Source organism: Streptomyces sp. NPDC048290 (genome assembly GCF_040652095.1).
GTDB lineage: Bacteria > Actinomycetota > Actinomycetes > Streptomycetales > Streptomycetaceae > Streptomyces.
The window spans coordinates 288,358-335,991 of the sequence record NZ_JBEZLM010000010.1 but is presented as its reverse complement, the minus strand read 5'-3'; the positions used below and the strand labels follow the sequence as shown (position 1 = coordinate 335,991).

Here is a 47,634-nt window from a genome sequence, read left to right as displayed (position 1 = left end):
TCAAGGAACGGACGCTTCCTTTGTACTCACCCTCTCGGGCTTTCCTCCGGGCGCTTCCCTTCGTGTCTCCGACTCTATCAGACCGTTTCCCGGTCTGATTTCCTCGGAATGCTTTCCAGGATTTCGCTTTCGCGATTCCCTTTCCGGCGGTTCCGACTTTATCAGAGATTCTGAGTCGGAATTCCGCGCCCTCCGGGAGGTGGTCCTGACACCCTGAGGTGGCCGGGTTCCCGTGGAGGCGGAGTCGTAAACGTACTGGAGCGGGGCGCCCCGATGCAAATCGAGGCGCCCCGCTCCTGGGATGCGCTGTCCGGGACCTGGCGGTCCGTCAGACCTCCACGACCACCGGCAGGATCATCGGCCTGCGGCGGTAGGTGTCGGAGACCCACTTGCCCAGGGTGCGGCGGATGAGCTGCTGGAGCTGGTGGGGGTCGACGACGCCGTCCTGGGCCGAGCGTTCCAGGACTTCGTTGATCTTCGGCATGACCGCGTTGAAGGCCGAGTCCTCGATTCCGGAGCCGCGGGCCTGGACATGGGGGCCCGCGGTGATCTTTCCGGTGGAGGAGTCGACGACCACGAAGACCGAGATGATGCCCTCGTCGCCGAGGATCTTGCGGTCCTTCAGGGCCGGCTCGCCCACATCGCCGACGGAGAGGCCGTCGACGTAGACGTATCCCGCCTGGACCTTGCCGGAGATCTTGGCCTTGCCCTCGATGAGGTCGACGGCGACGCCGTCCTCGGCGATCACGATGCGGTCGTGCGGGACTCCGGTCAGGGCGCCCAGCTCGGCGTTGGCGCGCAGGTGGCGCCATTCGCCGTGGACCGGCATCAGGTTGCGCGGGCGGCAGATGTTGTAGAAGTACAGCAGTTCGCCCGCGGAGGCGTGGCCGGAGACATGGACCTTGGCGTTGCCCTTGTGGACGACGTTGGCGCCCCAGCGGGTGAGGCCGTTGATCACGCGGTAGACCGCGTTCTCGTTGCCGGGGATCAGGGACGACGCCAGGATCACCGTGTCGCCGTCGACGATCCGGATCTGGTGGTCGCGGTTGGCCATGCGGGAGAGGGCGGCCATCGGTTCGCCCTGGGAGCCCGTGCAGACCAGGACGATCTCGCTGTCCGGGAGGTCGTCCAGGGTCTTGACGTCCACGACCAGGCCCGGCGGGACCTTGAGGTAGCCGAGGTCACGGGCGATGCCCATGTTGCGGACCATGGAGCGGCCGACGAAGGCGACCCTGCGGCCGTACTCGTGGGCGGCGTCGAGGATCTGCTGGATGCGGTGGACGTGGCTGGCGAAGCTGGCCACGATGATCCGCTTGCGGGCGGTCGCGAAGACCTGGCGCAGGACGTTGGAGATGTCGCGCTCGGGCGGGACGAAGCCCGGGACCTCGGCGTTGGTCGAGTCCGAGAGGAGAAGGTCGATGCCTTCCTCGCTCAGCCTGGCGAACGCGTGGAGATCCGTGAGCCGGCCGTCCAGCGGGAGCTGGTCCATCTTGAAGTCGCCGGTGTGCACCACCATGCCCGCGGGGGTGCGGATGGCGACCGCCAGGGCGTCCGGGATGGAGTGGTTGACCGCGACGAACTCGCAGTCGAACGGGCCGATGCGCTCGCGGTGCCCTTCGGCCACCTCAAGGGTGTAGGGGCGGATGCGGTGCTCCTGGAGCTTGGCCTCGATCAGGGCGAGGGTGAGCTTGGAGCCGATCAGGGGGATGTCCGGCTTCTCGCGCAGGAGGTAGGGGACGCCTCCGATGTGGTCCTCGTGACCGTGGGTGAGGACGATGCCCTCGATGTCGTCGAGGCGGTCACGGATGGACGAGAAGTCCGGCAGGATCAGGTCGATTCCGGGCTGCTCCTCCTCGGGGAAGAGCACTCCGCAGTCGACGATCAGCAGACGGCCGCCGTATTCGAAGACCGTCATGTTGCGGCCGATCTCGCCGAGGCCGCCCAGGGGGGTGACGCGGAGGCCGCGCTCGGGGAGCGGCGGGGGCGGACCGAGTTCCGGGTGTGGATGGCTCAAAAGACTCTCCTCACCACGCGCGCCACGTACCGGTGTGGCACGTGGCGCGCGTGACGTTCGTGCAAGACGCAATTGTCGTTGTCGATGTGCTGTGCTGCGGGCACCGGTGGCCCGCCTATTCAGTTGTGAAGCGTGCTGCGAGGCCGTGCCTCGCGAAGTCCGATGTCAGAGCTGTACCCCGCCCGCGGCAAGATCGATCTTGAGCTGCTCGATCTCTTCGGGTGAGCACGCCACCATGGGGGCGCGCAGCGGTCCGCCGGGCAGTCCCTGGAGGGCGAGGGCGGCCTTGGTGGTCATGACGCCCTGTGTGCGGAACATCCCGGTGTACACCGGGAGCAGCTTCTGGTGGATCTCGGTGGCCTTCTGGACGTCGCCGCTGGTGTAGGCCTCTACGAGTTCGCGCAGCTCGGGGGTGACGACATGGCCGACGACGGAGACGAAGCCGACCGCGCCGACGGAGAGCAGCGGGAGGTTGAGCATGTCGTCGCCGGAGTACCAGGCCAGGCCGGACTGGGCGATGGCCCAGCTGGCGCGGCCGAGGTCGCCCTTTGCGTCCTTGTTGGCGACGATCCGCGGGTGCTCGGCGAGCCGGACGAGGGTCTCGGTGTTGATCGGGACGCCGCTGCGGCCGGGGATGTCGTAGAGCATGACCGGCAGGTCGGTGGCGTCGGCGATGGCCTTGAAGTGCTGGTGGAGGCCGTCTTGTGGGGGCTTGTTGTAGTAGGGGGTGACGATGAGCAGGCCGTGGGCGCCGGTGCGCTCGGCGGTGCGGGCCAGCTCGATGCTGTGGCGGGTGTCGTTGGTGCCGACGCCGGCCACGATGTGGGCGCGGTCGCCGACCGCGTCCAGTACGGCTCGTACCAGGTCCGATTTCTCCGCGTCGCTGGTGGTGGGGGACTCGCCGGTGGTGCCGTTGATGATCAGGCCGTCGTTGCCTGCGTCCACCAGGTGGGTGGCGAGCCGCTGAGCGCCGTCGAGATCGAGAGCGCCGTCCGCCGTGAAAGGCGTGACCATGGCGGTGAGGACCCGCCCGAAGGGGGTCTGCGGAGTCGAGGTCGGAGCCATGGGTTACACGCTACTCGTTGCTCAAGGGGCGGTCTGCCCTTGGGGTGTCGGATAGGTCATGACAAAGATGGAGCCCGGCACTGCCTGCTCGGGGGTTCAAGCAGTGCCGGGTCCGTTTGATCAGGCTAGATGAACTTCTCTAAATGCCGCAATCCGGACACTTCGTGAGGCTGATCCGTACATGTGTGCCCGGCACGGAGCACAGCCGTGCGGTTACGGCGCGACACGCCCGTTGGCGTTGAAGGCGGCGTGGGTGAGCGGCATCAGACGGGCCCATTCGGACTCCATCAGCTCGCCGACCATCTCGATCTCGCGCTGTGGGAAGGACGGCACCTTGGCCAGTTCGTGCTGGGTGCGCAGACCGAGGAAATGCATCAGCGAGCGCGCGTTGCAGGTGGCGTACATGGAGGAGAAGAGGCCGACCGGGAGGACCGAGCGGGCCACCTCGCGGGCGACACCGGCGGCCAGCATCTCCTGGTACGCCTCGTAGGAGTGACGGTAGGAGTCCTCCATGACGCGGCCGACCAGTTCCTGCTGGCCGGCGGTGCCCTCGACGAACTGGTACTTGCCCGGACGGCCCTGCTGGACGAGCTTGCGGGACTCGTCGGGGACGTAGAAGACCGGCTGGAGCTCGCGGTAGCGACCGCTCTCCTCGTTGTACGACCAGCCCACGCGGTGCCGCATGAACTCGCGGAAGACGAAGATCGGGGCGCTGATCAGGAAGGTCATCGAGTTGTGCTCGAAGGGGCTGCCGTGCCGGTCCCGCATCAGGTAGTTGATCAGGCCCTTGGAGCGCTCCGGGTCCTTGCCCAGCTCGTCGAGGGACTTCTCACCGGCCGTGGACACGCGCGCGGCGAACAGCACGTCGGCGTCGGACGCGGTGTGCTTGACCAGCTCGACGGTGACATCGCCGCGGAAGCTCGGCTTGACGTCCGGGACGCCTGGGGCGTCCTGGACTGCGTCGGTGGGGGTGTCGGTCACGGTCGGGGGGTCCCTTCGATCCACTTCACTCGGGCGGCGCCCACTCTACGGCCCGGCACTGACAACCGGGCGTTCGGTGCCGGGGCACGACATCCGGGGCATCCTCGGCGAACTCCGGCGAACTCCAGCGATGTCCAGTGAACCCCGGCGAACCCTGGCGAACTCCTGTCAACTTCTGGAACTTCTGCCAATTCGGTGATTGAGGGCACGTTCTGGGGCGTTCGCTCGTCTGTATCAGTGAGCGTGAAGCGTTCGAACCCATGAGGGCACGCGTGAGGCGCGCCCCCGCCCCGCAGGGCCCACATGGGTGCGCGCTCCTGAGTCCCGAGCGCCCAGTCGGACGGACGGCGAGCGACTGCCGTCCGCCGGAAGACGAGCCCGAGAGGAGAAGCACCACCCATGTTCCGCCGGCGCGAGCCCGTACCCTTCGCCTTCCTCGCCGAGGCCGACAAGTTCCGCAGCAATGTCACTCCCCCGGCCCGTGCGCGCCCCACGGCCGGGCAGATAGCCGGGCGCTCCCTGCTGGGGGTGACCATCGTCGCCGCCCTGGTCGGATCGCTGGTCCTCGGCATGCCTGCGCTGGAGCCGGATCAGTCCACCAGCCCGGCCCAGCAGTCGCGGGCGACGGAGAGCCGCTGAGCGGGCGGTGAGCGGGGTGCGGTGAGCGGGGCCTGACTCCATCCGGGCCCCCTAGGGTGGTGAGCCGCGACACGGGTCGATAGCCTCACCGGGCACAGCCCATGCATGGACGAGTGAGGACCAGCCGTGCCCCTGCCCTTCCTGACGGCCGACCGTGCCTTCGACACCACGGACGACATCGCGCTGCCGTTCGACGACCGAGACCGCTGGCGGCGGCCCTACCGCCCCGGGCCCTGGCGGGTCGGCATCGCTGCGGTCTGGCTGCTCTTGGCCTCGTTCGTGCTGTTCGCTGCGGTGATCATCGCCCTCACCGGCACGGTGTCCGGTGCGGCGGTGGTGTTCGGTGTCGCGCTGGTGCTGATCGCGGTCGCCCTGCGGCTGCTGCGCTCCGGTGTCTGGGTGAGCGCCCAGGGACTGCGCCAGGTGCGGTTCCTCTTCACCCGTACGGTCGGATGGGACAAGGTCGGGTCCGTCCGGACCGTGCAGCAGCCGGTGCGCTGGCTCGGGCTGCCCCGTACGGTCCAGGGCCAGGCGCTGGTGCTGGTCCGGCGCGACCGGGCCGCCACCGACACGCCCACGCTGCTGACCACGCACAACGCGGACTTCCTGGGGCGGGTCGAGGCGTTCGACCGGGCGGCGGACTCGGTGGAGGTCTGGGCGGACGAGTATGGGCGGCGGTCCTGAGGCGGCCGTCCTGAGGCGGGGTGTGCTCGGCGTCGGCGTGTGGGCCGGTGTGTGAGCTGAGAACCGTGGAGCCCGGTCCGGGGGGCGGACCGGGCTCTGGTGTGTGTGGGGCCGTTTTGTGGATCGGGGTGCCTGGGGGGGGTGAGGGAGGGCGGGCTCGGTGGGGCGGGTGTGGGCGAGCGGCGGGGACCTGCGGGGTCAACGGGTGGGCGGGGTGGCCGACCTGGTGTGGCGGTCGGGCGGTCTGGAGGCGTCCCGCGCTGGCGCGGCGAGGTGGTCGGCGGCCGTACCACGCTCACGCGGTGGGCCTCTCCTGCCCGGAGTGGCGAGGGGCGTCCCCTGTCCTGAGCTGACCTGGGCGCCGGTATGGGCGGCCCTGTGGTCGGGTCAGGCCGTGCCGTCGGGCGTCTGGTGCAGGCTGATCGCGCGTTGCATCGCCTTGCGGGCGCGGGGGGTGTCCCGGGCGTCGCGGTAGGCGATGGCGAGCCGGAACCAGGTGCGCCAGTCGTCGGGGGCGGCCTCCGTCTCGGCCTTGCGGCGGGCGAAGACCTCGTCGGCGGAGTCGCGGTCGACCCGGCCGCTGGGCAGTCGGCGCAGTTCGTCGACGGGCAGGCCGCCCTCGGCGTCGAGCTGGTCGGCGAGGGCGTTGGCGCGGCGGACGAACTGGGTGTTCTTCCACAGGAACCAGACACCGATGACCGGCAGGATCAGCACCGCCACCCCGAAGGTGACGGTGAGCGGCGTGCCGGCCTTGATGAGCAGCACGCCGCGGCTGCCGACCAGGACGAAGTAGAAGACCAGGACGGCGGCGGTGAGGGCGTAGGAGAGTTTGGCGCGCATGAGGGTCGTACGGCTCAGTTCAGGTCGAGGAAGTGCTCCAGGCCGAAGGTGAGGCCCGGAGTGGTCACCACGCGGCGGGTGCCGAGCAGGATGCCCGGCATGAAGCTGCTGTGGTGCAGGGAGTCATGGCGGATGGTGAGGGTCTCGCCCTCGCCGCCGAGCAGGACCTCCTGGTGGGCGAGGAGGCCGCGCAGCCGGATCGCGTGGACGGGGACGCCGTCGACGTTCGCGCCGCGGGCGCCGTCCAGCGCGGTGGTCGTGGCGTCGGGGGCGGGGGCCGAGCCGGCCTTGGCGCGGGCCTCGGCGATGAGCTGGGCGGTGCGGGTGGCGGTGCCGCTGGGGGCGTCGACCTTCTTCGGGTGGTGCAGCTCCACCACCTCGACGGACTCGAAGTACGGGGCCGCGAGCTGGGCGAACTTCATGGTCAGGACGGCCCCGATGGAGAAGTTCGGGGCGATCAGGACGCCGGTGCCGGGCGAGCGGTCGAGCCATCCCGTCAGCTGCGCGAGGCGTGCGTCGGTCCAACCCGTCGTACCGACCACGGCGTGGATGCCGTGGCCGACGCAGTGGTCGAGGTTGGCCATCACCGAGTCGGGGGTGGTCAGTTCGACGGCGACCTGGGCGCCGGAGGTGGTGAGCGCCTCCAGGGAGTCGCCGCGGCCGAGAGCGGCGACCAGTTCCATGTCGTCGGCGGACTCGACGGCCCGTACCGCCTCGGAGCCGATGCGGCCCTGGGCACCGAGGACCGCCACGCGCAGCTTGCTCATCTTCTTCTCTGTTTCCTTGCCGGATACGGGAGTTCGGTGACGGTGGTGGCGGCCTCGGGGGGTCAGGCCACCGTGTCGTGCAGCCGGGACGCCTGTTTGTCGTTGAGCGGGCCGATGACGGACAGGGACGGTCTGCGGCCCAGGATGTCGCGGGCGACCGCGCGGATGTCGTCGGGGGTCACCGAGGCTATCCGCAGCAGCATGTCGTCCACGGACATCTGCTCGCCCCAGCACAGCTCGCTCTTGCCGATACGGTTCATCAGCGCGCCCGTGTCCTCCAGGCCGAGGACGGTGGAGCCGCGCAGCTGGCCGATCGCGCGGGCGATCTCCTCGTCGGACAGACCGTGCTGGGCGATCTGGTCGAGTTCGTCGCGGCAGATCTTCAGGACGTCATGGACCTGTGAGGGGCGGCAGCCCGCGTAGACGCCGAAGAGGCCGCAGTCGGCGAAGCCGGATGTGTACGAGTACACGCTGTAGGCCAGGCCGCGCTTCTCGCGGACCTCCTGGAAGAGGCGGGAGGACATGCCGCCGCCGAGCGCGGTGTTGAGCACGCCGAGCGCCCAGCGGCGGTCGTCGGTGCGGGCGAGGCCGGGCATACCGAGGACGACATGGGCCTGCTCGGTCTTGCGGCCGATCAGCTCGACACGCCCGGCGGTGCGCAGAGCGCGCCGTCCGCCACGCGGGGCGATGGGCTCGGCGGTCGCGTTCTTGAGGGCGCCCGCCTTCTCGAAGGCCGCGCGGACCTGTCGTACGACCTTGTGGTGGTCGATGTTGCCGGCGCAGGCGACCACCAGGTGGGTGGGGTCGTAGTGCTTCTTGTAGAAGCGGCGGATGCGGTCGGCGGTGAGGGCGTTGACCGTGTCGACCGTGCCGAGGACGGGGCGGCCGAGGGAGTTGTCGCCGAACATGGTGTGCGCGAACAGGTCGTGCACACAGTCGCCCGGGTCGTCCTCCGTCATGGCGATCTCTTCGAGGATCGCGCCGCGCTCGACGTTGACGTCGTCCTCGAGGATCAGCGAGCCGGTGAGCATGTCGCAGACCACGTCGATGGCGAGCGGCAGGTCGGTGTCGAGCACGCGTGCGTAGTAGCACGTGTACTCCTTGGCCGTGAACGCGTTCATCTCGCCGCCGACGGCGTCGAGGGCGGAGGAGATCTCGAGGGCGGAGCGGCGGCCGGTGCCCTTGAAGAGCAGGTGTTCGAGGTAGTGGGTGGCGCCGTTGAGCGCCGGGGTCTCGTCGCGGGAGCCGACGTGCGCCCAGATGCCGAAGGTGGCGGAGCGTACGGACGGGAGGGTCTCGGTGACGACGCGCAGACCGCCGGGGAGGGTGGTCTTACGGACCGTGCCGATCCCGGCGGTGCCCTTGATGAGGGTTTGGGTACGGGCGACGGCCCGCGCCTCCGAGGAGGGGCGGGCCGTCGCCTGGGAGCCACGGGACGTCACTGGTCGGCAGCGTCCTTCTTGTCGTCGCCCTCGGCGTCCTCGATCACGGGGATCAGGGAGAGCTTGCCGCGGGAGTCGATCTCGGCGATCTCGACCTGGACCTTCTGGCCGACGCCGAGGACGTCCTCGACGTTCTCCACGCGCTTGCCGCCGGCGAGCTTGCGGATCTGCGAGATGTGCAGCAGGCCGTCCTTGCCGGGGAGCAGGGAGACGAAGGCACCGAAGGTGGTGGTCTTCACGACCGTACCCAGGTAGCGCTCGCCGACCTCGGGCATCGTGGGGTTCGCGATGCCGTTGATCGTGGAGCGGGCGGCCTCGGCGGAGGGGCCGTCGGCGGCGCCGATGTAGATCGTGCCGTCGTCCTCGATGGTGATCTCGGCGCCGGTGTCCTCCTGGATCTGGTTGATCATCTTGCCCTTGGGGCCGATGACCTCGCCGATCTTGTCGACCGGGATCTTCACGGTGATGATCCGCGGCGCGTTGGGGGACATCTCGTCGGGCTTGTCGATCGCTTCCATCATCACGTCGAGGATGTGGAGGCGGGCGTCCCGGGCCTGCTTGAGGGCGGCGGCCAGGACGGAGGCCGGGATGCCGTCGAGCTTGGTGTCGAGCTGGAGGGCGGTGACGAACTCCTTGGTACCGGCGACCTTGAAGTCCATGTCGCCGAAGGCGTCCTCCGCACCGAGGATGTCGGTGAGGGTGACGTAGTGCGTCTCGCCGTCGATCTCCTGGGAGATCAGGCCCATGGCGATACCGGCGACCGGGGCCTTCAGCGGCACACCGGCGTTCAGCAGCGACATGGTGGAGGCGCAGACCGAGCCCATGGACGTCGAGCCGTTGGAGCTGAGCGCCTCGGAGACCTGGCGGATCGCGTAGGGGAACTCCTCGCGCGTCGGCAGGACCGGGACGAGGGCGCGCTCGGCGAGGGCGCCGTGGCCGATCTCGCGGCGCTTGGGGGAGCCGACGCGGCCGGTCTCGCCGGTGGAGTACGGCGGGAAGTTGTAGTTGTGCATGTAGCGCTTGCGCGTCACCGGGGAGAGGGTGTCGAGCTGCTGCTCCATGCGGAGCATGTTGAGGGTGGTGACGCCCAGGATCTGGGTCTCGCCACGCTCGAACACCGCGGAGCCGTGCACCCGCGGGATGGCCTCGACCTCGGCGGCCAGGGTGCGGATGTCGGTGACACCGCGGCCGTCGATGCGCTTCTTCTCCTTGATGACGCGCTCACGGACCAGGGACTTGGTCAGCGAGCGGTACGCGGCGGAGATCTCCTTCTCGCGGCCCTCGAACTCCGGCAGGAGCTTCTCGGCGGCGAGGGTCTTCACGCGGTCCAGCTCGGCCTCGCGCTCCTGCTTGCCGGCGATGGTGAGCGCCTGGGCCAGCTCGGGGCGGACGGCGGCCGTGAGGGCCTCCAGCACGTCGTCCTGGTAGTCCAGGAAGACCGGGAACTCGCCGGTGGGCTTGGCGGCCTTGGCGGCGAGGTCCGACTGGGCCTTGCACAGGACCTTGATGAAGGGCTTCGCGGCGTCCAGACCGGAGGCGACGACCTCTTCGGTGGGGGCGTCGGCGCCGCCCTCGACCAGCTTGATGGTCTTCTCGGTGGCCTCGGCCTCGACCATCATGATCGCGACATCGCCGTCGTCCAGGGCGCGGCCCGCGACGACCATGTCGAAGACGGCGTCCTCCAGCTCGCTGTGGGTGGGGAAGGCCACCCACTGGCCGCGGATCAGGGCGACGCGGACGCCGCCGATCGGGCCGGAGAAGGGCAGACCGGCCAGCTGGGTGGACGCGGAGGCGGCGTTGATCGCCACGACGTCGTACAGGTGGTCGGGGTTGAGGGCCATGATCGTGGCGACGACCTGGATCTCGTTGCGCAGGCCCTTCTTGAAGGACGGGCGCAGCGGGCGGTCGATCAGCCGGCAGGTGAGGATCGCGTCCTCGGAGGGACGGCCCTCGCGGCGGAAGAAGGAACCGGGGATCTTCCCGGCCGCGTACATGCGCTCCTCGACGTCCACCGTGAGGGGGAAGAAGTCGAGCTGGTCCTTCGGGTTCTTGGAGGCGGTGGTGGCCGACAGCACCATGGTGTCGTCGTCCAGGTACGCCACGGCGGAACCGGCGGCCTGCTTGGCCAGGCGGCCCGTCTCGAAGCGGATGGTGCGGGTGCCGAAGGCGCCGTTGTCGATGACGGCCTCGGCGTAGTGGGTCTCGTTCTCCACTAGCGTTTTCTCCGATACTTGTCGTCTTTCGTCCCACAGCGCCCGTGTGGCGAGGGGGACGGCCTCGGAGAAGCGCTCCTTCTGGTGCGGGCCGGTCTTCGATCGAAGCACCCGGGGCTCGCTTCCCCCCGGGGGCCACTACCGAGGACCGGCGGCGGCGAGGCGCGCTTCTCCTCGTACATCTTCTGCGTGGTGTGCTGTCGCCCTACCCCTTCGGGCACGGAACGTCACACTCTGTTCGTATCTCGTGCTCGGTGCCGGCGCATGTCGCCGACACACGTTGTGCTAACACACTACAAAGCGGCACTGACAACGCGCACGTTTCCGTACGGACGGTAAAGGCCGTGTACGGATGGCAAAAGGGAGCGGCTCCCTGACTCCGGGAACCGCTCCCTGTGTGGCGTCCTACTTGGCGCCCGCCGCACCACGGCGGATGCCGAGGCGGTCGACCAGCGCACGGAAGCGCTGGATGTCCTTCTTCGCCAGGTACTGGAGCAGACGGCGACGCTGACCGACCAGGATCAGCAGACCGCGGCGCGAGTGGTGGTCGTGCTTGTGGGTCTTGAGGTGCTCGGTCAGGTCCGAGATCCGCCGGGACAGCAGTGCGACCTGGACCTCGGGGGAGCCGGTGTCGCCCTCCTTGGTGCCGAACTCGGTCATGATCTGCTTCTTCGTAGCGGCGTCGAGCGACACGCGTACTCCTCGTGATGTCTGAGTGGCCACCGAGTGCCCCCGGTCTCTGTCTCGGGGGAGCTTCCACGACTCGGGAGGCGGGATGATCCGCTGGGCGCGACCGCCGGGACACCGGGATCATCGAACGTGATCCACAGGGCTCCGGGGATGCGTACACAGACGGCCGTCACCCAGAGTACCAGCAGGCGACGACGCCCTTGACCGCGGTGCCCGAACACCGTCGGCGGGGCCCTTGCGCCCACTAGGGTGATCCATCGGAATGCCCGCGGGACGGTCCGGGGCCGGGAAGGGGTCGCTTCGCCATGGCGGAGGAAGTGCACGAGGACGTCAAGGCGCGCAAGGAGCGGGAGCGCGACGAGCTGTACGCGCTCGACATCTCCGGCGTGGAGTGGCACAGCGCGCCGGGCACCGAGCAGCACGAGGAGCGGGTCGAGATCGCCTATCTGCCGGACGGCGCGGTGGCGATGCGATCCTCGCTCGATCCGGGCACGGTGCTGCGGTACACGGAGGCGGAGTGGCGTGCGTTCGTGCTGGGCGCGCGGGACGGGGAGTTCGATGTGACGCCCGCGCCGGGGGGTGGGGGGTCGGGGCCGGAGTGAGGTTGTGGCCTGCCACGCCGGGGGGTGGCGGGTGGTGCTTCGGGGGGCGGCACGTATGTGCCGCCCCCCCCTTTTGTGTGGCCGGTGGCCTGACGATCTGTGGCTGGTCCTGTGATCCGTGGCCTGACCTGGGCACTGTGAGCCGTGGCCTGTGAGCCGTGGCCTGCCCTGTGCCCTGTGCCCAGTGCCCTGTGATCTGCGGCCTGTGAGCTGTGGCCCGCCCTGTGAGCTGTGATCTATTTGCTGTGATCCGTGGCCATGGGCTCGCCTTCTGCGACCGTGGGCGAGGCCCCGCGCGGTGGGTCGGTCACCGTCCGTGCCCCGGGGGGCGTCCGCTCAGTCCCCGGCCATGGAGCGCGCCGAGGCGTACACGTCGAAGACGGCCAGTGCCAGGGGGACCAGGGTCAGCAGGACGAACGCCTCCGCGATCTCCATGAAGCGGCCCCAGAAGGGGGTGACCCCCTGGCGGGGGGCGATCAGGCCGATCGCCGTGACCAGGGCCGTCGCCGCGCCGATCGCCGCCACCAGCCAGACCGTACGGATGTCGAGCGCGGTGGTGTGACCGTCGAGAGCGTCCTTCATGTAGTCGTTCGGCGGGTTCAGGGCGAGGCCGAGGCCGAGGAAGACCAGACAGGCGAGCCCGGCGGTGAGCGTGGCGGCCACCTGGCCGGTGTAGCGGAACAGGTGGGCCCGCATCAGCATGGCGATGCCGGTGGCGAGGGCGAGCAGCTGGGCCCAGAGGTCGCTGGAGAAGCTGAGCACGATCGCGGCGCCGACGGTGACCAGGGCACAGCCGCCGACCAGTCCGACGAGGAGTTCATGGCCGCGGCGGGCCTGCGCGGCGATGCGCTCGGCGTCGACGGGCTCGGGGGCGGTGGGCTCGTCGGTGCTGTACCCGCGGGCGGGGTTCGGCGGGGCGAAGCCGATGGGCAGCCGGGCGAAGCGCATGGACAGACCGGGCAGGAAGGCCAGCGCGCAGACGGCGAGCGGGGCACATACGGCGGCGGTCTCGATGGGCCGCAGTTCGGTGAGCAGGGCGACGAACGTGGTGAGCAGGCCGATCACCGAGGCGAAGACGAACGCCACGAAGGGGCCGTCACCGCCCGGCGCGATCATCGTGAGCACCACGGCGGCGACCAGGACGGCCGCGCAGGCCAGCAGGAACTGGAGCCGTCCGATGCCCTGTCCGTCGGCGAGCGGCAGCAGTCCGGAACCGGCGACGGCCATGTTGGGCAGCGCGCCCAGGCCCAGGGCGATGGCGGAGCCGCGGTCGTCGTAGACCCGTGCGCGGACGCAGGCGACGGTGACCAGCAGGACGCCGGTGACGGCGGCGAGGATGCCCTGGAGGCCGTACATGTCGTGGCGGGGCTCGGAGCTCCAGGCGACGAACGCCAGCAGGGTGGGCAGGACGCCGGCGGCGACGAGGCCGGCCGCTCGGGTGAGGTCCGCGCTCCACAGGGTGCGGTCCTGGGTGACGGCGGAGGCCACCGCCTCGGAGACGTCGTCGTGGACGGCGGGCGGCAGCGACTCGGCGAACGGGCGCAGGGTCAGCAGCTCGCCGTCCAGGATGCGCTGGGCGGCGAAGGAGCGGGAGCCGTCGAGGACCGTGCCGTCGCGGCGGACCAGGTGGTAGCCGACCGGGGCGCCTTCGGCGGGGCGCTGCTGGGACAGGCGCAGGATCTCCGGGTAGAGGTCGGCGACCGGTACGTCGTCGGGCAGTGCCACGTCGATGCGGCTGTCCGGGGCCACGATGGTGACCCGGCAGAAGCCGTAGCCCGTGCCCGATCCGGCAGGGACCGCGCTGCCTGTTCCGCCGGTCCGGCCGGCCGGCGCGGAGGCCGTCATGCTCACCTGCTGTTCCCCCTTTGTCGTCCTGTGTCGTCTTCGTCGCGCGGTCGCGCGCAGTCGCGCGTGCCGCTCGCATGGTCGCGCGTGTCGCCCGCGGCGCTCGTGGCGATCCTGTACACGTCGTGCGCAGCTTTCGCGCGCGGTCGTGCAGCTTCCGCACAGGTGTCGCGTACGTGCCGCCGCGCCGCCCGCCGTGCCCGTTCCGGTACGCCACCGGGTCGGGGAACGGGCGGGAGCGCTGGTGGTGAACGGTGCGGATTGCCCGGTTTTCCCGGTCCGATTCGCAACTGTTCACAGGTCTCACGGGCACCCTACCGCCCGCCACTGTCAGTGGCGGTCAGTAGGATCGCGCTGCGCGATCGACGTTCGCCGGACACGGGGCGGCGAGCGGAACAGGTCGGGTCGGCAAGGGAATTGGTGCGAAGTGAGCCACATCGTCGTCAAGCGCCCACCGCGGGCACTGCCGAAGGAAGTGCCCACCAGCGAGGTGGTGCTCCAGCCGCCGCCCGAACTGCCGCGCGGGCAGCAGGAGGGCGCGCTGATGCAGTTGCTGCCCATGCTCGGCATGGGCGGTTCGGTGGTGTTCTTCTTCAATCCGCAGGCCCAGCCGTTCATGAAGATCATGGGCATGGTGATGATCGCCTCGACGATCGCCATGGGCATCGCGATGCTGATCCGCTACCGGCGGGGCAACCAGGGCCAGATGGCCGACATGCGCCGCGACTATCTGCGCTATCTGTCGCAGACCCGCCGGGAGGCCCAGCGCACCGCGCTGGCCCAGCGGGACGCGCAGTACTACCTCCACCCTTCGCCGGAGCAACTGTGGGCGCTGGTCGCCGAGGGCAGCCGGGTGTGGGAACGTCGCGCGGGTGACGACGACTTCGGCCAGGTGCGGGTCGGACTCGGCCCCCAGTCGCTGGCCACTCCCCTGCTGGCGCCGCAGAGCGGGCCGGTGGACCAGCTGGAGCCGTTGACCACCGGCGCGATGCAGCGCTTCCTGGACACCCACGCCACGGTCGAGAGCCTGCCGCTCGCGGTCTCGCTGCGCGCCTTCTACCACGTGACGATCAGCGGGGAGCCGCTCACCGTACGGGGCGCCGCGCGGGCGCTGACCGCCTCGCTGGCCTCCCTCCAGTCCCCGGAGGACCTGGTCGTCGCGGTGGCCACGGGGCGGGACGCGGCGGCGGAGTGGGAGTGGACCAAGTGGCTCCCCCACGCGCAGGCGCACGGGACGGCGGACGGCGCCGGGAGCCTTCGGCTGATCTCCACCAACCCGATGGAGCTGGAGGAGCTGCTGGGAGCCCGGCTCCAGGGCCGCCCCCGGTTCCACCCGGACGGTCCGCCGGTGCCGGAGCAGCCTCATGTGATCGTGGTCCTGGACGGGGTCTCCCTGCCGCCGACCTCCCTCCTGGCCAGCCCCGAGGGCCTCCAGGGGGTCACGGTCCTGGAGGTGGTGCCGGGCGAGCTGACCAGCGGACGCGGCGACCTCTCCATCGTCGTCCACCCGCGGGAGCTGCGCCTGGAGTCGGCGCACGGCATGGTCTACGAGGGCACCCCGGACGTCCTGGCGTACGAGGGGGCCGAGGCGCTGGCGCGGCAGCTCGCACCGCTGCGCATGGCGTCGGGCGGGGACGACGACGAACCGCTGCTGGCGAACCTGGAGTTCACCGATCTGCTGAACCTCGGTGACGCCGCCTCCGTGGACCCGCGGCGCACCTGGCGGCCCCGTTCGCAGTCCGAGCGGCTGCGGGTGCCGATCGGGCTCGGCGAGGACGGCCGTCCCGTGATGCTGGACCTCAAGGAGGCCGCGCAGGAGGGCATGGGGCCGCACGGCCTGTGTGTGGGCGCCACCGGCTCCGGCAAGTCCGAGCTGCTGCGGACCCTGGTCCTGGGCCTCGCCGTGACGCACTCCTCGGAGACCCTGAACTTCGTCCTCGCCGACTTCAAGGGCGGCGCCACCTTCGCGGGGATGGCGCAGATGCCGCATGTGGCGGCCGTCATCACCAACCTGGCCGACGATCTGACGCTGGTCGACCGCATGGGCGACTCCATCCGCGGTGAGCTGAACCGCCGCCAGGAGATGCTCCGCGACGCGGGCAACTACGCCAACATCCACGACTATGAGAAGGCCCGCGCGGCGGGCGCTCCGCTCCAGCCGCTGCCGTCCCTGGTCCTGGTGATCGACGAGTTCAGCGAACTCCTCACCGCCAAGCCGGACTTCATCGAGATGTTCGTCCAGATCGGCCGCATCGGCCGCTCCCTGGGCGTGCATCTGCTGCTGGCCTCGCAGCGCCTGGAGGAGGGCCGTCTGCGGGGCCTGGAGACCTATCTGTCGTACCGGATCGGTCTGCGGACGTTCTCGGCGGCCGAGTCCCGCGCGGCGATCGGCGTGCCGGACGCGTACGAGCTGCCCAATGTGCCCGGTTCGGGTTTCCTGAAGTTCGGCACGGAGGAGATGCTGCGCTTCAAGGCGGCGTACGTCTCCGGCGTGTACCGCACCAGCGCGCAGCAGGCGGCGTCCTATGGGGGGCCGCTGCCGGTGGACCGCAGGCCGGTGCTGTTCACGGCGGCGCAGGTTCCGGTGCGGTACGCCGCGGTGCCGCCGCAGCGCGCCGAGGAGGAGCCGGAGCGCCCGGACGACGCGCTCGCGGACACCGTGCTCGATGTGATCGTGCGGCGCCTGGAGGCACAGGGTCCGGCGGCCCACCAGGTGTGGCTCCCGCCGCTGGACAGCCCGCCGTCCCTGGACTCCCTCCTGCCGGGTCTGGCGGCGGTCCAGGGCCGTGGTCTGACCCAGCCGGGCTACGAGGGGGCGGGCCGGCTGGTCATCCCCGTCGGGCTGGTCGACAAGCCGTACGAGCAGCGGCGGGACCCGCTGTGGACGGACTTCGGGGGCGCGGCGGGCCATATGCAGATCCTGGGCGGCCCGCAGTCCGGCAAGTCCACCCTGCTGCGCTCGATCATCGCGTCCTTCGCGCTCACCCACACCCCGCACGAGGTGCAGTTCTACGCGCTGGACTTCGGTGGCGGCGGTCTCTCGGCGGTCGCCGGGCTCCCGCATGTGGGCGGGGTCGCCTCCCGGCTGGACCCGGAGAAGGTCCGGCGTACGGCGGCCGAGGTGTACGGCATCCTGACCCGCCGCGAGGAGTACTTCCGCACCGCCGGGATCTCCTCCATCGCGGAGTTCCGCACCCGCCGCGCGCGCGGCGACATCGCGGTGACGGACCAGCCGTGGGGCGATGTGTTCCTGGTCGTGGACGGCTGGGGGAACTTCCGTTCGGACTACGAGGCGCTGGAGCCGTTCGTCCTGGACATCGCCGCGCGGGGGCTGGGTTACGGCATCCATGTGATCCTCACGGCGTCGCGCTCCATGGAGGTCCGTTCGAACATGAAGGACCACCTCATGAACCGGCTGGAGCTGCGGCTCGGCGACCCCATGGACTCCGAGTTCGACCGCAAGGCGGCGGCAAACGTCCCGACCGGGGTGCCCGGCCGGGGTCAGACCCCGCAGAAGCAGCACTTCATGGCGGCCGTCCCGCGGATCGACGGGCTGTCCTCCGACACGGACCTCGCGGAGGCCACGCAGGCCCTGGCCGCCGAGGTGACCCGGCACTGGCAGCAGCCGGGCGCGCCCGCGGTACGGCTGCTGCCGCGCGAGTTCCCCGCCGCGCAACTGCCGCCGGGCGACCGCTTCCCCGCGCGGGGCGTCGCCTTCGCCCTCGACGAGGACAGTCTGGAGCCGGTCTTCGTCGACTTCGACACCGACCCGTTCTTCCTGGTCTACGGCGAGAGCGAGTCCGGCAAGTCCAATCTGCTGAAGCTGCTGGTCAAGCGGCTCACCGAGCGCTACCCGGGCGACGACTGCAAGCTCTTCGTGGTCGACAACCGGCGGTCCCTGCTGGGGGTGACGCCGACCTCGCATCTGGCCGAGTACATCCCGATGTCCAACCAGATGCAGCATCACATGGAGGCCCTGGCCGATCTGATGCAGCGCCGTACGCCCACCGCGGACGTCACTCCGCAGCAGTTGCGTGACCGCAGCTGGTGGCAGGGGCCGAACGTGTACATCGTCATCGACGACTACGACCTGGTCGCCACGTCGAGCGGCAATCCGCTGGCCGGGCTCACCGAACTCCTGCCCTTCGCCCGTGACGTGGGCGTCCGGTTCGTCATCGCCCGCTCCACGGCGGGCGCGGGCCGCGCGGGCTACGAGCCGTTCATCCAGCGGATGAAGGAGCTGGGCGCGCAGGGCGTGGTCCTGGCGGGCGATCCGAGCGAGGGGGATCTGCTGGGCGGGGTACGGCCGCGGGCGATGCCGCCGGGGCGGGGGGTCTTCGTGTCGCGGAAGCGGGGGAAGCCGTTGGTTCAGGTGGGGTTGGGGGAGGCGGGGGGCTGATGTGCGGGGCCCCTGGCGCCCGTCTGGAGTGAGGGACGTGGGGGACATGGGGCGCTGACGCGGGGGGGGCGTCCCTCTGTACGGCCTACCTGGGGGGCGCGTGCCCCTGCGCGGCGCACATGAGCCGGGTCCGGCTGGATTCGCCGCTCCAGAGGCGGCGTGGCGTGCAGACAGCGGCAGGGTGGGCGCCTCCCGCGCGCGCCCACCCTGCGTCCGCTTGTACTCGCCGTGCGTCGTCCGGCGTGGCCGGTTCGCCGCGTGAACGGGCTACATGAAGTAGCTGGCCGCCCGGCGGTCGCCCTCCATGTACGTACCGCCGGACTGGGCGACGACCTGGCCGATGCCCATCAGCGCGGTGTGGATGTCGTTGGCCTCCTTGTCCCAGCGGCGCAGCTTCTCGCCGAACTGGTCCTGGGCCTGGCCCGCCCAGTACTCGCGGCTCCGCTCGACCATCGAGCGCAGTTCCTGGAGGTCCTGCTCCAGCTGCTTGGCCTCGTTGCCGATGTTGGTGGCGGCGACGTCGAGACCGTCGTATGTGACGGACAGGCCGTCGTTGTTGCGCATGGTGTCTCCCTCGTTTCAGTGACGGTGGTGCCTACGGTGAGGTGCGGCGTGTGCCGGGTGGTCCGCGCCCGGACCGGGGCTCACATGGAGTTGAACGCGGACGACTGGACCGTGGGCGCACCCTCGTTGACGTTGATCCGGTTGACCGAGGCGCGCACCTCGTCTTCCTTGCTGTCCTTGATGTTGCGGGCCGACGTCATGGCCTCCATGACCTCGGCGAGGATGCCGCCGATGCCCTTGAGAGACTCGTTGATCTCGTACTGCTTACGGTCGAACTCGGCACGGCCGATGCCCTGCCACTGACCTTCCAGCCCGTCGATGACGCCCTGCAGACGGCTCACGCGGGTGCGGATGCCCTCGTACTTCTCGAACATCTGCTTCTGCAGTTGGACTACTGCGGCGTCTTCGAGTTTCTGGTCGGTAGCCATGGTGACCTGCCCTTCCTGTGTGGTTCGTGCTGTTCGTGCGGGTTGGCTGGACGGTGGGGGCGGCTGGGGCCTTTCGGGCGGCGAGCTGTCCTCGACGCCGTCACCTCGCCCGGCGTGCGCGCAGTACGGCGAAGCCCGCCCCGCCGACGACGATCACGGCGGCCGTGGCGCCCAGGGCGATCCACAGGGTGTTGCTGTCGCCGGGTTCGGAGGCGGTGGTGGCTGATCCGGCGGGGGTGGGGTCGGGGGAGTTCTTGGGGGGCGTGGGTGAGGGGTCGGCGGAGGAAGGGGCGGCCTTCTCACCCGATTTGGCGAGCAGATCGCCCTCGTTGACGTCCGCCAGGGGGTCGACGTCGGGGGCTCCGGCGTCGTAGGCGGGGTCTGCGAGGATCACTCGGGGGCGGATGAAGCCGTAGCCGGCGCTGCCGCTGGGCTTGTCCTTCGGCCAGCCCCGGCTGGCCGTGTCGATCAGGGCACGGACGACCTGGTTGACCGTCCAGTCCGGGTGTTCGGACCAGATCAAGGCGGCAGCCGCGGACGCGATGGCGGTCGACTGGCTGGTACCGCTCCCCTCGCAGTACGAAGTGAACTTCGCGTCGCACCAACTGGGAATGTCTTCACCCGGCGCCACGAGGTCGGCGTAGCCGGACGGCGAGAAGTCGGAGACTTCGAAGGACTGATCGACGGCTCCGATGCCGACGACATAGGGATAGGCGGCCGGAAGGTCGGTGAAGTCCTCATTGCCGACCGCGGCAAAGATCAGTTTTCCCTTCGAGGCCGCGTACTCGACGGCCGCCACGTCCGCGTCGGTCGCCATCCCGCCGAACGAGATGTTGATGATCTTCGCGTCGGTGTCGGCGACAGCACGCAGCACCTCGGAGGGCTCAGGCGTCTTGTCGTACTCGGGGCCCTGCTTCAGCCCCTCCAGTGCCACGCGGTAGGGCACGATCTTCGCCCCCGGCGCCAGACCCTTCAGGCCACCGCCGGCTCCTGTGCCGGCGATCAGCTCCGCCATGGACGTGCCGTGACCGGAGTAGTCGTCGGTGACCTTGTAGGCCACGGACTCTGGTACCTCGTCGACGAGTACCTGCCCCTTCAGCGAAGGCGTATCGGGGTTCACGCCGCTGTCGATGACCGCGACCTTCACGCCTTCCCCCGTACTGATCTGCCACATCTTCTCGGCCTGCATCTCGGCCAGGTACCACTGATCGGCCGCCTGGGTGTCGGCCATCGCGGCCGGTGCGTTTCCCGTGCTCACGGCGGCCAGGACGACGAAGAGCGCGCCCGCGGCACGCGCACGCCCCCTCCTGCGTGCCCGCAGGAGGTCGGTCCGCTCGGCCGGTCGGCCGGTCCCTGACGTCATGGTGTGGTCAGTCCTCGCTCATGCTCAGTTGGCGGCCGGGGGCACATCGCGCCGCGGCCGGTCGGGCTGCTCGGTCTCTTCGTTGCCGGTCGGGTCGTCGGGGCGGCGGTTCTCCTCCCGTTCCTGGTCGTCGTCCCGCCTTCGGTTACGGCGGAACAGTCCGCGAACGAGTCCCGCGCCGCCCCGGGTCATGCCGTTGCGCTCGGCGTTGGCGGGGCTGTTGCGACCCGCCGGGTTGCCGGTGACGGACGGGGAGGAACCTCGCCCGCCGGTGCGAGGCGCGGGCTGAGAAGCGCCGACGACGCCACGCTGACCGGGCTGCTGCCGTGCGGCGGGTCGGGAGGCGGATGTGCCGCCCGTGCCGATGACCGTACCGCGGGGGATCTTCGCACCACCGCGTGCCGGAGTACCGCCCGCGTTGGCGGGCCGTCCCCCGACCACCCCGTTGTTCCGGCCAGCTCCCGTGGGCGGGGTACCGGCCGTCCGCTGGCCTTGAGTACCGCCCGGACGTGGTGTCCCACCGGTCACCCCTTGACTGCCCATGGGGTACGGCCGACCGCCGGGGCCGGTGCCGCGCGCACCCGGCTGACCGGTGGGGGTCGAACGCCCTGCCTGGTTCGTCCCACCGGTCGGAGTCGGCCGACCCATAGCATTCCCGCCGCCTGTCCCAGTCGGACGTCCGGTCACCGGGTCGACCCCGGGCCGAGTGCGACCCTGTGCGGTGAGAGGGGCGCGCTGACCGCTTGTGCTGCCCTGGTTGCGGCCGGAGAACAAGTTCGCCACCGGAGGGCCGCCCGGGAACGGGCCGGGCTGGCCGTTGGGGGGTGGGCCTCCGGTCACCGGCGGAGTGGGGCCGTTGGGGGGTGTGCTGGTGGGAGGCGGCACCGTGCCGACGGTGTCCAGTTCCGTGTTGACGTCCGGACGGGTCGGAGGGATGTCCGGACGGGCCGGGTCGTCAGGGTGAGTGACGCGGCCGTTGACGTCGGGCTGGGGACGCTGGGCATTGATGACGTCAGGCGGGTCGTTACGTACGGGCGGCGGCTGTGTGGCGCCGTCGTCCCGGTTCGTCACCACCGCGGGACCTGTCTCTCCCGGGCCTCCCCGCAGGCGCTCCGGCCGGGGCACTCCCACGTTGGGCATGTCCGGGAACGTGGGGGGTTTCTCCTGGAGCACTTGGAGTTGCTGGCTGGAGACCGCGTAGTAGGACGCCAGGCGGTTCATCTGGTTGATGGCCTCCTGGCGGTCCTTCTCGACCTTGACCGCCGCCGCGTACTCCTTGTCGTCCGCGGCCCGCTCGGTCTCCGTGAAGTTCTTGGGCCGCTTGCGGTTGTTCGGGTCGCGTGGGGGCATGGCGCTGCGCACCGAGGCGAGGCCGACGGCCGCCGCGGTGATCTGGTCCCCGGCGCTGCCCGCGAAGTTGCTCAGTTCCTGGGTGGCGGTGACGAGCAGGGCACCGTATCCGCGGAAGTCACTGCCTGCCTGGCCCTTCCAGGAGAGCCGGGTGATGCGGCCGTCGAGTTCGTCGGCCGCCGCCTTGATCGCGTCGCGCGCGTCCCACAGAGCTTTGCCCGAGGATTCCAGATCCTCCGGGTCGGTCCGCTCGACCATGTCCAGCATCTGGTTGAGGTCGAGGTCCTTCTGGTCGAAGTCGGTACTGCCGAATACGGCCTGTCCCTGACCGGTGGACCCGACGACCGCCCGCAGGGGGGCGGTGATCATCTCGGTGAACAGCCCGCCCTGCGGTTGCTCGACGACGCGCGCTATGTCCGCGAAGGAGTTCTGGTTGGAGACGCGCTCCAGATCCGCCTCGTGCTGATCGCCGGACACGCTCAACCTCCCATTCCGGGCGCGTCGGAATCCGAACGCGCCTTCCCCGCCGTGCCGTCGGCCTGTTCGAGTTGGATACGGATCTGCCAATACCGCCGCCGCTGCTCCTCCTCCAACGCCTCGAACCCGATCGACGCGCCCTTGACCGCGATCCCGATCGCCTCGATCTGGAGATGCAGTGTCCGGGACAGATTGGTGAGCTGTTCATGGACGATGTTGTACTGGCTGTAGAGGGCATCCGCCTCGACGAAGACGCCTCCGGCCCCCTGGCTCAGGGACGTCTGTCTGATGGTCTGCGCCCGTACCTTCGCCGGATCGCCCGCGGACGCTTCGAGGTCCGAGAGCACCCCATCGACCCGTGACACGAAATCTCTGAGCAATTCCCCGCTGACCTGGAGGTCAGCGGCACTGCTTCCACCCATATCCGCCGGAAGCACGACGTTCCACCCCGTTCCCCGTTGTGCGTTGCCATCCACCCGTGGCGGCTCGACACGGCCGGACTCCCACCGGCCACACGATCGCAAACCGCTCCGCACCTAACAACGTCTTTACCACTGTAGACAACACCCTCAACGACTCCAACCAGGGTGTGACTCAACTCAGTTACAAGCCGCGACGGGTCGCCGCGAATTGCCCGGTTCGCCGGTTTGCGTGCGGCACGGGAGGAAGCGAGTGGGTTGGCGGGAAGGGGGCGCGCCGTGCGTTCGGGTGTCTTCACCGGATTTCCACTCAACCGTACGGAGGCGAAGTCGGCCGTGTTCAAGGCGCAAGGAGCTGTGCCGGATGAGGCAGGGGCGGGCGGCGGGTGCGCATCGGGGTGGGCGTTCGCGGGCGCGATGGTGGGTGCGGAGGGGCGGGAAGGTGCGTGCGGCGGGGGTGGGAAGGTGCGATGTGCGACACCTTCTCCAAACCTTCACGCCGGAATGGAGCGGCAGATCCTTTCTGCCACGAACCTCCTCAGCCCGCACTGCTAATTTGGCCCGCGGCTATGACACAGGGCATACGACCGCGCACGCTGCGTACGCCACACCGCGCGGCGATATCGCGTATCGCGGCAGATCGGCCGACCTGGCATGAGGGGGACGGGAATCGCCCATGGCATGGGACGAATGGGAGCAGTTGAAGGCCGCGGCGTCCGAGCGGCAGTCGACCGGGATGCAGCTGAACCAGCTCGATCCCGGGGACGGTTCACCCGGTACGCGCGGTGGTGGATCGCTCGGCCGGCACGGGGATCTGAAGGTGGCGAACGAGTCACTGACCGGGATCGGGCGTTCGGCGCACGACCTCTACAACGATCTCTGGGACAAGGCGAGGGTGGCCGTTCCCAGTGGTGACGCGGCGGCGGGCGACCTGACGACCCAGGGATTCGCCTTGGGGGACGGCCTCCAGCATGTGACGAACCGCTGGCAGGAACAGCTCAGATCGCTGATGGACGCGTGCGCCCAGATCACCAACCACCTCCAGGTCACTCGGACCATTCACACCGGCGACGAGAATTTCATCCAGCGTCAGATGAGCGGTATCGCCACGCTGGACGCCGGTTTTGACGAACGGGTGGGGCAGCCGGGGGCGGCGAATCCGGTGTACGGCGCGGCGGGGAAGGGTGATGGGGATGGCGAAGGAAAGTAGACGGCTCCGCGCGGGGACGGGAGGGGGCTTCCTCCTCTCCGGTTCCTCCCCCCTTTCGCTCCCCCCGCATTGCCCCGCCCGACTTCCTGACTAGGGAATCCCATGGATCTCGACACCCTGCGTGATGCCAGTTTCACCCTGCTGGACGAGGCGGTGACGGACTGGTCGACGCTGGTCGATCAACTGCACACCTTGAAGCGGGACGCCGAGGAACGTCTGCGGCAGAAGGCGAATCAGGCGGACTGGGCCGGGGTGAACGCGGAGGTGACGAAGGAGTTCATCGGGAAGACCGCCGGTGAGTTCGCCGACGCGCATACGCAGGCCACGTCGATCCACGGCATCCTGCGGGACACCCGGGGTGAGCTGAAGGGTTATCACCGGCAGCTGACGGAGGCCATTGAGGACGGGCGGGGGCAGGGGCTGACCGTCGTCGGGCGCGGGGGTGGGTTCATGGTCACCCAGAGCGTTCCGCCGGAGTCGGGCCAGGACGATCAGGCGCGGGTCGACGCTCTTCGGGACCGTATTCAGGGAATCCTGGACGGGGCGACGGAGAGCGACGATTCGGCGCGGCGGGTGTTGCGGGCGATCGCCGATCGGAGTCAGTTCGGGTTCTCCGATGTGCGCTATGCCGACCGGGATTCCGCGTCGGAGGCGCTGCGGCAGGCCGAGAGCCTGGCGAGGCTTGCGGCGCAGGCTCCGCGGGATCTGAGCGTCGAGGAATTCGACCGGCTGGTGCGGGGGCTGGCGGAGTACGAGGGTGACGCGCTGTTCGCGGAGCGGTTCGCGACGGTGCTGGGGCCGGAGCGGACGCTTGAGTTCTGGGCCGGGGTGAATGATCCGCATCGCGGGAACCATGAGCTGGGCCGGGAGCGTCTCGATCGCTTCGACGAGTTGCAGCGGTCTTTGGGGACGACCTTGGCGAATGCCACGCAGAGTGATTCGCTCGCGATGCTGGAGTGGAAGCGGACGATGGTCGACATCGGCGACAAGCCGGTGGGGGGTGGGCTCGGCGGTCCTATGGGATTCCAGGTGATGAGCAATCTCATGCGGACCGGGGACTACGACGATCAGTTTTTGCGGGACTACGGTACGAAGTTGATGGCCACCGAGCGGGAGTTGACGGGCAACGGTGAGCGGGAGAACAGGGCGTGGCAGCACATGGGGATGGACCCGTGGCTGAACCGGATCGGTGAGGACAGTGGGTCCGATCCGCTGACCGGTTTCCTGAAGGGGTTGTCGAACAGTCCTGACGCGGCGACGGATTTCTTCAACCAGGAGTTCATCGCCCGCAGCGATCCGGACAATCCCTTCGAACGCGACACGGATGGTGACGGTAAGCAGGGCAAGGTCACGCTCTCCAATTTCCAGTATCTGTTCGAGGAGCGGGAGTGGCCGCAGGAGACGAGTCTTGCGGGCAAGGATCTCAACACGGGGAAGAACAATCTGGCGCTGGCGCTGGAGGCGGCGACCACGGGGCATCCGGCGGGGGAGATGCCGACGGCGGACACGCCGGACCACAGTCCCGAACAGGCGCGGCTCATGGAGAGCCTTGTCTCGTCGATCGCGGACGATCCGGAGCGGCTCACAGGTAGCGGCTATATGTCCGACAGCATCGGGCAGATCACATCGGAGTACCTGCCGGACATCAACCGGTCCGGCAGCGGTGTGGAGCGGGACCCCGGCGCCGAGAACTGGAAAGAGATCGTGAAACTCTTTCCAGTGGACGGCACCGAGGCTGAACTCGACCCCTCCGAGGTGAGTCAGCTCCTCTTCGCGGTCGGCCAGAATCCGGAAGGGTTCGCCACCGTGGAAGTCGGACAGAAGGCATACATGGGGCAGCTGATGGAGTACCACCTCAACCCGAATCTCCCCCCTGAAATGCGCTATTCCGATGACCCTGAAAGGATCGTCAATTCCATCGCCATCAGGTCCGGGGAAATCTCTGGAACGCTCCGGCTCGGCGCTCAGGAGTACATCGGCGATGAGGCACTGAGGAAAGACAAGGAATACGCCGAATCGGTGGCCCAGAGGAAGAATCTCATCTCGGGCACGGTCGGCACGGTTGTGGGTGTCGGTACGTCCTTCGTCGCCACTCCATGGGTGGGGGCGTTGGCGGGAGGAGCCGCGGGAACCGTTTCCAGCATGGTTCTGGAATCTGTTTTCAGTGACGCCGAGGGCAAGGCGGCCGAGGGATCACAGGAGGCCGCGGGGGACGTATGGCAAGAAGGGTACGAGCAGAACACCCGGGTCACGGAGAACGCCGCCCGGGAGGCGGCGCGGCTGCACGGCCTGGAGACCGGTGACATTGGAATCGCGACGCGAGAAGCGGCCCAACAGGGATACATCAACTCTCGCGCGATCCTGGAGGGCCGAGCTCCTGGCACCATCGCAAGCGACTGACCTCGAACGTCCCCCGCACTGGCCGACATGGAGTCAATTCCGTGATACAGCCCCACACATCCCCGGCAGCCGACGCACACCGCACGCTCATCCAGCGTCGTCACCGTGCACTCGCTCCCACCGCGGCGCTCGCCCTCTGCCTCGTTCTGTCCGGATGCGGCGGAGGCGAGGAGACGCGCGAGTACGCGATCCCCAGCGGTCTGTGCGGCACGGCGGTCACTGACGCCCTGCGTCCGTTCTTCCCTCCCGGAAAGGAGATCTCCTCGTCGGAGAAGGACGGCTCCGGAATGAAGACATGCGATGTCGCCGTCGACGACAAGAAAATCATGACGACGACGCAGGCATGGATCGAAGGGGGAAAGACCACCGCGTACTTCGCGGCCGGTCTCACACTTGAGGAACTGCCTCACGCTCATGACGGAGAGCGGTTCCGCTATTCGGGGACGGAAGCGTTCGGCAAGACCCGCGGCTGTGTTGACGAAACGTACAAGCAGGAGCTGTACGCGGCGGTGCAGGTGTGGGACTCGGAGCACGAGGACGCCGACGCCATGAAGAGCGTCATCCTCGCCTACACGGCGGAGGTACAGCGGTCGGCCGAGTGCGCGGAAGGGGCGCTATGAGCAGCGGCGGCGTACGAGCCGTGCCATAAGGAGGCGGCTCCAGGCTCCGTAGGCTCCGTCACCGGCGGCACCCGCTCTTGCCCTCGCCCCGCCCTCAGCCTCGTCCAGACCTCCCCCTCCTCCGTCGAGAGTCCCTCACCGCCACCCCCGTCCCCGTCAAGCCCGCCACCAACACCAGTCCCCCCACCACCACATACGTCCCCATCCGGGTGTTGCGTTCGTCCGGGGTCTCGCCGAAGTGGACCGGGGCCACCGAGGGGGCCGCGCCCGCGGGGGGCTGGGGGTCCGGCTGGGGGGAGTTGACGGGGTTCTTCGGGTCAACGTCCGTCAGGGCGCGTACCGGGTCCACGACGCCCCAGCCGAGGTTGCGGTCATGGCCGGGGATGGTGCGTTCCGCGGTCTGTTCGATCTGGGCGACCACCTGCTGGGCGGTCCACTTCGGGTACTTGGACTTGAGCAGGGCCGCCACGGCGGCCACGTACGGCGCCGAGAAGCTCGTGCCGTTGTCCGGGCAGTGGCCGTCGCCGGGGACCGTGGAGATCATGTCGACGCCCGGGGCCGCCACGCCCACGAAGTGGCCGGACTGGGAGAACGGGGCCCGTTCGTTGTTGCGGTCGGAGGAGGCGACGGCGAGGACCCCCTCGTAGGACGCCGGGTAGGTGATCTTGACGTTGCCGCCGAGGCCGTCGTTCCCGGCCGAGGCGACCACCACCACCTTGGCCTTCAGTGCCTCGTCCACGGCTTCTTGCAGGGCCTCGTCGGGACGGACCGCGTTCGCCGTGTCCTGGGAGATGTTGATGACGCCGGCGCCCTGGGCGACCGCGTAGCGGATCGAGGTCGCCAGGGTCGCCGCCGTGCCGTTGCCCTCGGCGTCGTTCTGCTTGATCGGGATGATCGTGGCCTCCGGGGCGAGCCCGACGAAACCGGTGCCCTCAGCCGGGCGCGCGGCGATGATGCCCGCGACGCGTGTGCCATGGCCCACGGTGTCCGTGGTGCCGTTCGCCGCGCCCCAGTCCAGCTTCTCGCCGTCCTCGGCCTTGTCGTCCTGGGGAGGCAGGACACTGCGGCCCTTCGACGCGTCGACCGCCGCCTTCAGCTGCGGATGCCGTACGTCCACGCCCGTGTCGATCACCGCCACCCGTACCCCGGCGCCCTTGGACTGCGCCCACAGCTCGTCCAGGTTGACGCGTTGCAGGGCCCAGGGGCGGCCTTCGTACCGCTCCGAGGGGAAGGTGCACTGGCCGCCGTCGTCCGCCCGCGCGGGGGCGGGCAGGGCCAGCAGTCCGGTCGTCGTGCAGGCCGTGGCGGCCAGCAGGGCCGACACGCGGAGCGCCCGGCCGGACCGGGCCCCATGTCCCCGCTTCGCGTAGGCGTCCCACATGTGCCCGCTCCCCCGCCCGTCCACGTCGTCCACGTCGTCCACGGTCACGACCCCTGCGGCTGGCGCGCCGCCGACTCCGACAGGCGCGGGCCCGTCGGCAGGAACTCCGACCACGCGGCGGGGACCGGCACCGGGGTGACCTTCCCGTAGCCGAGGCGGGTCTGGGCGATCCTGGCCTCGTTCAGCGCCCGCTCCCGCTGTTCCGCCGAGCTGCCGATGCCCTGGTCGTCCCCGGCGCTGTCGCTGTTGGACTGCATCGCGTAGCGCAGCCCGGTGTCCGTGACCAGGAAGACGCTGCCCGCGCCCGTCTCGGTGCCCTGGAACTGGCGGTAGAGCTGGCCGGAGCCGGGGGTGACGTAGGCGCTGGAGGAGCCGGTGGGCAGCTGCTCGGGGAAGTCGGTGCCGGCCCAGGTGGACAGGGTCGTCGTCCCGCTGTCGGCGTCGACCGACCGCAGCACGGCGCAGACCGCATCACGGCCGGCGTCGGAGGCGGTGTCGTTGACCATCCGGGGCCGGTACTGGGGCCAGTCCCGCTCGCCCGGGAAGTCCCGGCTGTCGGCCACCGCGCCGGGGCTGACCTGCTCGGCCTCGCCGGCCTGACCGACGGCGACCAGGTCACCGCTGTTGAGCAGCAGCGTGGCGGTGAACTCCGAGATCCGGGCGACCTCGCCGGGCTGGACGACGTAGTACTGCATCCGCTGGCCCTCGAAGGCGCGGATGACCATGCCGACCTTGTCGACGTCGTCGAGGGCCGCGTCGGCGAAGGCGTCGGCGGGGTCGCCGGGGGTGCCCTCGACGGCCGGGACGGCGAGCGGGTCGCCCTGGTGCAGGGTGTCCAGCCAGTCCTGGGAGACGCGCTGCGGTGCGCGGCCCTGCGTGTCGAGCGCCTTGAGGAGTTCGTTGTCGGCCGGGTCGCCCAGCTCGTAGGCGGTGCCGCGCGCGTCGACGACGTACTGCTTCTCGCCGTCGGGGCCCACGACGTACATCAGGTCGCCGCCGGTCAGCCGGTTGTCGCCCTCGGTCCGGCGCCAGTCCTTCTCGGCCAGGACGAACGCCGCCTTCTGGATGGCCCGCCCGCCCTCGCCGGGACGCTCGCACACCGCCCAGCGCTTGGCCTTCTCCGCCTCGCCGTCGGACGGGAGGCGGTCGGGGGCGTAGGGGATGCCGAGGGTGGCGCCGTGCGGCGGCTCGCCGCTGTCGAGGACCTTCTCGTCGACGGTGATGACGCTGTCCTTGTTCGGGTCGAGCAGCAGCTTGGCCGACGCCATGTTGAGGACGGGGTGGAGCTGGGTGTCGGCGCCGGTCTTCAGGACCACGTACCGGGTGGTGGACTTGCTCGCCACGATGACGTGCGCGCCCGGCGTGTTCCAGCCCTTGGGCGCGGTCGGGCTGAACAGGCCGATGGCCCCGAACACCGCGAGGATCACGATCCCCACGACCACCCCGGGCCACACCGCGCTCAGCGGTCGGGGCGCCCCCTCCTCCGAACCGGACGGCGAGGGCCGCAGGAACGACGCGAGAGTGCGGCGCTTCGCGAAGGTGTAGGCGTTGAGTTCGTCGCGCCGTGATGCCATCTGTGTCCGCTCTCTCCCCGTGCGGAGCCATGGGGGACCCGTGAAGGGCCGTTCCCCCGCCCTCGGTTGCCTTCTGGTGCCTCGGTTGTCAGACCCGGCCCCTACTATGCCTGTTGCGGGGTCGTGCGTGTCGCACGGGTAGGGTGCGCGGGGCTGGAGAGGACCCGCGCGCAAGGGATTTCGGCAGACTTCGGGGGGTTTTGGAGTGATGGCTTCCGTACGGCGGACCCGGTCGCGATCGCAATCGGGCTCAGCAGCGGGCGGTTCGGGTGGTCCGGGGACCGCGCCGGGGTCCGGCGGGCCGTCCGCGGGGGCGTCGGGCGGCGGGGGCGCGACGCCGCATCTGCGGTCGCGCTCCGGGCGCGGCGGCTCGTTCGCCGTGCAGCGCCTGGTGCTGCTGGAGCTGGCCGTGGCACTGCTGGTCTGCGGCTGGCTGATCCATCTGTACGCGCTGATCCCGGCGGCGGTGGTCGCCGCGGCCCTGGTCGTCCTCGCGCTGGTACGGCGCCGGGGGCGCTCCCTGCCGGAATGGCTGGGCGGGGTGCAGGCGCTGCGGGCCCGGCGCCGCCGCGCCGCCGACGGAGCCCTCCCGCCGGGCACGGACGCGGGGCTGGCGCCCGCCGTGGAGTGCGACCCGGCCCTGCGGACGTACAGCTTCGGCCGGGGCGACGACCGGCGTCCGGTGGGCATGGTGGGCGACGGCGGCTTCCTGACCGTGCTGCTCCAAGTGGAGGCGGACACCGGGGCGTTGCGGGCCGAGCGCAGCCGCAGACCGCTGCCGGTCGCCCTGGTGCGGGACGCGCTCGACGTCGACGGCATCCGGCTGGAGTCGGCGCAGATCGTGCTGCACACCCAGCCCGCGCCCGCGCCGCATCTGCCGCAGCAGTCGGTCGTGGTCACCAACTACACCCAGCTCCAGGCGAACACCGCCGCCCCCGCCGTGCGGATCATGTGGATCGCGCTGAAGCTGGACCCCGAGCTGTGCGCCGAGGCGGTCGCCGCGCGGGGCGGCGGTCTGGTCGGCGCGCAGAAGTGCCTGGTGCGGTCGGCGGAGCATCTGTCGAGCCGGCTGACCGGGGCCGGGTTCCGCGCCCATGTGCTGACGGAGGAGGAGATCAGCTCCGCGATCGCCACCTCCGCCTGCGCCAACCCCATGGTCACCGCACAGGCCGGTCAGGCCGACGCGCCCCGGCGGCGCACGGAGGAGTCCAGCCGCAGCTGGCGCTGCGACAACCGGCGGCACACCACGTACTGGGTACGCCGCTGGCCCCCGCTCGGCGGCGACGGGGTCCCGCTGCCACAGCTGGTGGCCCAGTTGACGGCCGTCCCGGCGCTGGCGACCACCTTCAGCCTGACCCTGGCGAACGGCGGCCAGGGCGATGTCACGGTCACCGGCCATGTCCGGATCACCGGCCGCAGCAGCAGCGAACTGGCCACCTCCCGCCGCGATCTGGAGCGCGCGGCCCGTGAACTGCGCACCGGGCTCGCCCGGCTGGACCGCGAACAGCTCCCCGGTGTCCTCGCCACCCTGCCGCTCGGAGGTGCCCGCTGATGGCCATGACAGGGTCTCCCACACCCTCCACACCCTCCATGCAGTCCATGCAGCCCTCATATGTGCCGTCGTCCCCGGCGGGCCCACATGACCCCGCTCCCGGTGAACGGCCGCGCACCGGCTTCGGGCTGCTCGGGCCCCGCCATCCGCGGCACGCCCTCCCGGTCGACCAGTTCGACGCGCTGTCCCTGCCCATCGGTGACGACGGAGTGGTGGTCGGGGTCGACGCCGAGGGCCACCCGGCGGTCCTGGGCGTGAACCGGCCCACACCGTTCGACATCCTGCTCATCGGCGGTCTGTGGACGGCCCAGGTGCTGGCGCTGCGGTCGGCGGCCACCGGCGCCCGGGTCGCCGTCGAGACCGGCCGCCCGGCGCACTGGGCCCAGGTGGTGCAGGCGGTCGGCGGCGGCCAGTCCGGGATGACCGTGCACGACGTGGGCCGGGTGCCGCCGCTGGGCGCCTCGGCGGGCGGGCCGGTGCTGGTGATCCGGGACTGCGGGATGCGCCCGCCGCGCGGGCGGGTCGTGTCGGCGCCCTGGCAGTCGGTGCTGACCCTGCTGCCCTATCTCAGCCCGGTCGCCCCCCGGTTGATGCGGCAGGCACGGCTGATCGGAGTGCAGCGGGTGTCCCCGGACGAGGCCGGCGAGATCGGCCGGGTGACCGGGCTCCCCCGCCCCGAGTACGAGTCGCTGCCCACCCTCGCCGACGGCGTCACCCTGTGGTGCACCGAGCGCGACCGGCAGTATGTGATGACCCAACCGACCGACGCGGAGATCGGGTTGCTGGGCGTGGCCCGCCGGATGGACTGACGCCGACCTGACGCCGACCTGACGCCGTTCGGGTCCGGCATCCGGACGGACCGCCGCTGCCCGTCGCGCACGGACATGTGCCCGGGTGCGGGCGGGCCTGCCGTCGTCGTCCCTTTCATGATTAGGCTGGGGTGGGGCAATCGCGAGCACCCCGTCATCGGGTGACGCGCGTTCCGGGAGTGACCCGGGGGGGGACCGCGCGGTGATGCGGACGACGACGGTGGACGACGGCAAGGGTCGCCCCGGCACGATATGAGGGTGCTCGACCACATCAGGAGGAACTGTGAGCAGCGATCGGGACGGGAACCGCGGGGGCTGGGCGTCGCCCGACGATGACCAGCCCGATACGGATGCCTCCGTGGAGATGACGGGCGAGTTCACCATCGACTACGCACCGCCCGCCTGGTACACGCAGAACGCGTCCGGGACGGGTGCGAGTGCGAGTGCGGGTGCGGGTGCGGCTCAGAGTGCTGGTGCTGGTGCTGGTGCCGGTACGGGTGCGGGCGCGGGTCGCCCGGAGGGGGCTTCAGGGGGCGGGGAGACTGGTGCGACCCCGCCCGCGGTGGCACCGGTTCCGCCGGTGGCACCGGTTGCACCAGTTGCGCCGGTTCCGCCGGTCGGCCACACGCCCGGTGCGGGTACGCCGTTCACCGCGCCTCCCCCGCCGTCGGTCGATGTGCCGCGGCTGCCGGAGGGCAGCGGGTTCGAGCCGCAGGCACCGCAGCCGGGTGGGCTGCCGCCCGCCTGGATGTCGACGGCCGACGCGGAGCCGGACAACGGGGATCTGGAGAGCAACGCCACGATGAAATTCTCCGCCGTCGCGCTCAAGCGCGAGATGGCGGAACTGACGGCGGAGGGCGACGCCGGGGCGGCGGGCGGGGGCCGGGGGGAGACCGACACCGAGGCTGGTCCCGACGCCGATTCCGACGCCGACTCCAGCTCCCACGCCGATGCCGGCGCCGCGGCCGAGGCCGAGGCTCGTCCCGACGCCGGGGCGGGAGCTGACGCCGAGACACCTTCCCCCGTGCCAGATGACAGCACCGAAGAGGCCACCCCCGAGGTGGTCGCCGCGCCGACGCCCGAGGAGAGCGACGCGGACGGAGACGCAGACACCGACGGGGACGTCGAAGGCGGTGCGGACGAGACGTCAGCGTCCGACCAGGCGGACGACGGGGACGCGGAGAGCGGCGCGGACTCCACCGGGACGGTCGCTCCCGACGCCGACGCCGATGCCGACGCTGGCGCTGACACCGCGGCCGACGCCCCGACCCCGCCTCCCGTCCCGCAAGTCCCGCCCGTTCCACCGGTCGCGCCCCAGGCGGAGACCCCGGGCTGGACTCCCCCGCCCGCCCCGCCGACCGGCGTACCGCCGCTGCCGCCGTCGTACCAGCCGTCCGCGCCCGTCCCGGCCGCCCAGTGGCCGGTGCAGCCGTACCAGCCGATGCCTCAGGCACCGCCCCAGGCCCAGCCGCAGCCTGGCTACGGATTCCCGCAGCCGCCGACACCTCAGGTCCCGCCAGGCGGTTACGGCTTCCCTCAGCACCCGGCTCAGCCACAACCGCAGCCGCAACCGGGGGTCCCCGCCCCCACCGAGCCCATCGCGCCCCCCGCACACGGCGGTTACGGCTTCCCGCAGCCGCCCCACCAGCCCCCTCACCCGGAGCAGCCGCAGCCGCAGCCCGGCGCGGACCCTCGCACCCAAGGACAGGCACCGGCACCGGCACCGGGCCATGACCCGATCCCCAGCCAGGGTCAGAGCCAGGGCCAACCCCAGCCGCAGCCTCACCCCCACCCCCAACCCCCCATCGACCCCCGCACCGGCGCCGCCTGGCCCCAACCCCTCCAGCACGACCAGCGTCAGCCGACCAACCCCGGCGCGGCGCCCCTCGGTTACACGGCCGCCGTCGAACTGTCCTCGGACCGGCTGCTCAACACCAAGCGGCAGAAGGCGAAGAGCAGCCGCCCGGTCGGCGGCGGCTCACGTTTCAAGCTGGGCGGCAAGAAGGAGGAGGCGGAGCGGCAGCAGAAGCTCCAGCTGATCCGTACACCGGTGCTGTCCTGCTACCGCATCGCCGTGATCAGCCTGAAGGGCGGCGTCGGCAAGACCACGACGACCACCGCACTGGGCTCCACGCTCGCCACCGAGCGGCAGGACAAGATCCTGGCGATCGACGCCAACCCGGACGCGGGCACGCTCGGCCGCCGGGTGCGGCGCGAGACCGGGGCGACCATCCGGGACCTGGTGCAGGCGATCCCGTACCTCAACTCGTACATGGATATCCGGCGGTTCACCTCGCAGGCCCCCTCGGGGCTGGAGATCATCGCCAATGACGTGGACCCGGCCGTCTCGACGACCTTCAACGACGAGGACTACCGGCGTGCGATCGACATCCTCGGCAACCAGTACCCGATCATCCTGACCGACTCCGGCACGGGACTGCTGTACAGCGCCATGCGCGGGGTGCTGGACCTGGCCGACCAGCTCATCATCATCTCCACCCCGTCCGTGGACGGGGCGTCCAGCGCGAGTACGACGCTGGACTGGCTGTCGGCGCACGGGTACCAGGATCTGGTGTCCCGTTCCCTCACGGTCATCTCCGGGGTCCGGGAGACCGGCAAGATGATCAAGGTCGAGGACATCGTGGCGCACTTCGAGACCCGCTGCCGCGGAGTGGTCGTGGTGCCCTTCGACGAACATCTCGCCGCCGGTGCCGAGGTCGACCTCGACATGATGCGGCCCAAGGTGCGCGAGGCGTACTTCAACCTCGCGGCGCTGGTCGCGGAGGACTTCGTACGGCACCAGCAGATGCACGGGCTGTGGACGAACGACGGCAACCCGCCGCCGGTGGCCGCACCACCGATGCCGGGCCAGCCGATGCCGGGACCTGGCCAGCCGATGCCGGGCCAGCAGGCATACCCCGGGCAGCAGGGACAGCAAGGACACCCGGGGCAGCCGGGGTACCCGGGTCAGCCGATGCCGGGTCCCGCGTTTCCCGGCCAGCCCTACGCGGCGCAGGGCCAACCCGGCCAGCCCTACGCGGCCCAGCCCTACTCCGGGCAGCCGTACCCAGGTCAGCCCCACCCCGGCCAGGCGTACCCCGGCCAGGCGTTCCCGGGCCAGCCCCAGCCGCAGCCCCCCGTCCCCGCCCAGCCCCAGCCCCCGGCCCAGGGCGCCCCCGCCGCCTTCGTCCAGCCCGGACACCCCGAACACCCCGGACACCCCGGTCAGCCCGGACACCCCGGCCAGCCCCCCGCACACCCCACACCCCCCGCTTCCGCCGCCTACGGCTACCCCGCCCAGCCGCCGCAGGCATACCCGCAGCCCCCGGCCCAGCCCTACGGCTACCCGCAGCATCCCGGCAGCCAGCCGCCCCAGCCGCCCCAGCCGGAAATCCCGGAGCAGCAGGGCCAGCCGACCCCGAGCCCGACACCGCCCTCGACCCCGCCCGAGGCACAGCCCCCTCACCCGCCCCAGCAACCGCCCCAGCAGTAACCGGACACACAAAAGGGCGGCCGATGCTCACCAGCACCGGCCGCCCTTCCGCATACGACACCCACCCGCCGTCACTCCACGGCCGCCGCCTCCGCCTCCGCGTCGGCCACCAGCTCCCGGCACTTCTTCACATCCACCGCCATCTGCTCCAGCAGCCCGTCCAGCGACTCGAACCTCGCCTGGCCGCGGACGAACGCCAGGAAGTCGACGGCGACATGCAGCCCGTACAGATCGAGCCCGACCCGGTCGATGGCGTACGCCTCCACCGTGCGCTCGGTCCCGTCGAACTGCGGGTTCGTGCCCACCGAGATCGCGGCCGGCATCGCCTCGCCCTGGGCGTGCAGCCACCCCGCGTACACCCCGTCGGCCGGGATCGCGGTGTGCGGCAGGGTCTCCAGGTTGGCCGTCGGATACCCCAGCTCGCGTCCGCGCTGGGCGCCGCGCACGACCACGCCCTCGACCCGGTGGGGGCGCCCGAGGATCTCGGCCGCGCCCGCCACATCGCCCGAGGCGACCAGTCCCCGGGTCAGGGTGGAGGAGAACGGCTGTCCGCCGCCCGCCTCCCCCGACAGATACAGCTCGACGACCTCGACCTCGAAGTCGTACACCTCGCCCTGCGCGGCGAGGAACTCCACATTGCCCTTGGCCTTGTGGCCGAAGCGGAAGTTGGGGCCCTCGACGACCGCCTTGGCGTGCAGTTTGTCGACCAGGACCTTCACGATGAAGTCGGCGGGCGACAGCTTCGAGAACTCGGCGGTGAAGGGGAGGATCAGCAGCGCGTCGACGCCCAGTTCGGCCACCAGTTCGGCGCGGCGGTGGTGCGGGGCGAGCAGCGGCGGATGGCTGCCGGGGCGCACGACCTCGCTGGGGTGCGGGTCGAAGGTGACGACGACGGACGGGACGCCCAGCTTGCGGGCGCGCTCCACGGCGTGCCGGATGATCAGCTGGTGGCCGCGGTGCACTCCGTCGTAGGAGCCGATGGTGACGACGCTGCGCCCCCAGTCCTGGGGGATGTCCTCCAAGCCACGCCAGCGTTGCACTGTGACCGCTCCTCGAACCCGTGTCTGCGTTAACGGACGCTTCTTATGCAGGTCTAAGGGTGCCATGCCCGATGGCCCCGCCCCGCATCGGCGTCCACGCTGTGACCGGGCGCACGCCCGCCCAGGCCGCTGTCCGCGCCCCACACGGCCCGGCACCCCGACCCGGCCCGCCCCGCCAGCCGCTATCCGCGCCCCGCCCCGCGCGGCACCCCGCCCCGTCCTCAGGCCGGTACCCGCACCCCCGCCAGGCTGCCGATCATCCGGCGGGTACTCGGCCCCACCATCGCCGCCCACTCCCCCGGCGCCTCGGTCAGCCAGCCCGCGACCTGCGCGGCGAAGCCGGGCACATGACGGCCGAGGTCCACCAGCCCCCGGTCGAAGCAGGCCGCGCCCTCCGGCGTCCGTACCAGCAGCACCCCGATCCGCCGCACCATCCGCGCCAGCTCCCGATCCGCCGATCGATCCATAGGCCGATCCATAGGCCGGTCCATAGGCCGGTCCATAGGCCGGTCCCCCGGCCGATCCGTAGGCCGGTCCATAGGCCGGCCCCCCGGCTGACCCATAGGCCGATCCATAGGCCGGCCCCCCGGCTGACCCATAGGCCGATCCATAGGCCGGTCCCCCGGCGCAGCCCCCTCCCCCGCCCCCTCCCCCGCTCCCTCCCAACCCCCCTCCCAAGCCCCTTCCCGGGACGCCTCCCGAGCCCCTTCCCCCGCCCCCTCCCACCCCGCCACCACCCCCCGCAGCAGCGCGTCCAACACCCCCGGCTCCCGCTCCCGAGCCAGCAGCAGTTCCCGCAGCTCGCCCCGCAGGGATCGGCCCGAGGCGAGCCCTCCGCCGCCCAGAACCCCCGCCAGCGCCCCCCGAGCCCGCTCGCAGCCGCCCTCCAGCAACTCGGTGACCAGCGGAAACACCACCGTACGGCCCTGTTCCGGCTCCTCCAGGCCACGGTCCACCCACTGGGCGACCGCCCCGGCGCACTCCGGTCGCCGCTCCACCGTCTCGCCGACCAGGACGGCGACCCGGCGGGCGAGCGGGGCGGGCGTGGCGTCGAGCAGTGTGCGCAGGGCGTCCCCCGCGCCCCGGTCCAGGGCGAGCGCACCGCCGCCGCCGGACGCCAGCCGGGTCCGGAACGCCTCCAGGACGGGTTCCGGATGGGTGTTCAGGGCCGCCAGCAGGGCGTGCGCGGGCAGCCGCGGGTCGCCCGCGCCGAACCGGGCGAGGGCCTTCGGCAGATGCCGGGCGCGGCTGCGCGGGTCGCGGACCAGGATGCCCAGCGCGGCGCCGTGCAGCGGGGCGTCGGCGGGCCCGGCGAGCACACACAGCGCGGCATAGCGGAGCAGATCGCGGTCGGCGTCGGTGCGGGCGTACGGCCCGGTGTGCAGTCCGTACACCATGGCCGTCTCATGGCGGGCCGGGCGCTGGTCGTGGGCCCAGCGGTCCACGGCCCGGCAGATCGCGGACGGCTCCTCCTCGGCGAGGACGGCGAGGAGTTCACCGGCGCGCGGATGCTCGTGCTCGGCGAGGGCCTCGGTGAGATCGTCGAGGGCGCGCCGCCGGTGGGTGTGCAGCAGGGCCTGCGCGGCGGTCGCCACGGTGGCGTGCGGGGTCGCGGGCAGCGCCCGCTCGTCGTCGAACCACCGGATCAGCAGCGGCTGTACGGCGCCGGGGTCGGCGGCGAGCAGCGCGGCAACGGCGTCCAGGAAGCGCGGCCCGTCGCTCTCCTCGGGCGCCGGGTCGGCGAGCACCAGCCGCCGCAGCAGGTCCAGCCGTTCGGGCTCGGGCACGGCGAGCCCGCTCCAGAGGCCAGGGCCGAGTTCCGCCGGGACGGGCCGTCCGTAGCCGCGCCAGAGCACGATCCGGTCGGCGAGCAGCCGCAGCACGGGGACGTACGGGGTGGCGTCGGGGACCTGGCGGAGCACCTCGCCGAGCAGCCGGACCGCCCACCAGGAGTCGGGTTCGGCGTCCAGCGCGCCCACTAGCTCCTCCAGTTTCAGGGCGAGTTGGTAGGTGCCCTGCTGGCGGGCGAGGAGCAGCAGGGACTGGACGACGGGTCCGATGCGATGGTGGGGCACGGGGAACGGGTTGGGTTCGACGGCCTGTTCGCGGCGGCGGTGGACGAGGGCGCGCAGGGCCTCGTCCAGGTCGAGGTGCATACCCTGGATCCAGTCGGCCAGCTCCTCGTGGGCGAAGCGGTATCCGGCTCCGGCGGGGACGAGGAGCCCTTCGGCGAGGACGGCGGAGGCCCAGCCGGTGGCGGCGCCGAGCCGCCGGGGCGCGGGCCCCCAGGGGAACACCGCCTCGAAGGTGACCCGGTCCAGCTCGCCCTGTCCGGGGCCGAGGCTGCCCCGCGCGGCCTCGTGGACCTGTCCGGCGACCCGGGTCGCGAGCCGTCGTACCGCCCGGCCCGCGACCCCGTTCTCGGCGGCGATCCGGACGGCGATCCGCAGACACATCAGGTCGAGGTGGGCGGCGAGCACGTCGTAGCGGTCGAGGGAGCGGGGCTCGGGCGCGTCGGGCAGCGCGGCCCGCACCTCGGAGAGCAGCCGCAGGGTGAGGGGATGGCGGGCGTCGGCGGGGGTGAGGGCGCCCTCGGGGATGCCGTAGCGCTGCCGGGCCTCGCGGGCCTCGGGTGGGGTGAGGTCGCCGAGCGGGACGAGGGCGGGCAGTTCCACGGCGGCGCCGCGCGGGTCGTAGTCGGCGCCGAGTTCATAGCCGACGCCCGCGGCGATGCCGACGGCGAAGCCCTCGCCCGCCTTCTCCCAGTACTCGGCGCGGCAGCCGACGACCATCCGGGCGCCGCTCTCGCGCAGCCAGCGGGCGGTGTTCTCGGTCCACTCGCCGAGCCGGTGGGCGAGGACCGGCGGCATCTCCTCGGGCCCGTCGAGCAGGATCAGCAGCGGGCGCCCGGCAGCGCGGGCCAGCCGGGCGAGCCGGGCCGGGGCCAGGTCCCCGAGCTGTTCGGGGAGTTCGGGGCGGGAGGCGGCGACGATCCGGGCGGCGCGGGCCAGCGCCCGGTCGGCGGCGTCGGCGACCGAGCCGTCCCAGTTCTGGAGGTCGGCGCCGCGCAGCCAGAGCGTCGGCGCGGGCGCGCGTCCGCTGCCACGCCGGGCGGCGAGCGCGGCCAACTCCGTCGTACGGCCGCTGCCGGGCGGGCCGACGAGGGCGAGGACATCGGCGCCGCCGTCGGTGAACGCGGCGAACTCGGCGGCGACGGCGGCCCGTTCGACGGGGACGACGGTGGGGCGCCCGGCGAGGGTGTCGGCGGGGGCGTCGGAGCCGACGGAGGTCGCGGTGAGTTCCAGGACTCCGGCGAGATTGAGGTCGGCGCCGTAAGCGGGGACCGTGGCGGCGTTGCGGGCCAGGAGTTCGGCGAGCGGGCCGTCGGCGGCCGGGCGCAGTGGCACGGCGAAGCCGCTGTCCCGCAGCCCGGAGCGCAGGGCGGTGCCGACGACGCCGATCACCGTGCCGGTGGCGATGTCGAGGACCGGGCCGCCGGCCGCTCCGCCGCCGAGCCGCAGGGCGTCCCGCCCGGCCGTGCCGATGGCCAGTTCCAGGGCGTCGTCCATGAGGTGGAAGCGGTCGGTGGCGGTGTAGGTGACCTCGGCGGTGCCGAGCACCCGGGCCTCGCGCCAGCAGCCGGCGGCCAGCCGCACATAGGTGCCGGACCCGATCCGGTCGCGGACCCCGACCGGCAGCGGGTCGACGCCGAGCCCGTCGGTCCTCACGAGGGCCAGGTCGCGGCCGGGCAGGAGGGTGATGTCGTCGGCGGTGACCGTGCAGGCGCGGTCACCGGCGGCCCGCAGCACCAGGCGGCGCAGTCCGTCGACGGCCTCATGGCTGGTGATCAGGGTGCCGTGGTGATCGGCGAGGAAGCCGAGGCCCCGGGGGCGTCCGGCGAGATCGTGGAGATGGACGAGGGCGGGCCCCTCCGCCGCGCCGATGGCTTCCCCGGGTTGGGAACGACCGGCCCGTTCCGCCATGGTCGAACCTCCCCGCCCGCGACGTACCTGTGTACGACGGTAGGCGTGCGGTGATCAGGGGAACACACCGTGTGGCGAACGCGCCCCCTTCCACTCCTGCGGTTCACTCCAAGCGCCTGCCTGAACGGGTGAACAGAACGCGTCGGATGGATAACCCTAGGGGTGGGGGAACCGAGGGGGGACCGTGGAGCGGCGGACAGGCACGACCCCGTGGCCGCCGCTCCACGGACGGATCTCGGGCCCCCTGTCCCCGGGGCTCAGCCGAACACGGCCAGGCTCTTCGCCTTGCCCTTCTGGTCCTCCACCAGCGCGAGCAGCCGCGCGTCCGGTCCGAACACGGCGACGGCACCGGAGCCCGCGTACTCCTCGGGCAGCTCCAGCCGGACCCCGTTGGCCAGCAGCCGGGCGCGGCGCGCGTCGACGTCCCAGCGGGGGAACGCGGCGGCGGCGGCCTCGGCGAGCGGCATCACGGTCAGCTCCTGCTGGAGCTGGTCCAGGGTGCGCGCGGCATCCAGCTTGTAGGGGCCGACCCGGGTCCGGCGCAGCGCGGTCAGATGGCCGCCGACGCCCAGCCCGGCGCCCAGGTCGCGGGCGAGGGCGCGGATGTAGGTGCCGGAGGAGCAGACGACGGAGACGACCAGGTCGAGCACGGGGGTGCCGTCCTCGGCGACGGCCTCCCGGACGTCGTACACGCCGAAGGAGGAGACGGTGACGGGGCGGGCGGGGATCTCGAAGTCCTCGCCGTCGCGGGCCCGCTTGTAGGACCGCACCCCGTTGATCTTGATGGCGCTGACCTTGGACGGCACCTGCATGATCGGTCCGGTGAGCGCGGCGACCCCGGCGTCCACGGCGTCGCGGGTGACCTTCGAGGCGTCGGCCGCCTTCGTGATCTCGCCCTCGGCGTCGTCGGTGACGGTGGTCTGGCCCAGGCGGATCGTGCCCAGGTACTCCTTCTCGGTCAGCGCGAGGTGGCCGAGGAGCTTGGTGGCGCGCTCGATGCCGAGGACGAGGACGCCCGTGGCCATCGGGTCGAGCGTGCCGGCGTGGCCGACGCGGCGGGTACGGGCGATGCCGCGCATCTTGGCGACCACGTCGTGCGAGGTGAAGCCCGACGGCTTGTCGACGATGACCAGGCCGTCGGGCGGGGTGGGCTGCTGCGTCATTCGGCGGCGTCGTCCTCGTCGTCACCGGGCTTCTTGTACGGGTCGGCGTCTCCGGCGTAGGTGGCGCCGGAGGACGCCTCACGCACCTTCTGGTCGGACTGGCGGGCCTTGTCGAGGAGGTCCTCGATGGTCCGCGCGTTGTCCGGCAGGGCGTCGGCGACGAAGGCCAGGGTGGGTGTGAACTTCACCCCGGCCGCCTTGCCGACCTCGGAGCGCAGGATGCCCTTGGCGCTCTCCAGACCGGCCGCGGCGGCGGCACGCTCCTCGTCGTCGCCGTACACGGTGTAGAAGACGGTCGCCTCCCTGAGGTCACCCGTGACGCGGGTGTCCGTGATGGTGACGTGCGAGCCGAGTCGCGGGTCCTTGATCCCGCGCTGGAGCTTCTGGGCCACCACCTCTCGGATGAGGTCCGCCAGCCTCTTGGCGCGCGCGTTGTCGGCCACTGGTCCGTCTCCTTACGTGCTTTCTTCTTCGTGTTTCAGTGTGCGCCGCTTCAGTCGTCGTCGCTGTGCAGTCTGCGTCGGACCGAGAGCAGTTCCACCTCGGGCCGCGCCGCGACGAGCCGCTCGCAGCGGTCGAGTACGTCGGTGAGGTGTCCCGGGTCGCCGGAGACCACCGCGAGTCCGATCTCGGCCCTGCGGTGCAGGTCCTGGAGACCGGTCTCGGCCGCGCTGACCGCGTACTTGCGTTGCAGCTCGGCGACGATGGGGCGGACCAGGGAGCGTTTCTCCTTCAGCGAGTGGACGTCGCCGAGGAGCAGGTCGAAGGACAAGGTCCCCACGTACATGTGTAGCCGGTTCACCCGCCGGGTCGGGATCGGTGTCCGGAAACGGTATCTCGGGGTTGCCGGTGGGTTCGACCAGGTTTTCGCCGTGGCCTGCGGCCCGGCTCCCGCATGGCGCCGTGGGTGTCTGAGGTTGTTGTGCGCGTGCGGGTTCGTCGTGGCTGGTCGCGCAGTTCCTCCCCCAGAGGGGGTACCCCCAGCGCCCCCAAGAAGCCGGGGCTGCCCCCGGCGTCGGCCACAATGGCGCCCCCGCTCACCACACGGGACTGGCCGACGGGACTCGGGAGTCCCGTCGGCCAGGTGGTGCTGCGGGGTGTTACACCCGCGGCTTCTCGCGCATCTCGTACGTCGCGATGACGTCGTCGATCTTGATGTCGTTGAAGTTTCCGAGGTTGATACCGCCCTCGAAGCCTTCGCGGATCTCGGTGACGTCGTCCTTGAAGCGGCGCAGGCCCTCGATGTTGAGGTTCTCCGCGATGACCTTGCCGTCGCGGATGAGTCGGGCCTTGGTGTTGCGCTTGACCTCGCCGGAGCGGATGAGGACACCCGCGATGTTGCCGAGCTTGGAGGAGCGGAAGACCTCGCGGATCTCCGCCGTACCCAGCTCGACCTCTTCGAACTCCGGCTTGAGCATGCCCTTGAGGGCCGCCTCGATCTCCTCGATCGCCTGGTAGATGACCGAGTAGTAGCGGACGTCCACGCCCTCGCGCTCGGCCATCTGCGCGGCACGGCCGGCCGCGCGGACGTTGAAGCCGATGACGATGGCGTCGGAGCCCATCGCGAGGTCGATGTCCGACTCCGTGACCGCACCGACACCGCGGTGCAGGACGCGGATGTCGACCTCTTCGCCGACGTCCAGCTGGAGCAGGGAGGATTCCAGCGCCTCGACCGATCCGGACGCGTCGCCCTTGATGATCAGGTTGAGCTGCTGGACCTCGCCCGCCTTGAGGACCTTGTCGAGGTCCTCCAGCGAGACCCGGCGGGTGCGCTTGGCGAAGGCCGCGTTGCGCTCGCGGGCGGCCCGCTTCTCGGCGATCTGGCGGGCCGTACGGTCCTCCTCGACCACCAGGAAGTTGTCACCGGCGCCCGGGACGTTGGTCAGGCCGAGGACCTGGACCGGCGTCGAGGGACCGGCCTCGGCGACGTTGTTGCCGTTGTCGTCGAGCATGGCGCGGACCCGGCCGTAGGCGTCGCCCACGACCATGGTGTCGCCGACCCGCAGGGTGCCTCGCTGGACGAGGACCGTGGAGACGGCACCGCGTCCGCGGTCGAGCCGGGACTCGATCGCGATGCCCTGCGCGTCCTGGCTGGGGTTGGCCCGCAGGTCGAGCGAGGCGTCCGCGGTGAGGACCACGGCCTCCAGCAGGGAGTCGATGTTCAGCCCCTGCTTGGCGGAGATGTCGACGAACATGGTGTCGCCGCCGTACTCCTCGGCCACCAGCCCGAACTCGGTGAGCTGGCCGCGCACCTTGGTCGGGTCGGCGCCCTCGACGTCGATCTTGTTGACCGCGACGACGATCGGGACGTCGGCCGCCTTGGCGTGGTTGAGCGCCTCGACCGTCTGCGGCATGACGCCGTCGTTGGCCGCGACCACCAGGATCGCGATGTCGGTCGACTTCGCACCACGGGCACGCATGGCGGTGAACGCCTCGTGACCCGGGGTGTCGATGAAGGTGATCCGGCGCTCTTCCTCGTTGACCTCGGTCGTGACCTGGTAGGCACCGATGTGCTGGGTGATGCCGCCGGCCTCGCCCGCGATGACGTTGGTCTTGCGGATGGCGTCGAGCAGCCGGGTCTTTCCGTGGTCGACGTGGCCCATGACGGTGACGACCGGCGGACGGACCACGAGGTCCTCCTCGCCGCCCTCGTCCTCGCCGAACTCGATGTCGAAGGACTCCAGCAGCTCGCGGTCCTCCTCCTCGGGGCTGACGATCTGAACCGTGTAGTTCATCTCGCTCGCGAGGAGTTCCAGCGTCTCGTCGGAGACGGACTGGGTGGCCGTGACCATCTCGCCCAGGTTCATCATGACCGCGACGAGGGACGCCGGGTTGGCGTTGATCTTCTCGGCGAAGTCGGTGAGCGACGCGCCGCGGGAGAGCCGGATCGACTCGCCGTTGCCGCGCGGCAGCATCACGCCGCCGACGCTCGGGGCCTGCATGGCCTCGTACTCCTGGCGCCGCTGCCGCTTCGACTTGCGGCCACGCCGGGCCGGACCGCCGGGACGGCCGAAGGCGCCCTGCGTGCCACCGCGGCCACCGGGACCGCCGGGACGGCCGCCGAAGCCGGGACGGCCACCGCCGCCACCGCCACCGGGACCACCGGGACGACCGGCGAAACCACCGCCGCCGCCACCGCCACCGGGACCACCAGGACGACCGGCGAAGCCGCCGCCACCGCCGCCGGGACGGGCGAACCCGCCGCCGCCACCGGGACGACCGCCGCCGCCACCACCGGGACCACGGCCGCCGCCGCCAGGACCACGGCCACCGGGGCCACCGCCACCGGGGCGGGGACCGGCAGCGGGACGCTGCGGCATCATGCCGGGGTTGGGCCGGGGACCGGCGGGACCGCCACCGGGACGCGGACCGCCGCCCTGCGGACGCGGCATCGAGCCGGGGCTCGGCCGGTTGCCGCCGGGGGCCTGGGGACGCGGACCGCCGCCGCCCTGGGCGCCGGGCGCCTGGGGACGGGGGCCGCCGCCCGCGGGACCGCCGGGGCCGCCGGGACGCGCGCCCTGGGGACGCGGCGACTGCGGACGGGCCATTCCGGCGTTGCCACCGGAGGTGAAGGGGTTGTTGCCCGGACGGGGACCCGAGGGACGGGCACCGCCGGGACGCTGGCCCTGGCCACCGGGGCGCGGGGCGCCCTGACCGGGACGCTGCTGGCCCTGGCCCTGACCCTGACCCTGCCCGGGACCGGACGGGCGACCGCCCGGACGGGGGGCGCCGGGACGCGGACCCGCGTTGGGCCGGGGCGCGGCCGGGGCCGGGGTGGGCGCCGGCGGAGCGGTGAACTCCGGGGCGGCCGGAGCCGGACGCGGCGCGGGCCGGGGGCCCGGGGTGGGACGCGAACCCTGGGCCGCCGGCGAGGAAGCCGGGGCTGCGGGTGCCGCGGGTGCTGCGGGGGCGGCCGGGGCGGAGGCCGCCGGGGCCGCGGGCTGCGCGGGGGCCGGGCGCGGGGCGCCGGGCTTCGGGGCAGTGGGACGGTCCCCTGCGGGCCTGGCCGCGGGGGAGGTGCCCCCACCCTGCGCCGGGGACGGCGCGGCGGGACGGGGGGCGGGCTTCCTGGGGGCGGGCTTGGCGGCGGACCTGCCATTGCCACTGCCCTGCTGGAAGGCGTCGGTCAGCTTGCGTACTACGGGCGCTTCGATCGTCGAAGACGCCGAACGGACGAATTCACCGAGTTCCTGGAGCTTGGCCATGACGACCTTGCTCTCGACACCGAACTCCTTGGCGAGTTCGTAGACCCGGACCTTAGCCACTTCGCTCCTCTGAGGTCCGGGTTGCGTCCGGACCGTCGCTAGTTCATGGGCGTACTCATCGCGTACTCATCGAGTGCTCATCGCAATCTCGACCTGCTTTCGACTCGCGAGGTACCTGACCGTGCGGGGAATCCGCACGGGCATGTCTTTCTACCGTGTTGCCTGCTAGCAACTCTGTGACTGCTGCACGTACCCGCGCAACGCCTTTACGTCGAGCGGACCCGGGACACGCAGCGCCCTCGGGAACGCCCGGCGGCGTACCGCCTGGTCCAGACAGACCTGGGCGGGGTGTACATAGGCACCCCGGCCGGGCAGCGTACCGCTTGGGTCGGGGGCACATGCGCCCTCCACCTCCACGATCCGCAGCAGTTCGATCTTGGCCGCTCGCTGCCTGCATCCCACACAGGTGCGCTCAGGGCGTGCGGTGGCGTGCGTCCGGCCAGACACTGCCTAGTCTACCTCCCCGCACCGACCCCACCCCTTCGGGGCAGCAATCGAACGCGTGTTGTCGTGATCCAACCCACACTCGGCGTGGATCTATTCCCCACTCCCGGGTGAGCCCTGTTCGGCGGCCTGTTCGGTGTCCGGACGGATGTCGATCCGCCAGCCGGTCAGACGGGCGGCCAGCCGGGCGTTCTGGCCCTCCTTGCCGATCGCCAGCGACAGCTGGTAGTCGGGCACGGTCACCCGCGCGGAGCGGGCGGCGAGGTCCACCACGTCGACCTTGGACACCCGGGCCGGGGACAGCGCGTTGGCCACCATCTCCGCCGGGTCGTCGGACCAGTCCACGATGTCGATCTTCTCGCCGTTCAACTCGCCCATCACATTGCGCACCCGGCCGCCCATCGGGCCGATGCAGGCGCCCTTGGCGTTCAGCCCGGAACGGGTGGAGCGGACGGCGATCTTGGTGCGGTGACCGGCCTCGCGGGCGATGGCGGCGATCTCGACGGACCCGTCGGCGATCTCCGGCACCTCCAGGGCGAACAGCTTCTTCACCAGATTGGGGTGGGTGCGCGAGAGGGTGACGGACGGGCCGCGCACCCCCTTGGCCACCCGGACGACATACGACCGCAGCCGCAGACCGTGCGAATAGGTCTCGCCGGGGACCTGCTCCTGCACCGGCAGGATGGCCTCCAGCTTGCCGATGTCCACCAGCACGTTCTTCGGGTCGCGGCCCTGCTGGACCACGCCGGTGACGATGTCGCCCTCGCGGCCCGCGTACTCCCCGAGCGTGGCGTCGTCCTCGGCGTCGCGCAGCCGCTGGAGGATGACCTGCTTGGCGGTGGTCGCGGCGATCCGGCCGAAGTCGGAGGGGGTGTCGTCGAACTCGCGCGGCTCCTGGCCCTCCTCCAGGTCCTCCGG

The 47,634-nt window shown here is 71.2% G+C and carries 34 protein-coding genes (1 of these 34 only partly in view); 10 read left to right on the top strand and 24 right to left on the bottom strand.

Translation table 11 applies throughout. The features are described from left to right. Positions 1-328 precede the first annotated feature (328 nt). The 3 genes from AB0D49_RS20040 to thyX all read right to left on the bottom strand — a co-directional run bounded on the left by AB0D49_RS20040 (position 329) and on the right by thyX (position 4,060). The gene (locus AB0D49_RS20040; RefSeq protein WP_362758890.1) at positions 329-2,014 is read right to left on the bottom strand and encodes a ribonuclease J; all 1,686 of its coding nucleotides are present in this window, start codon (positions 2,012-2,014) and stop codon (positions 329-331) included. A gap of 165 nt (positions 2,015-2,179) precedes the next feature. Next, positions 2,180-3,079, bottom strand: coding sequence for a 4-hydroxy-tetrahydrodipicolinate synthase (gene dapA, locus AB0D49_RS20035; protein ID WP_362758888.1), 900 nt, complete (start codon positions 3,077-3,079; stop codon positions 2,180-2,182). A 213-nt stretch (positions 3,080-3,292) separates the two neighbouring features. After that, positions 3,293-4,060, bottom strand: coding sequence for an FAD-dependent thymidylate synthase (gene thyX / locus AB0D49_RS20030; protein WP_362758886.1), 768 nt, complete (start codon positions 4,058-4,060; stop codon positions 3,293-3,295). A gap of 399 nt (positions 4,061-4,459) precedes the next feature. Between thyX and AB0D49_RS20025 the strand changes: the two genes are divergently transcribed. After that, on the top strand, positions 4,460-4,699 hold the full coding sequence (locus tag AB0D49_RS20025) for a hypothetical protein (RefSeq protein WP_362758884.1): 240 nt from the start codon (positions 4,460-4,462) through the stop codon (positions 4,697-4,699). 126 nt (positions 4,700-4,825) lie between these two features. Further along, positions 4,826-5,383, top strand: coding sequence for a hypothetical protein (locus tag AB0D49_RS20020; protein WP_362758882.1), 558 nt, complete (start codon positions 4,826-4,828; stop codon positions 5,381-5,383). Between the two features lie 387 nt (positions 5,384-5,770). On the opposite strand, the gene AB0D49_RS20015 is transcribed toward AB0D49_RS20020, so the two are convergent. The 5 genes from AB0D49_RS20015 to rpsO form a co-directional block, all read right to left on the bottom strand. Next, positions 5,771-6,223, bottom strand: a complete 453-nt coding sequence (locus AB0D49_RS20015) for a hypothetical protein (protein ID WP_362758880.1) — start codon at positions 6,221-6,223, stop codon at positions 5,771-5,773. A 14-nt stretch (positions 6,224-6,237) separates the two neighbouring features. Continuing rightward, positions 6,238-6,990, bottom strand: a complete 753-nt coding sequence (dapB, locus tag AB0D49_RS20010; RefSeq protein WP_362758878.1) for a 4-hydroxy-tetrahydrodipicolinate reductase — start codon at positions 6,988-6,990, stop codon at positions 6,238-6,240. Between the two features lie 62 nt (positions 6,991-7,052). After that, positions 7,053-8,432 (bottom strand): pitrilysin family protein, encoded by a 1,380-nt coding sequence (locus AB0D49_RS20005; RefSeq protein ID WP_362758876.1) that lies wholly within the window; start codon positions 8,430-8,432, stop codon positions 7,053-7,055. Continuing rightward, positions 8,429-10,645 (bottom strand): polyribonucleotide nucleotidyltransferase, encoded by a 2,217-nt coding sequence (locus AB0D49_RS20000; protein ID WP_362758874.1) that lies wholly within the window; start codon positions 10,643-10,645, stop codon positions 8,429-8,431. The genes AB0D49_RS20005 and AB0D49_RS20000 overlap by 4 nt, the downstream gene beginning before the upstream one ends. Positions 10,646-11,050: 405 nt before the next feature. Beyond that, entirely contained in the window at positions 11,051-11,338 is a 288-nt protein-coding gene (gene rpsO, locus AB0D49_RS19995) for a 30S ribosomal protein S15 (protein ID WP_030753863.1), read from the bottom strand. 302 nt (positions 11,339-11,640) lie between these two features. On the opposite strand from rpsO, the gene AB0D49_RS19990 reads away from it, so the two are divergent. Beyond that, positions 11,641-11,937 carry a DUF397 domain-containing protein gene (locus AB0D49_RS19990; protein WP_362758872.1) on the top strand — a complete coding sequence of 99 codons (297 nt, stop codon included), beginning with the start codon at positions 11,641-11,643 and terminating at the stop codon, positions 11,935-11,937. A 336-nt stretch (positions 11,938-12,273) separates the two neighbouring features. Here AB0D49_RS19990 and eccD read toward each other — a convergent pair whose 3' ends face one another. Continuing rightward, entirely contained in the window at positions 12,274-13,782 is a 1,509-nt protein-coding gene (eccD, locus tag AB0D49_RS19985) for a type VII secretion integral membrane protein EccD (protein ID WP_362758870.1), read from the bottom strand. Positions 13,783-14,209: 427 nt separating this feature from the next. Between eccD and eccCa the strand changes: the two genes are divergently transcribed. Next, on the top strand, positions 14,210-18,181 hold the full coding sequence (gene eccCa / locus AB0D49_RS19980) for a type VII secretion protein EccCa (RefSeq protein WP_362758868.1): 3,972 nt from the start codon (positions 14,210-14,212) through the stop codon (positions 18,179-18,181). Positions 18,182-18,448: 267 nt separating this feature from the next. Here eccCa and AB0D49_RS19975 read toward each other — a convergent pair whose 3' ends face one another. The 5 genes from AB0D49_RS19975 to AB0D49_RS19955 form a co-directional block, all read right to left on the bottom strand. After that, the gene (locus tag AB0D49_RS19975; RefSeq protein ID WP_362758866.1) at positions 18,449-18,745 is read right to left on the bottom strand and encodes a WXG100 family type VII secretion target; all 297 of its coding nucleotides are present in this window, start codon (positions 18,743-18,745) and stop codon (positions 18,449-18,451) included. A gap of 80 nt (positions 18,746-18,825) precedes the next feature. Continuing rightward, complete coding sequence (locus tag AB0D49_RS19970; RefSeq protein ID WP_362758864.1) at positions 18,826-19,173, bottom strand: hypothetical protein; 348 nt, start codon at positions 19,171-19,173, stop codon at positions 18,826-18,828. Between the two features lie 100 nt (positions 19,174-19,273). After that, on the bottom strand, positions 19,274-20,536 hold the full coding sequence (locus AB0D49_RS19965; protein ID WP_362758862.1) for a S8 family serine peptidase: 1,263 nt from the start codon (positions 20,534-20,536) through the stop codon (positions 19,274-19,276). A 24-nt stretch (positions 20,537-20,560) separates the two neighbouring features. Next, positions 20,561-22,363 carry a hypothetical protein gene (locus tag AB0D49_RS19960; protein WP_362758860.1) on the bottom strand — a complete coding sequence of 601 codons (1,803 nt, stop codon included), beginning with the start codon at positions 22,361-22,363 and terminating at the stop codon, positions 20,561-20,563. A 2-nt stretch (positions 22,364-22,365) separates the two neighbouring features. Further along, positions 22,366-22,728, bottom strand: coding sequence for a hypothetical protein (locus AB0D49_RS19955; protein ID WP_362758858.1), 363 nt, complete (start codon positions 22,726-22,728; stop codon positions 22,366-22,368). Positions 22,729-23,458: 730 nt separating this feature from the next. Here AB0D49_RS19955 and AB0D49_RS19950 point away from each other — a divergent pair. The 3 genes from AB0D49_RS19950 to AB0D49_RS19940 all read left to right on the top strand — a co-directional run bounded on the left by AB0D49_RS19950 (position 23,459) and on the right by AB0D49_RS19940 (position 27,012). Beyond that, on the top strand, positions 23,459-23,992 hold the full coding sequence (locus AB0D49_RS19950; protein ID WP_362758856.1) for a hypothetical protein: 534 nt from the start codon (positions 23,459-23,461) through the stop codon (positions 23,990-23,992). Positions 23,993-24,094: 102 nt separating this feature from the next. Then, a complete protein-coding gene (locus AB0D49_RS19945; protein WP_362758854.1) occupies positions 24,095-26,392 on the top strand; it encodes a DUF6571 family protein in 2,298 nt (765 codons plus the stop codon). Between the two features lie 41 nt (positions 26,393-26,433). Beyond that, positions 26,434-27,012: a hypothetical protein gene (locus AB0D49_RS19940; protein ID WP_362758852.1), complete on the top strand. Its 579-nt coding sequence runs from the start codon at positions 26,434-26,436 to the stop codon at positions 27,010-27,012. Positions 27,013-27,106: 94 nt separating this feature from the next. Here AB0D49_RS19940 and mycP read toward each other — a convergent pair whose 3' ends face one another. Both mycP and eccB read right to left on the bottom strand, forming a co-directional pair. Then, positions 27,107-28,441 carry a type VII secretion-associated serine protease mycosin gene (gene mycP, locus AB0D49_RS19935; RefSeq protein WP_362758850.1) on the bottom strand — a complete coding sequence of 445 codons (1,335 nt, stop codon included), beginning with the start codon at positions 28,439-28,441 and terminating at the stop codon, positions 27,107-27,109. Further along, entirely contained in the window at positions 28,438-29,967 is a 1,530-nt protein-coding gene (eccB, locus tag AB0D49_RS19930) for a type VII secretion protein EccB (protein ID WP_362758848.1), read from the bottom strand. Before eccB ends, mycP begins: the two co-directional genes overlap by 4 nt. 208 nt (positions 29,968-30,175) lie before the next feature. On the opposite strand from eccB, the gene eccE reads away from it, so the two are divergent. The 3 genes from eccE to AB0D49_RS19915 all read left to right on the top strand — a co-directional run bounded on the left by eccE (position 30,176) and on the right by AB0D49_RS19915 (position 35,821). Beyond that, positions 30,176-31,519 (top strand): type VII secretion protein EccE, encoded by a 1,344-nt coding sequence (gene eccE, locus AB0D49_RS19925; RefSeq protein ID WP_362758846.1) that lies wholly within the window; start codon positions 30,176-30,178, stop codon positions 31,517-31,519. 47 nt (positions 31,520-31,566) lie between these two features. Continuing rightward, a complete protein-coding gene (locus AB0D49_RS19920; protein ID WP_362758915.1) occupies positions 31,567-32,328 on the top strand; it encodes a hypothetical protein in 762 nt (253 codons plus the stop codon). A 283-nt stretch (positions 32,329-32,611) separates the two neighbouring features. Next, positions 32,612-35,821, top strand: a complete 3,210-nt coding sequence (locus AB0D49_RS19915; protein ID WP_362758844.1) for an SCO5717 family growth-regulating ATPase — start codon at positions 32,612-32,614, stop codon at positions 35,819-35,821. 71 nt (positions 35,822-35,892) lie between these two features. Here the strand turns inward: AB0D49_RS19915 and AB0D49_RS19910 are convergent, their stop codons facing one another. The 8 genes from AB0D49_RS19910 to nusA form a co-directional block, all read right to left on the bottom strand. Continuing rightward, a complete protein-coding gene (locus AB0D49_RS19910) occupies positions 35,893-36,861 on the bottom strand; it encodes a bifunctional riboflavin kinase/FAD synthetase (RefSeq protein WP_362758842.1) in 969 nt (322 codons plus the stop codon). A 221-nt stretch (positions 36,862-37,082) separates the two neighbouring features. Beyond that, positions 37,083-40,844, bottom strand: a complete 3,762-nt coding sequence (locus AB0D49_RS19905) for a trypsin-like peptidase domain-containing protein (RefSeq protein ID WP_362758840.1) — start codon at positions 40,842-40,844, stop codon at positions 37,083-37,085. A 257-nt stretch (positions 40,845-41,101) separates the two neighbouring features. Beyond that, complete coding sequence (gene truB, locus AB0D49_RS19900) at positions 41,102-42,007, bottom strand: tRNA pseudouridine(55) synthase TruB (protein ID WP_362758838.1); 906 nt, start codon at positions 42,005-42,007, stop codon at positions 41,102-41,104. Then, positions 42,004-42,450: a 30S ribosome-binding factor RbfA gene (gene rbfA, locus AB0D49_RS19895; RefSeq protein ID WP_362758836.1), complete on the bottom strand. Its 447-nt coding sequence runs from the start codon at positions 42,448-42,450 to the stop codon at positions 42,004-42,006. Before rbfA ends, truB begins: the two co-directional genes overlap by 4 nt. Before the next feature lie 50 nt (positions 42,451-42,500). Continuing rightward, complete coding sequence (locus tag AB0D49_RS19890; protein WP_362758834.1) at positions 42,501-42,794, bottom strand: DUF503 domain-containing protein; 294 nt, start codon at positions 42,792-42,794, stop codon at positions 42,501-42,503. A 313-nt stretch (positions 42,795-43,107) separates the two neighbouring features. Further along, on the bottom strand, positions 43,108-46,272 hold the full coding sequence (gene infB, locus AB0D49_RS19885; protein ID WP_362758832.1) for a translation initiation factor IF-2: 3,165 nt from the start codon (positions 46,270-46,272) through the stop codon (positions 43,108-43,110). 165 nt (positions 46,273-46,437) lie between these two features. Then, on the bottom strand, positions 46,438-46,719 hold the full coding sequence (locus AB0D49_RS19880) for a YlxR family protein (protein ID WP_362758830.1): 282 nt from the start codon (positions 46,717-46,719) through the stop codon (positions 46,438-46,440). A 90-nt stretch (positions 46,720-46,809) separates the two neighbouring features. Then, positions 46,810-47,634 carry the 3' portion of a transcription termination factor NusA gene (nusA, locus tag AB0D49_RS19875; protein ID WP_362758828.1) on the bottom strand. It continues 186 nt past the right edge of the window, so only the last 825 of its 1,011 coding nucleotides appear in the window; the start codon falls outside the window, past its right edge — the gene reads right to left on this strand; it ends in the stop codon at positions 46,810-46,812.

What these genes read in the sequence shown, in the direction of transcription:
- AB0D49_RS19975 (WP_362758866.1), bottom strand. Translation starts at nt 18,745, where the DNA reads ATGCGCAACAACGACGGCCTGTCCGTCACATACGACGGTCTCGACGTC.
- AB0D49_RS19920 (WP_362758915.1), top strand. Translation starts at nt 31,567, where the DNA reads ATGCAGCCCTCATATGTGCCGTCGTCCCCGGCGGGCCCACATGACCCC.
- eccD (WP_362758870.1), bottom strand. Translation starts at nt 13,782, where the DNA reads ATGACGGCCTCCGCGCCGGCCGGCCGGACCGGCGGAACAGGCAGCGCG.
- AB0D49_RS19970 (WP_362758864.1), bottom strand. Translation starts at nt 19,173, where the DNA reads ATGGCTACCGACCAGAAACTCGAAGACGCCGCAGTAGTCCAACTGCAG.
- truB (WP_362758838.1), bottom strand. Translation starts at nt 42,007, where the DNA reads ATGACGCAGCAGCCCACCCCGCCCGACGGCCTGGTCATCGTCGACAAG.
- eccE (WP_362758846.1), top strand. Translation starts at nt 30,176, where the DNA reads ATGGCTTCCGTACGGCGGACCCGGTCGCGATCGCAATCGGGCTCAGCA.
- AB0D49_RS19965 (WP_362758862.1), bottom strand. Translation starts at nt 20,536, where the DNA reads ATGACGTCAGGGACCGGCCGACCGGCCGAGCGGACCGACCTCCTGCGG.
- AB0D49_RS19990 (WP_362758872.1), top strand. Translation starts at nt 11,641, where the DNA reads ATGGCGGAGGAAGTGCACGAGGACGTCAAGGCGCGCAAGGAGCGGGAG.
- AB0D49_RS19905 (WP_362758840.1), bottom strand. Translation starts at nt 40,844, where the DNA reads ATGGCGGAACGGGCCGGTCGTTCCCAACCCGGGGAAGCCATCGGCGCG.
- AB0D49_RS19950 (WP_362758856.1), top strand. Translation starts at nt 23,459, where the DNA reads ATGGCATGGGACGAATGGGAGCAGTTGAAGGCCGCGGCGTCCGAGCGG.
- dapB (WP_362758878.1), bottom strand. Translation starts at nt 6,990, where the DNA reads ATGAGCAAGCTGCGCGTGGCGGTCCTCGGTGCCCAGGGCCGCATCGGC.
- eccB (WP_362758848.1), bottom strand. Translation starts at nt 29,967, where the DNA reads ATGGCATCACGGCGCGACGAACTCAACGCCTACACCTTCGCGAAGCGC.
- AB0D49_RS20025 (WP_362758884.1), top strand. Translation starts at nt 4,460, where the DNA reads ATGTTCCGCCGGCGCGAGCCCGTACCCTTCGCCTTCCTCGCCGAGGCC.
- AB0D49_RS20015 (WP_362758880.1), bottom strand. Translation starts at nt 6,223, where the DNA reads ATGCGCGCCAAACTCTCCTACGCCCTCACCGCCGCCGTCCTGGTCTTC.
- AB0D49_RS19945 (WP_362758854.1), top strand. Translation starts at nt 24,095, where the DNA reads ATGGATCTCGACACCCTGCGTGATGCCAGTTTCACCCTGCTGGACGAG.
- dapA (WP_362758888.1), bottom strand. Translation starts at nt 3,079, where the DNA reads ATGGCTCCGACCTCGACTCCGCAGACCCCCTTCGGGCGGGTCCTCACC.
- AB0D49_RS19890 (WP_362758834.1), bottom strand. Translation starts at nt 42,794, where the DNA reads ATGTACGTGGGGACCTTGTCCTTCGACCTGCTCCTCGGCGACGTCCAC.